Origin of the sequence: Agrobacterium sp. SUL3 (assembly GCF_001263295.1) — a bacterium.
GTDB lineage: Bacteria > Pseudomonadota > Alphaproteobacteria > Rhizobiales > Rhizobiaceae > Agrobacterium > Agrobacterium tomkonis.
The window spans coordinates 1-55,888 of record NZ_KQ414518.1; the positions used below are offsets into that span (position 1 = coordinate 1).

Annotated in this window: 51 protein-coding genes and 8 pseudogenes (1 of these 59 cut by a window edge); 26 read left to right on the forward strand and 33 right to left on the reverse strand. The window is 58.4% G+C overall.

Translation table 11 applies throughout. From position 1 onward, the window contains the following. Positions 1-419 precede the first annotated feature (419 nt). Both AKG12_RS24805 and AKG12_RS24815 read right to left on the reverse strand, forming a co-directional pair. Positions 420-1,558 (reverse strand): IS3 family transposase gene (locus AKG12_RS24805; RefSeq protein WP_197283351.1). Its coding sequence is split into 2 segments (ribosomal slippage): positions 420-1,300 and positions 1,300-1,558, totalling 1,140 coding nucleotides; the frame shifts between segments, so codons are not numbered across the junction. 193 nt (positions 1,559-1,751) lie between these two features. Continuing rightward, the gene (locus tag AKG12_RS24815; protein WP_052820902.1) at positions 1,752-2,381 is read right to left on the reverse strand and encodes a hypothetical protein; all 630 of its coding nucleotides are present in this window, start codon (positions 2,379-2,381) and stop codon (positions 1,752-1,754) included. A 148-nt stretch (positions 2,382-2,529) separates the two neighbouring features. Between AKG12_RS24815 and AKG12_RS24820 the strand changes: the two genes are divergently transcribed. Both AKG12_RS24820 and AKG12_RS24825 read left to right on the forward strand, forming a co-directional pair. After that, positions 2,530-2,847: a hypothetical protein gene (locus AKG12_RS24820; protein WP_052820846.1), complete on the forward strand. Its 318-nt coding sequence runs from the start codon at positions 2,530-2,532 to the stop codon at positions 2,845-2,847. A 31-nt stretch (positions 2,848-2,878) separates the two neighbouring features. Further along, positions 2,879-3,490 (forward strand): general stress protein, encoded by a 612-nt coding sequence (locus AKG12_RS24825; RefSeq protein WP_052820847.1) that lies wholly within the window; start codon positions 2,879-2,881, stop codon positions 3,488-3,490. A 101-nt stretch (positions 3,491-3,591) separates the two neighbouring features. Here the strand turns inward: AKG12_RS24825 and alaE are convergent, their stop codons facing one another. The 9 genes and pseudogenes from alaE to AKG12_RS24865 all read right to left on the reverse strand — a co-directional run bounded on the left by alaE (position 3,592) and on the right by AKG12_RS24865 (position 7,855). Next, positions 3,592-3,894 (reverse strand): L-alanine exporter AlaE, encoded by a 303-nt coding sequence (gene alaE / locus AKG12_RS24830; protein WP_285277860.1) that lies wholly within the window; start codon positions 3,892-3,894, stop codon positions 3,592-3,594. 64 nt (positions 3,895-3,958) lie between these two features. Next, a pseudogene (locus AKG12_RS31315) lies at positions 3,959-4,057 on the reverse strand (hypothetical protein); the annotation flags it as partial. Then, positions 4,054-4,383: a hypothetical protein gene (locus tag AKG12_RS24835; protein ID WP_052820848.1), complete on the reverse strand. Its 330-nt coding sequence runs from the start codon at positions 4,381-4,383 to the stop codon at positions 4,054-4,056. The pseudogene AKG12_RS31315 and the gene AKG12_RS24835, both read right to left, overlap by 4 nt. After that, a pseudogene (locus tag AKG12_RS24840) lies at positions 4,380-4,640 on the reverse strand (SOS response-associated peptidase family protein); the annotation flags it as partial. The gene AKG12_RS24835 and the pseudogene AKG12_RS24840, both read right to left, overlap by 4 nt. 72 nt (positions 4,641-4,712) lie before the next feature. Then, positions 4,713-5,494: pseudogene (locus tag AKG12_RS24845) on the reverse strand (IS6 family transposase). A 404-nt stretch (positions 5,495-5,898) separates the two neighbouring features. Then, on the reverse strand, positions 5,899-6,342 hold the full coding sequence (locus AKG12_RS24850) for a phosphate-starvation-inducible PsiE family protein (protein ID WP_052820849.1): 444 nt from the start codon (positions 6,340-6,342) through the stop codon (positions 5,899-5,901). 162 nt (positions 6,343-6,504) lie between these two features. After that, positions 6,505-6,996 carry an Hsp20/alpha crystallin family protein gene (locus AKG12_RS24855; protein WP_011982931.1) on the reverse strand — a complete coding sequence of 164 codons (492 nt, stop codon included), beginning with the start codon at positions 6,994-6,996 and terminating at the stop codon, positions 6,505-6,507. A 20-nt stretch (positions 6,997-7,016) separates the two neighbouring features. After that, positions 7,017-7,415 carry an Hsp20/alpha crystallin family protein gene (locus AKG12_RS24860; protein ID WP_003603273.1) on the reverse strand — a complete coding sequence of 133 codons (399 nt, stop codon included), beginning with the start codon at positions 7,413-7,415 and terminating at the stop codon, positions 7,017-7,019. Between the two features lie 14 nt (positions 7,416-7,429). After that, on the reverse strand, positions 7,430-7,855 hold the full coding sequence (locus AKG12_RS24865; protein ID WP_052820850.1) for an Hsp20/alpha crystallin family protein: 426 nt from the start codon (positions 7,853-7,855) through the stop codon (positions 7,430-7,432). Positions 7,856-8,057: 202 nt separating this feature from the next. On the opposite strand from AKG12_RS24865, the gene AKG12_RS24870 reads away from it, so the two are divergent. From AKG12_RS24870 to AKG12_RS29725, 12 genes and pseudogenes are all read left to right on the forward strand, one after another. Beyond that, the gene (locus tag AKG12_RS24870; protein ID WP_052820851.1) at positions 8,058-8,489 is read left to right on the forward strand and encodes a MarR family winged helix-turn-helix transcriptional regulator; all 432 of its coding nucleotides are present in this window, start codon (positions 8,058-8,060) and stop codon (positions 8,487-8,489) included. A gap of 14 nt (positions 8,490-8,503) precedes the next feature. Continuing rightward, on the forward strand, positions 8,504-10,336 hold the full coding sequence (ftsH, locus tag AKG12_RS24875) for an ATP-dependent zinc metalloprotease FtsH (RefSeq protein ID WP_052820852.1): 1,833 nt from the start codon (positions 8,504-8,506) through the stop codon (positions 10,334-10,336). A gap of 62 nt (positions 10,337-10,398) precedes the next feature. Next, positions 10,399-13,293 (forward strand): ATP-dependent Clp protease ATP-binding subunit, encoded by a 2,895-nt coding sequence (locus AKG12_RS24880; RefSeq protein ID WP_052820853.1) that lies wholly within the window; start codon positions 10,399-10,401, stop codon positions 13,291-13,293. A gap of 77 nt (positions 13,294-13,370) precedes the next feature. Next, entirely contained in the window at positions 13,371-14,513 is a 1,143-nt protein-coding gene (locus AKG12_RS24885; RefSeq protein WP_037094070.1) for a sigma-70 family RNA polymerase sigma factor, read from the forward strand. 26 nt (positions 14,514-14,539) lie between these two features. Beyond that, on the forward strand, positions 14,540-15,187 hold the full coding sequence (locus AKG12_RS24890; protein WP_052820854.1) for an HdeD family acid-resistance protein: 648 nt from the start codon (positions 14,540-14,542) through the stop codon (positions 15,185-15,187). A gap of 211 nt (positions 15,188-15,398) precedes the next feature. Further along, a complete protein-coding gene (locus tag AKG12_RS24900; protein ID WP_037094075.1) occupies positions 15,399-16,019 on the forward strand; it encodes a hypothetical protein in 621 nt (206 codons plus the stop codon). Position 16,020: 1 nt separating this feature from the next. Further along, positions 16,021-16,581, forward strand: coding sequence for an NADH dehydrogenase ubiquinone Fe-S protein 4 (locus AKG12_RS24905; protein WP_052820855.1), 561 nt, complete (start codon positions 16,021-16,023; stop codon positions 16,579-16,581). Between the two features lie 337 nt (positions 16,582-16,918). Next, positions 16,919-17,083: pseudogene (locus AKG12_RS29720) on the forward strand (helix-turn-helix domain-containing protein); the annotation flags it as partial. Positions 17,084-17,657: 574 nt separating this feature from the next. Next, positions 17,658-17,831: a hypothetical protein gene (locus tag AKG12_RS30405; protein ID WP_156316086.1), complete on the forward strand. Its 174-nt coding sequence runs from the start codon at positions 17,658-17,660 to the stop codon at positions 17,829-17,831. A 3-nt stretch (positions 17,832-17,834) separates the two neighbouring features. Then, positions 17,835-18,839 carry an alpha/beta fold hydrolase gene (locus AKG12_RS24920; RefSeq protein ID WP_052820858.1) on the forward strand — a complete coding sequence of 335 codons (1,005 nt, stop codon included), beginning with the start codon at positions 17,835-17,837 and terminating at the stop codon, positions 18,837-18,839. Then, positions 18,823-19,239, forward strand: coding sequence for a DoxX family protein (locus AKG12_RS24925; RefSeq protein WP_052820859.1), 417 nt, complete (start codon positions 18,823-18,825; stop codon positions 19,237-19,239). Before AKG12_RS24920 ends, AKG12_RS24925 begins: the two co-directional genes overlap by 17 nt. A 37-nt stretch (positions 19,240-19,276) precedes the next feature. Continuing rightward, positions 19,277-19,423 (forward strand): annotated as a pseudogene (locus AKG12_RS29725) (fasciclin domain-containing protein); the annotation flags it as partial. 89 nt (positions 19,424-19,512) lie between these two features. Here AKG12_RS29725 and AKG12_RS24935 read toward each other — a convergent pair. Further along, positions 19,513-20,301 carry a DUF4394 domain-containing protein gene (locus AKG12_RS24935; RefSeq protein WP_052820860.1) on the reverse strand — a complete coding sequence of 263 codons (789 nt, stop codon included), beginning with the start codon at positions 20,299-20,301 and terminating at the stop codon, positions 19,513-19,515. 200 nt (positions 20,302-20,501) lie between these two features. On the opposite strand from AKG12_RS24935, the gene AKG12_RS24940 reads away from it, so the two are divergent. Together AKG12_RS24940 and AKG12_RS24945 are read left to right on the forward strand one after the other, a co-directional pair. Next, positions 20,502-21,047 (forward strand): sigma-70 family RNA polymerase sigma factor, encoded by a 546-nt coding sequence (locus AKG12_RS24940; RefSeq protein ID WP_052820903.1) that lies wholly within the window; start codon positions 20,502-20,504, stop codon positions 21,045-21,047. Continuing rightward, positions 21,044-21,748, forward strand: a complete 705-nt coding sequence (locus tag AKG12_RS24945) for an anti-sigma factor (RefSeq protein WP_052820861.1) — start codon at positions 21,044-21,046, stop codon at positions 21,746-21,748. Before AKG12_RS24940 ends, AKG12_RS24945 begins: the two co-directional genes overlap by 4 nt. A gap of 110 nt (positions 21,749-21,858) precedes the next feature. On the opposite strand, the gene AKG12_RS24950 is transcribed toward AKG12_RS24945, so the two are convergent. After that, complete coding sequence (locus AKG12_RS24950) at positions 21,859-23,013, reverse strand: iron-containing alcohol dehydrogenase (RefSeq protein WP_052820862.1); 1,155 nt, start codon at positions 23,011-23,013, stop codon at positions 21,859-21,861. A 12-nt stretch (positions 23,014-23,025) separates the two neighbouring features. After that, positions 23,026-23,301, reverse strand: a pseudogene (locus AKG12_RS31110) (nitrilase-related carbon-nitrogen hydrolase); the annotation flags it as partial. Between the two features lie 66 nt (positions 23,302-23,367). Here AKG12_RS31110 and AKG12_RS31115 point away from each other — a divergent pair. After that, positions 23,368-23,536: pseudogene (locus AKG12_RS31115) on the forward strand (aldehyde dehydrogenase family protein); the annotation flags it as partial. A 70-nt stretch (positions 23,537-23,606) separates the two neighbouring features. On the opposite strand, the gene AKG12_RS24960 reads toward AKG12_RS31115, so the two are convergent. The 7 genes from AKG12_RS24960 to AKG12_RS24990 all read right to left on the reverse strand — a co-directional run bounded on the left by AKG12_RS24960 (position 23,607) and on the right by AKG12_RS24990 (position 29,303). Next, positions 23,607-24,317, reverse strand: coding sequence for an anti-sigma factor (locus AKG12_RS24960; protein ID WP_052820864.1), 711 nt, complete (start codon positions 24,315-24,317; stop codon positions 23,607-23,609). After that, the gene (locus AKG12_RS24965) at positions 24,314-24,856 is read right to left on the reverse strand and encodes a sigma-70 family RNA polymerase sigma factor (RefSeq protein ID WP_052820865.1); all 543 of its coding nucleotides are present in this window, start codon (positions 24,854-24,856) and stop codon (positions 24,314-24,316) included. The genes AKG12_RS24960 and AKG12_RS24965 overlap by 4 nt, the downstream gene beginning before the upstream one ends. Before the next feature lie 140 nt (positions 24,857-24,996). After that, positions 24,997-25,425, reverse strand: coding sequence for a DUF2177 family protein (locus tag AKG12_RS24970; RefSeq protein ID WP_052820866.1), 429 nt, complete (start codon positions 25,423-25,425; stop codon positions 24,997-24,999). A gap of 68 nt (positions 25,426-25,493) precedes the next feature. Further along, entirely contained in the window at positions 25,494-25,871 is a 378-nt protein-coding gene (locus tag AKG12_RS24975) for a DUF2147 domain-containing protein (protein ID WP_052820867.1), read from the reverse strand. A gap of 27 nt (positions 25,872-25,898) precedes the next feature. Continuing rightward, positions 25,899-27,131 carry an SAM-dependent methyltransferase gene (locus tag AKG12_RS24980; protein WP_052820868.1) on the reverse strand — a complete coding sequence of 411 codons (1,233 nt, stop codon included), beginning with the start codon at positions 27,129-27,131 and terminating at the stop codon, positions 25,899-25,901. Then, a complete protein-coding gene (locus AKG12_RS24985) occupies positions 27,118-27,936 on the reverse strand; it encodes a DUF1365 domain-containing protein (RefSeq protein WP_052820869.1) in 819 nt (272 codons plus the stop codon). The genes AKG12_RS24980 and AKG12_RS24985 overlap by 14 nt, the downstream gene beginning before the upstream one ends. Continuing rightward, positions 27,933-29,303 carry an NAD(P)/FAD-dependent oxidoreductase gene (locus AKG12_RS24990; RefSeq protein ID WP_052820870.1) on the reverse strand — a complete coding sequence of 457 codons (1,371 nt, stop codon included), beginning with the start codon at positions 29,301-29,303 and terminating at the stop codon, positions 27,933-27,935. Before AKG12_RS24990 ends, AKG12_RS24985 begins: the two co-directional genes overlap by 4 nt. Before the next feature lie 192 nt (positions 29,304-29,495). Here AKG12_RS24990 and AKG12_RS24995 point away from each other — a divergent pair, with 192 nt between their 5' ends. The 3 genes and pseudogenes from AKG12_RS24995 to AKG12_RS31120 all read left to right on the forward strand — a co-directional run. Next, a complete protein-coding gene (locus AKG12_RS24995; RefSeq protein WP_052820871.1) occupies positions 29,496-30,284 on the forward strand; it encodes a DUF1295 domain-containing protein in 789 nt (262 codons plus the stop codon). Beyond that, positions 30,281-31,306: an SAM-dependent methyltransferase gene (locus AKG12_RS25000; RefSeq protein WP_052820872.1), complete on the forward strand. Its 1,026-nt coding sequence runs from the start codon at positions 30,281-30,283 to the stop codon at positions 31,304-31,306. The genes AKG12_RS24995 and AKG12_RS25000 overlap by 4 nt, the downstream gene beginning before the upstream one ends. A gap of 139 nt (positions 31,307-31,445) precedes the next feature. Then, positions 31,446-31,633: pseudogene (locus tag AKG12_RS31120) on the forward strand (ISNCY family transposase); the annotation flags it as partial. Positions 31,634-31,902: 269 nt separating this feature from the next. On the opposite strand, the gene AKG12_RS25010 reads toward AKG12_RS31120, so the two are convergent. Beyond that, positions 31,903-32,421: a ribonuclease H family protein gene (locus AKG12_RS25010; RefSeq protein WP_052820874.1), complete on the reverse strand. Its 519-nt coding sequence runs from the start codon at positions 32,419-32,421 to the stop codon at positions 31,903-31,905. 246 nt (positions 32,422-32,667) lie between these two features. Then, positions 32,668-34,161, reverse strand: a complete 1,494-nt coding sequence (locus AKG12_RS25015) for an MFS transporter (protein ID WP_052820875.1) — start codon at positions 34,159-34,161, stop codon at positions 32,668-32,670. Positions 34,162-34,264: 103 nt separating this feature from the next. Here AKG12_RS25015 and AKG12_RS25020 point away from each other — a divergent pair, with 103 nt between their 5' ends. The 3 genes from AKG12_RS25020 (at position 34,265) to AKG12_RS25030 (ending at position 39,223) form a co-directional block, all read left to right on the forward strand. After that, complete coding sequence (locus AKG12_RS25020) at positions 34,265-34,819, forward strand: TetR/AcrR family transcriptional regulator (RefSeq protein WP_046801941.1); 555 nt, start codon at positions 34,265-34,267, stop codon at positions 34,817-34,819. 104 nt (positions 34,820-34,923) lie between these two features. Next, positions 34,924-36,000 (forward strand): efflux RND transporter periplasmic adaptor subunit, encoded by a 1,077-nt coding sequence (locus AKG12_RS25025; RefSeq protein ID WP_052820904.1) that lies wholly within the window; start codon positions 34,924-34,926, stop codon positions 35,998-36,000. Between the two features lie 67 nt (positions 36,001-36,067). Next, complete coding sequence (locus tag AKG12_RS25030) at positions 36,068-39,223, forward strand: multidrug efflux RND transporter permease subunit (protein ID WP_052820876.1); 3,156 nt, start codon at positions 36,068-36,070, stop codon at positions 39,221-39,223. Positions 39,224-39,350: 127 nt separating this feature from the next. On the opposite strand, the gene AKG12_RS25035 is transcribed toward AKG12_RS25030, so the two are convergent. From AKG12_RS25035 to AKG12_RS25065, 7 genes are all read right to left on the reverse strand, one after another. After that, on the reverse strand, positions 39,351-40,961 hold the full coding sequence (locus tag AKG12_RS25035) for an ABC transporter ATP-binding protein (protein ID WP_052820877.1): 1,611 nt from the start codon (positions 40,959-40,961) through the stop codon (positions 39,351-39,353). 1 nt (position 40,962) lies between these two features. Continuing rightward, positions 40,963-42,093, reverse strand: coding sequence for an ABC transporter permease (locus tag AKG12_RS25040; protein ID WP_052820878.1), 1,131 nt, complete (start codon positions 42,091-42,093; stop codon positions 40,963-40,965). Beyond that, the gene (gene oppB, locus AKG12_RS25045) at positions 42,086-43,009 is read right to left on the reverse strand and encodes an oligopeptide ABC transporter permease OppB (protein WP_035265000.1); all 924 of its coding nucleotides are present in this window, start codon (positions 43,007-43,009) and stop codon (positions 42,086-42,088) included. Before oppB ends, AKG12_RS25040 begins: the two co-directional genes overlap by 8 nt. A 54-nt stretch (positions 43,010-43,063) precedes the next feature. Beyond that, complete coding sequence (locus tag AKG12_RS25050; RefSeq protein WP_052820879.1) at positions 43,064-44,659, reverse strand: peptide ABC transporter substrate-binding protein; 1,596 nt, start codon at positions 44,657-44,659, stop codon at positions 43,064-43,066. A 239-nt stretch (positions 44,660-44,898) separates the two neighbouring features. Beyond that, the gene (locus AKG12_RS25055) at positions 44,899-45,780 is read right to left on the reverse strand and encodes a carbohydrate ABC transporter permease (protein WP_080842876.1); all 882 of its coding nucleotides are present in this window, start codon (positions 45,778-45,780) and stop codon (positions 44,899-44,901) included. Then, on the reverse strand, positions 45,777-46,865 hold the full coding sequence (locus AKG12_RS25060) for a carbohydrate ABC transporter permease (RefSeq protein WP_052820880.1): 1,089 nt from the start codon (positions 46,863-46,865) through the stop codon (positions 45,777-45,779). The genes AKG12_RS25055 and AKG12_RS25060 overlap by 4 nt, the downstream gene beginning before the upstream one ends. Positions 46,866-46,877: 12 nt before the next feature. Next, the gene (locus AKG12_RS25065) at positions 46,878-48,146 is read right to left on the reverse strand and encodes a sugar ABC transporter substrate-binding protein (RefSeq protein WP_052820881.1); all 1,269 of its coding nucleotides are present in this window, start codon (positions 48,144-48,146) and stop codon (positions 46,878-46,880) included. Positions 48,147-48,489: 343 nt separating this feature from the next. Between AKG12_RS25065 and AKG12_RS30805 the strand changes: the two genes are divergently transcribed. From AKG12_RS30805 to AKG12_RS25075, 3 genes are all read left to right on the forward strand, one after another. After that, positions 48,490-48,615 carry a tripartite tricarboxylate transporter permease gene (locus tag AKG12_RS30805; RefSeq protein ID WP_232370449.1) on the forward strand — a complete coding sequence of 42 codons (126 nt, stop codon included), beginning with the start codon at positions 48,490-48,492 and terminating at the stop codon, positions 48,613-48,615. Positions 48,616-49,621: 1,006 nt separating this feature from the next. Then, positions 49,622-50,296 carry a response regulator gene (locus AKG12_RS25070; RefSeq protein WP_046801949.1) on the forward strand — a complete coding sequence of 225 codons (675 nt, stop codon included), beginning with the start codon at positions 49,622-49,624 and terminating at the stop codon, positions 50,294-50,296. Beyond that, on the forward strand, positions 50,293-51,663 hold the full coding sequence (locus tag AKG12_RS25075) for a sensor histidine kinase (RefSeq protein ID WP_052820882.1): 1,371 nt from the start codon (positions 50,293-50,295) through the stop codon (positions 51,661-51,663). The genes AKG12_RS25070 and AKG12_RS25075 overlap by 4 nt, the downstream gene beginning before the upstream one ends. A 237-nt stretch (positions 51,664-51,900) precedes the next feature. Here the strand turns inward: AKG12_RS25075 and AKG12_RS25080 are convergent, their stop codons facing one another. The 3 genes in view from AKG12_RS25080 to AKG12_RS25090 are tightly spaced (each overlapping or abutting the next) and all read right to left on the reverse strand, a layout consistent with a single transcriptional unit that may run on beyond the window. Beyond that, the gene (locus tag AKG12_RS25080) at positions 51,901-52,851 is read right to left on the reverse strand and encodes a Csu type fimbrial protein (protein ID WP_052820883.1); all 951 of its coding nucleotides are present in this window, start codon (positions 52,849-52,851) and stop codon (positions 51,901-51,903) included. Then, a complete protein-coding gene (locus AKG12_RS25085; protein WP_052820884.1) occupies positions 52,848-55,286 on the reverse strand; it encodes a fimbria/pilus outer membrane usher protein in 2,439 nt (812 codons plus the stop codon). The genes AKG12_RS25080 and AKG12_RS25085 overlap by 4 nt, the downstream gene beginning before the upstream one ends. Next, on the reverse strand, positions 55,258-55,888 hold the 3' portion of the coding sequence (locus AKG12_RS25090; protein WP_052820885.1) for a fimbrial biogenesis chaperone. It continues 89 nt past the right edge of the window; 631 of the gene's 720 nt are visible here — the last part of the coding sequence; its start codon lies off the right edge, out of view — the gene reads right to left on this strand; the stop codon is at positions 55,258-55,260. Before AKG12_RS25090 ends, AKG12_RS25085 begins: the two co-directional genes overlap by 29 nt.

Here is a 55,888-nt window from a genome sequence, read left to right on the forward strand (position 1 = left end):
AGCCATTGTTCGATGCGCAGGCGTTGGATGGCGAGGCGGTAAAGCGGCTTCTCAAGCACGGTGATCGTGAAAGAGGAGCCTGATAGCCTTCGAGTGGATTAGGAGGAACGATCGTATGAATGTCGCCGTCGTCGCGCATTGCGACTGGAGCATGAACAAAAAGAAGCGATGGATGGCCGTTGCTATGCGGGATGGATTGCGATGGAAAGTCCATGTCCCGGAGTTGTGAGAGCGGCGGTGCAAAAGTCTGCCACGGTAGCGGCGGGATAGTCCTGCTGCGCCGGAATAAAACCCGGCCACCTATTTACCCTTCTGCGACGAGAGCAGGAGGGCGTGGGGATCTAAATCGTGGAATGAGAGAGGTGGTTCGGTTTGTCTGAACAGTTTCGGGCGTTTCGTTAAGTGGATTTCCGCCTCGATTATGCCGCCACCATCATTGGTGTCAGCGCGTTGAAGTAGGCCTGATCCGGCGTCCGCCGGTCAAGGGATGAATGTGGCCGTCTGGTGTTGTAAAAGTTCAGACATCGGCCGATGCCAGCGCGGGCCTCGGACACAGTCTTGTAGGCATGGAGGTAGACTTCCTCGTATTTGATCGAACGCCAGAGCCGCTCGACGAAGACATTGTCTCGCCACGCACCCTTGCCATCCATCGAGATGGCGATCTGTGACCTCTTCAGCACGGCGGTGAAGTCGATGGAGGTGAACTGCGATCCCTGGTCGGTATTGAAGATTTCCGGCCTGCCATGACGGGCAAGTGCCTTCTCCACCGCCTCGATGCAGAAGGCTGCTTCCATCGTGATCGACAACCGCCATGACAAGACCTTCCGGCTGAACCAGTCCACGACGGCGCACAGATAGACAAATCCCCGCGCCATGGGGATGTAGGTCAGGTCCATTGCCCAGACCTGATTGGGCCGGGTGACTGCCAGCTTTCGTAGGAGGTAGGGATAAATTTTGTGCCCTGGCGCTGGTTTCGAGGTGTTCGGGCGGCGGTAGATCGCCTCGATGCCCATCTTCTTCATCAGCGTGGCGACGTGTCGCCGCCCGGTCTCCAGACCTTCTCCTCTCAAGAGCCCTTGCAACATCCGACTTCCGGCAAAGGGATAGTCGAGATGCAATTCGTCAATCCGGCGCATAAGGGCCAGATCGCCGTCAGACACCGGACGAGGCAGATAGTAGACGCTGCCACGGCTGAAGCCGAGAAGCTTCGCCTGGCGCACGACGGATAGCTTGTGCTCGCGGTCGATCATTTCTTTCCGCCCAGCAATCCCGCCTTGCCGAGCGCACCGGATAAAAAATCGTTCTCCAGTGTCAGTTCGCCGATTTTCGCGTGCAGCGTTTTGACATCGATGGTCGGACCCGTTGGCTCCGCCTTCGTTTCATCGCCTAACACACCCGTCGCCCCCTCAAGGAGCTTGTCTTTCCACTGTTTGATCTGGTTGGCATGCACATCGAACTGCTGGGACAATTCCACCAGCGTCTGCTCACCCCGGATGGCGGCGAGCGCCACCTTTGCCTTGAAAGCCGGGCTATGGTTCCGGCGCGGTCGTCTCGTCATGGTCTCTCCTGTTCCCGGCATCTAAGCCGAAGTCAGGCAGAAACTCCACTTATCCCCGCTGTGCAGATTTCCCGAGCCACCTCTGTCGCCTTAGCGATCTCGCTTGAACGATGACCGGTTCGGGCCGATCCATGTCATCGAATACGATAGCTAACGTGCACACAGTACCCCAAAGACGCTCGCTTCCAGTCGGCTATCGCAGGAAACCATCCGCGTCAAACTCCTCCCACCCACGAAGCTGTTCCGCATCCCCGTCGATGGCGCGCTCATCCTTCTTGTTCGGTTTCGGCGTCTTCTTGAGCGATCTTTCCATCTTCCTCTGATACGCGGCCTTCTGTCTCTTCTCGGCATTTGCCTCGGCATCCTCGACCCTCCATTCGTCGACGATGCCGCGGTCGAGCAGGTTCTCCACCACCTTCGGATCGAAGACATGGAACGTGATCTGTCGTGCTCGTCCGTTCAGCCGAACCGTCCTCGTCCCAGCACTCGGAAGACGCCCGTCCGCCAGCCAGCGATGGCGCTCGCTCGTTTTGATGGCGAGAATATCCTGGATCTCCCGCGGGATCACCGGCAAGGTCACAGCTTCCGCCATCACGCCCGAAACGATTCCTGCCGCGGCATTAAAGGCGGTCTTCTCGATGGCCGTCATCTCAAGGGAAAGCTCGTTTCCATCAAGGCTGATCGACTTCTTGGAAATGGCGGGAAGCCGGGCCTGGATTTCCTGAAGAATGCCTTTCGCACGGATTGACGACCCCAGAGTCATCGCTGTCGACAACGTCCATGTCCTGATCAGTCCGATGTCGCTCTTCTCGGTTTTCGGCATGCCATTTAAATGGTGCGTGATGCCATTTGGTTCAACGAGGCAAAGCAGGCCGTCGCGATGCCGACGCGCGGTCGACATTGGAACCAAACCTGTCCGAACGTGTTTCCCCCTCGCATTCCAAAGAGGATGCTGGAATTGGAGGAACACCATGAAAAAACTAGCTTTTGTCACCGCCGCCGCTCTCCTTTCGGCATCCGCCGCGTTCGCGCAGAGCGAGACCCCGAAAACGTCCCAGACCACGCCGGCCGTCTCCACCTCCGGTGAGCAGAATCCCGGCGCGCCGGTTGCTGGCAAGAATAGCTTCACAGAAGCTCAGGCCAAGTCGCGCATCGAAGATGCCGGGTACACGGACGTGTCGGGCCTGAAACTCGACGATCAGGGCGTCTGGCGCGCGACCGGGACCAAAGACGGCAAGGCCGGAAACGTCTCTCTGGATTTCCAGGGCAACGTGACGATGGCCAAGTAATCAAAACCAACAAAAAGAAGAGGAAACAACCATGCAGACCGTGACAGGACTCTACGACTCCTACGAAGACGCCCGCTCGACCGTCAAGGCATTGGAAGATGCTGGCGTCCCCTCAGATGACATCAGCATCGTCTACTACAAGGACGGCAAAGAAGAGGTCGAGGGCCAGGGCAACAATGCAGCCGAAGGCGCTGGCACGGGTGCCGGCATCGGTGCCGTAGCGGGCGGCGCCGGCGGCCTTCTCACGGGTCTCGGCATGATGGCGATCCCAGGCGTCGGCCCGGTCGTCGCGGCCGGATGGCTTGCCGCGACCGCAGCAGGTGCAGTCGCGGGTGCAGTCGTCGGTGGCGCAGCAGGCGGCATCGTCGGTGCGATGATCGAGTCCGGCGTGCCGGAGAAGGATGCTCATGTCTACGCCGAGGGCATCCGCCGCGGCGGTGCTGTCGTTGCTGCGAGGGTCGAGAGCGATAAAGTTGCGACTGCGGAAACCATTCTCAACCGCTCGCGCCGGGTCGATTTGAACACCCGTCGTGATGCCTATGTTGCCGAAGGATGGACACGCTTTGACGACGCGGCCGATCCGTACACTGCCGATCAGATCGCTGCCGACCGTGGCCGTTATCGGACCGATCCGCGCATTTGATGCCCTTGAATCAAGAATGAGCTGAACAGCGCCGCTTCGTTCTGGAGCGGCGCTTTCACATTCGGAAGGGGGCGGATTCGCGCCCGTTCAGTAATGTAGGCCTATCGCTCGCTGAGGCTCATGGGCCTTTCGCCACCTGCAGGAAGACCGAACATCCCCCTGACAAAGTTCAGGAATGCACCGTAAGGGCGCCCAAGCACCAGCATCATTACGGTCGCTCCGAGGATGCCGTAGAAAAGTCCGATGCCGCTTGCACCGTTCGCCGCGATGATGGCGGCGTAGATCGGCACCTGGAAGGTCTTGAGTGCAATGCTGTCCCAAAGAATGCACGATAGTCGACCGTCCGAGGCCCGACGCATCATCCAGTCTCGCCAGATGCCGTAGGAGCGTGCGACCGGCACCATCAAAGACCGCACCGAGGAGCCGGGCATGGAGAACCTGGTCCCACTGCATCCCGGCCACGAACCGTTCGTTGAGCGCGCCTGTGGTCGTGAAGAAGAGCAGCAGCCCGAGAGTGTCGGCAAGAAACTCAATCCGCCGGTCGGCAACAGGCGATCCGCTGCTCATATGGCACTCGCACCATTCGGGGTTCGATTTGCGGGCGGCTCGCGGTTCAGAATACGAAGAGTGCGGATCTGGCCGGCCAAGGCAAGCAGGGCCTTGGAAACGGTCTCGTCGGACATCTCGATGATGTTGCGGGCGATGTCGTCGACGACGCGTTCCAAAGCCTCGTCGAACGGAGCGAGCTTGCACGTCTCCAATAGGAGACCGCGCATTGCCCCGGATACCGTGAGCCCGCGTTCGAGAAGACGTTGTCGTTCTTGCGCCGACACCTGCGGCAGTCGGTTCGCCGCGCGGACAAAATCAGCAACCAGATCGGTGGTCACCGTCATAGCGAATTGACCTCCGGCGCGGGTTTCCCGGCGAACCTCGATGAGTTCACATCCCTCGACACCCGATGGAATTCGAGCTGGCCATCTAAGTTCTCGTTCTCCAAGAGTTCCTTCGCACGAGCGCCAGAGGTCTTCGGATCAAGCCACTCCTTGAAAGCCGTTGGATCGAGGATGGCAGGTTGTCGATCATGCAGCTTCGACATCGCCTCTGCGGCCGGCATGGTAACGATCGTGCAGCTCGTGACATCGAGCTTCGAATTGTGTGTCCATAGGGCATCGTAAAGTTAACTTCAGCGAAGCAAAGGCGTGACGCCCGCCACGTGCACTGCTCATGCGCGAGCGATCTTCGCCCATAGGTTCATCGCCGCTGTGCGCAGTTCGCGATGATGGCTGGAGGGAATGTCGTGGCGCGGGATGTGGAAGAGGTTGGCAATCGGATCATGGATGNTGCGCAGTTCGCGATGATGGCTGGAGGGAATGTCGTGGCGCGGGATGTGGAAGAGGTTGGCAATCGGATCATGGATGGAAACGAAGAGTTGCAGATGTCGCTTTGACTTGAAGCGCTTCATGATCCGCGCTCGCCGTCGGATCGGCTGGTGGGAATTCTCTGCCCGATTGTTCAGGCCTTTATGGGAGCGGTGCTCGACACCGGGCATGATTTCCTGCTTTGCGGCGACATAGCAGCGAAGCTTGTCGGTGATCATCACGCGCGGCGATCGTCCCTGGCCTTACAAAAGCTTGCGCATCAGGCGCTTGGCCGCCTTGGCGTCGCTGCGGCTTTGCACCAGAACCTCCAGGACAAAACCGTCCTGATCCACGGCGCGCCATAGCCAATGCTTCTTGCCCCGGATCGAAATAACGACCTCATCGAGATGCCATTTATCGCCGAGCCGGCCGCGCGCGAACGTTGACGGATTTGGTTGGCGAAAGTTCGTCCGAATTTCTCTGCCCACCGCCGGATCGTTTGATGCGAGACAACGATGCCACGAGCGGCCAGCATGTCTTCGACCATCCGCAGGCTCAGGGGAAAACGGAAATAGAGCCACACCGCGTGGGCAATGATTTCAGCGGGAAAGCGGTGGCGACGGTAGAGCGGATCACGGTCTGTCATGCNATAGAGCCACACCGCGTGGGCAATGATTTCAGCGGGAAAGCGGTGGCGACGGTAGAGCGGATCACGGTCTGTCATGCTTCTTCATCGCCTATCAAGCCCCAAGTTCCGTTAACTTTACGATGCCCCGCGAGCAGTTCCCACGCGGACCGTCATAGGCACTCCGGGTTTAGGGATCGACTATACGCTCGGTTGTCGCGATGGAGACGCACTGTCTCGAGTGGCGTTGAAAACTGTGATGGTGCATTGTTCGAACGCCGCCAAGTCTCCGCGGGAAGCGACGGCGCGCGGCTCGGCAAACCGACCCAGCGCAACGCTCGGCATGATAAAAAATTTCTGCTAAACAATTATGATGATGAGTGCGGCAGAGGTTGATGAAACAAGTCGAACGAAAACGCTTCGGCTCATTGATCGCCTTCGGCATTTTTAGCACCGGGCTCTTTGCGCCGGTCCTGATCGCGCACCAGCCAGTGGACTGCTCCGAGCGCAAGAGCCGCGCCCGCGAGGGCGGCAATCTTGGCTGGCTCCGTCTCGCCAAGGTCGAGGATGATAAATTTGCGCGCGATCGCGAGGAGCGCGATCAGCACGATCGTGCGGACCTGGAGAATGCCGAAGCTGCGTTCTGTCGCCACAAGAAGGGAGCGCTTGAACTCGAGCGCAATTACAACGGTGAAGATCATTCCGAACACCACCTGGAAGGTGGCGTAATCGAGCGTGTCGAACGCTCCCAAGACCAACCGGTTCACGACCTCGCGCATCAGCGCCCAAACCGACGCCACGACGATAACCGCAATGATGGCGCTGAGGACGAAAATGACGACCTGTTCGAACTTCTCGTAGAGCGTCATCGCCGACCATTATTCACGGGTTAGCCCAGATCGTTTCAGGTCTTTCATCATTCCCCCTCGAAAGCCGCCCCGGAGAAACAGGCTCCCCGGGGCTCACCAGACGGCGTGATATCAAACGGAGCTGAGCGGACGCCGCAAACCGGCGACACCCAATGTGGCAAATCAGCCGTTCTTGACATCGATGCGCTTGATCTTCGCCTGCGCCTCGGGTGTCTGGGGCAGCTTGATCGTCAGAACCCCGTTCTTGAAGGATGCCTGCGCCTTTTCGCCATCCACACCGGGAGGGAGCGGAATTGTCCGGTAGATTGCGCCGTAGCTGCGCTCGGACAGGTAATACCCCTTCTTCTCCACCTGGCGCTCGATCTTCTTCTCCCCCTTCACAGTCAACATGTCATCGTTGACCGTCACCTCGATGTCCTTCATCTCCATGCCCGGCAGCTCGATCGACACTTCGATCGCGTTGTCGGTCTCGACCATGTCGGATTTGGCTTCGCCGCTGCCCCAGGGCCATTCGAACTGACCGACCCGGTTCCAAAAGTTCTCGAACACATGGTTCATTTCGCGCTGGAGTGTCGCGATCGGGTTGTCTTCGCTGCTCTTGGCGTCTGGCGCGCCGTCCTTGCGCGCCCAGGGGATGAGGTCTTTGATCTGCATGATATGGTCTCCTTCGGTTTTCAGGCGCCCTTGACGGCGATCCTTTTCGGCTGCGCTTCAGGGGCCCGGGGGAGCGTTAAAGTTAGGACGCCTCCTCGCATCTCGGCTTCGATCCTGTCGGGGTCGAAGTCCTCGGAAAGCGTGAAGGCACGCTCGAAATCGCCCTCGCCATATTCGGCATAGGCAAGTTCGAGGTTTTTCGGCCGCACCGGGTCAACCTTGCCGCGGATCGTCAACACACGATTTTCGAGCGTGATTTCGATCGCATCGGCGGCGACCCCAGGCATTTCAAGCATCATGGAGAAACCCTGATCGGTCTCGACGATATCGGTCGACGGGCGGTAGATGCGTCCGCCGCCGGTGGTCTCAGGCGAGTCGGTCGGCGTCTTTTCGGCGGCTTGCGAGATGTCGGTGCTCATCGTTCCAGCTCCTCTCAGGCTGCCTTGATCTCGATTTTCTTCGGCTTTTCTTCCTCGGGCCGGGAGATGACGATCCGCAATACGCCGTTCGCCATCCTCGCCTCGACCTTGTCATCCGAGGCCACGAACGGCAGCCGGATCGCGCGGGAAAACCTGCCGTAAACGCGTTCGTTGCGGTGCCAGCGCGCACCGTCGGGAACCTCGGGCGCCTTGCGTTCGCCCGACAGCGTCAGGACGTTGTCCTTGACCGAAATTTCAATGTCGTCCGGTTCGATGCCGGGAAGTTCAGCGGTGACTGCGACGGCCTCAGGGCCTTGCCAGACATTTACCGCCGGGAACGCCGCGCGGGACGGCGGCCAGAAACCGCGGTCGAGATCGCGCATCATGGAGCGCATCAGCGCAAAGGGATCGCTGCGGCGCAGATATGTCGGGTAGAGCATTGCTGGCCTCCTGTTGCTGATCGATACCCCCGAACCGTCGGCATGGAGGGACCGGGCAACGGTGCCGGCCGGATGTGGGTTCGGAGAACGCCTATCAAGATAGGCCGTTCCATTTATTATGCAAGCATGTATGATGGGTGCATTGCGTTTTGGATGGGGGGCTGTTTCTCCTGTGTACCATGCAATCGGCGGAAGGATAACCATGATCTCTTCGGACATCGCGCTGATCGGGACGAAGATCCACCGGGTCGCGCAGCTCATCCAGCAGCGGATCGACCAAGACATCCGCGGCAGCGGCCTGACCCGCCTATCCTGGATGGCGGCGGCGCATGTCGAGGATGCGCCTGGGCTGACCATCGGCGATCTGGCCGACCTGCTGGAGGTCGGCCAGGCCACAGCCGGCCAGCTCGTCGATCGCATGGTCCGGGGCGGCTGGGTCGAGCGGTCGCCCTCGCCCGACGACAGGCGGGCGCAGATCGTCACGGCAACGTCGAAGGCCCGGGCGATGCTGGAGGAACTCGCGCCGCGGCAATCGGCGCTCGAACATGAAATCTTCCAGGATCTGTCGGCGGACGAAAGGCGCGCCCTGCTGGCGCTGCTCGAGCGGATCAGGGCGCGGCTCGGGCGCCAGTGAAAGGGACAAGCGGCATGGAAAGGAAGACCGAATATAACATCTGGTACTGGGTGGTGGCTTTCATAGCCGTGCTTTTCATCCAGAACCTGATCGCCGGCTGGCAATCCGTCGCACCGATCAGCTACAGCCAGTTCGAGAAGTATCTCGCTGACGGGAAAATTTCCTCTGTCGCGGTCGGGTCAGACACTATCACAGGCACCTTCGCCGAACCGGTCGACGGCAAGAAGCAGTTCGTGACGACCGTAGTGAATCCCGCAATCCTGGAACGGATAGACCGGTCAGGTATCGAGATCACTGGCGTTCCGCAAAACACTTTTCTCGGCACGCTGATTTCCTGGGTGGCGCCAGCGCTTATCTTCTTCGGAATCTGGATGCTGCTGTTCCGCAAGTTCGCCGACAAGCAGGGCTTCGGCGGGTTCATGCAGGTCGGCCGCAGCAAGGCCAAGGTTTACATGGAAAAAGAAACCGGCGTCAGCTTCGCCGACGTGGCCGGTGTGGACGAGGCCAAGGCCGAGCTCGAGGAGGTCGTGGAGTTCCTCAAGAACCCGGCCGAATACGGAAAGCTGGGCGCACATATCCCCAAAGGCATATTGCTCGTTGGGCCGCCGGGCACCGGCAAGACGCTGCTGGCGCGCGCGGTGGCGGGTGAGGCCGGCGTGACCTTCTTTTCGATCTCGGGATCAGAGTTCGTCGAGATGTTCGTGGGCGTCGGTGCCGCGCGGGTGCGCGACCTCTTCGAGCAGGCTCGGAAATCCGCGCCGGCGATTATCTTCATCGACGAACTCGACGCTCTCGGGCGGGCGCGCTCCTCCGGCCAGATCGCTGGCGGCCATGATGAGCGTGAGCAGACGCTGAACCAGCTTCTGACCGAGCTCGACGGCTTCGACCCTTCGGTGGGCATCGTGCTCCTGGCCGCCACCAACCGACCAGAGATCCTCGACCCCGCGCTGTTGCGGGCCGGACGCTTCGACCGTCAGGTGCTGGTGGATCGGCCGGATAAGAAGGGACGTGTGCAGATTCTTTGCGTTCACATGAAAAAGGTGAAGCTCGCCCCGGACGTCGATGCCGAGAAGGTCGCAGCGCTCACGCCCGGCTTCTCGGGCGCCGATCTTGCCAATCTCGTCAACGAGGCAGCATTGCTCGCCACGCGCCGCAAGGCCGATGCGGTGACGATGGACGACTTCAACAATGCCGTAGAGCGCATCATCGCCGGGTTGGAGAAGAAGAACCGCGTTCTGAACCCGCGCGAGCGCGAGATCGTGGCGCACCACGAGATGGGGCACGCGCTTGTGGCGATGGCTCTGCCGGGGGTGGACCCGGTGCACAAGGTCTCGATCATCCCGCGCGGAATTGGCGCGCTCGGCTACACTATCCAGCGCCCGACCGAGGACCGCTTCCTGATGACGCGGGAGGAGCTGGAGAACAAGATCGCAGTCCTGCTTGGCGGGCGCGCGGCCGAGAAGATCATCTACAATCATGTCTCGACCGGGGCGGCCGACGATCTGGTCAAGGCGACCGATATCGCCCGCGCCATGGTCGCGCGGTACGGGATGGACGAAGACCTCGGGCATGTCAGCTACGACACCGATCGGCCAGGCTTTCTCGGCACCGGCGACCAGTCGTCGTGGCTGAACCGCCGCTACAGCGAGGCCACTGCCGAGCGGATGGACCAGAAGGTGCGCGACATCGTGGATGGCGTGTTCAAGCGCACCCTCTCGCTTCTCGAAGCCAACCGGGCGCTGCTCGAGCAATCGGCGCAGGATCTCCTGCAACGCGAGACACTGGACGAGCCCGATCTGGTGGCAATTGGGTCCAAGATGAAAAGAACGGAAGCGGTCGCTGCCTGACACCGTCACTGACGCAGATGATCGCGGACAACCCTGACTGGATAAAGAAACGGAGAGGAAAAATGGCAAACGGAACTTGCGATATTTGCGGTCGCCCGGCGACGGCGCGCGTGCGCGCCTCGGTGAACGGCAAGGTTCAGAACATGGAGCTGTGCGATCAGCACTACAGCGAAATAGCGCGCCGGTCGGGTCGCAGCGCCTCGCCGCTGGAGTCCCTGTTCGGACGACATTCCCTTCTTGACGAATTCTTCGGCGAGAGCGGTTTCGGCAGCCTCTTTGGTGACAGTCCGCTGCGAGGCGGCACGCTCGGCTCTATGGGTGATGGCGATGACGCTGTCGTCGACGCCACTTTCGGCGAGGGCGCGCCGCGGCGTGGATCGCGGCGCGGCGGCGGACGCACCATCGCCGACCGGCTGAGCGAACAGGGCAACAAGCTGCTGCAGGATGCAGCACAGAAGGCCGGGGAATTCGGGCGCAGCGAGGTCGATACCGAACATCTGCTTCTGGCATTGACCTCGTCTGACGTCGTCAAGACGATCCTGGAACAGTTCAAGGTCGATGTGGACGATCTGCGCCGCCAGATCGAGAAGGAAGCGAAGCGTGGAGACGCCAAGACGGAAGGCGAAATCGGCGTCAGTCCTCGCCTGAAGGACGCACTGAACCGAGCCTTCATCGCCTCGAACGAACTCGGCCATTCCTATGTCGGTCCCGAGCACCTTCTGATCGGACTTGCCGAGGAAGGTGAAGGCCTGGCCGCGGCGATGCTGCGCAAGCTGGGGTTGACGCCGCAGGCGCTGCGTCAGCAGGTGACGAAGGTGGTCGGCAAGGGAGCCGAGGAAGGCCGCGTCGAGACTCCGTCGAACACCCCCGATCTCGACCAGTTCAGCCGTGACCTGACGAAGCTCGCCCGCGAGGGCAAGCTCGATCCCGTCATCGGCCGCGCCCGCGAGATCGAGACGACGATCGAAGTGCTGGCCCGCCGGAAAAAGAACAACCCGGTGCTGATCGGCGAGCCTGGCGTGGGCAAGACCGCCATCGTCGAGGGACTTGCACAACGGATCGTCGCGGGCGAGGTGCCCGAGGCGCTGCGCGACAAGCGGCTCGTGGAGCTCAACATCAACTCGATGGTGGCCGGGTCGAAGTATCGCGGCGAGTTCGAGGAGCGAGTCCAAAAGATCCTCAAGGAGATCACCGAGGAGAAGGACAGCCTCATTCTCTTCATCGACGAGATCCACACCATCGTCGGCGCCGGCCAGGGCGGTGGCGAAGGCGGTCTCGACATCGCCAACACCTTCAAGCCGGCGCTGGCGCGGGGCGAGCTGAACCTGATCGGCGCGACGACGCTCAACGAGTACCAGAAATACATCGAGAAGGACGCGGCGCTCGAGCGACGGTTCCAGCCGGTTTATGTGGACGAGCCCACGGTCGCACAGACGATCATGATTCTGCGCGGGCTGCGCGACACGCTCGAAAGCCACCACAAGGTGACGATCACCGACGAGGCGATCATCGCCGCCGCGGAGCTTTCGGATCGCTATATCACCGGTCGCTTCATGCCCGACAAGGCGATCGACCTGATCGACCAGGCCGCGGCGCGGGTGAAGATCTCGGCCACTGCTCGGCCCGTGGACGTGCAGGAGCTCGAAGCCGAGGTCGCGCAGATCAAGCGCGAGCAGGACTATGCCGCAGCCCGCAAGCAATTCGACCGTGCAGCGGAATTGAAGAAGGAACTCGAACAGAAGCAGAAGGAACTGGACGAGCTTCTGGAGATTTGGAAGCGCGACCAGGCCTCCGCCACCGCCGAGGTGCGCGCCGATCATGTCGCGCAGATCGTCTCGAAGATCACCGGCGTTCCGGTCACTGAGCTGACCACCGAGGAGAAAGACAAGCTCCTGAAGCTCGAGGAGAAGCTGCACGAGCGCGTCATCGGCCAGGAAGAGGCCATCCGCGCCGTGGCGGATGCGGTGCGCCTGGCGCGCGCAGGACTGCGCGAGGGACGCGGCCCGACCGCGACATTCCTCTTCCTCGGGCCGACCGGGGTTGGCAAGACGGAACTGGCCAAGACGCTCGCCGACGTAATCTTTGGCGATCAGGACGCAATCATCCGCATCGACATGTCGGAGTATGGCGAGCGCCACTCGGTCGCCCGGCTGGTGGGCGCGCCTCCCGGCTACGTCGGATACGACGAAGGCGGGCAACTGACCGAGAAGGTGCGCCGTCGGCCCTACTCGGTCGTGCTGCTCGACGAGATCGAGAAGGCGCACCCGGATGTCTACAACATTCTGTTGCAGGTGTTCGACGACGGTCGGCTGACCGACGGCAAGGGGCGCGTGGTGGACTTCACCAACACCATCATCATCGCCACGTCGAACCTCGGTTCGGACATCATCCAGCGCAACCTCACGAAACGCGGCAGCAGTGAGTTCGACGAGGCCAAGCAGAAGTCCGAGCTGATGGAGGTGTTGCGCGGTCATTTCCGGCCAGAGTTCATCAACCGGATCGACGAGATCATCGTCTTCCACTCGCTGAACCAGTCGGAAATCCGCCAGATCGTCGAGTTGCAGCTCAACCGGGTGAAGCGGACCGCCCTTACCCAGGGCGTCGAACTCGAACTCGATGTGAGCGTCGTGGATCACTTCGGCGCGGTCGGCTTCCGTCCCGAATTCGGTGCCCGCGAGCTACGCCGGCTGATCCGGTCGCAGTTGGAGACCGAGTTGGCCCGCGAGATGCTCTCCGGGCGGATCGAGGATGGTGACAAGGTCCGCGTCGCCTGGTCGGAAGACGAACAGAGGGTCGTGTTCGAAAAGATCGTAAAGGACACCGGTGACGACAGCCCGGACGATCAGGCCAAGGCCGGGATCGAGGAGCCCAGCGAAGTTGCCGAAAACAAGACGGACGTTCCGAAGCCCAGCGTTGGGGATGAGGTGCAGTCCAAGGACGACAAGTCCGCCGAGTGACAGCGCAAAAGATTGGCCCGGCGCGATATCGGTCGCGCCGGACCATCTCTTCGGAGAGTTATAGGAAGGTCCACGGCATGAACGTCATTAGATCATTCCGCAATCTCGACCGGCACGGCCAACAGCGCGCGCCTGAGGTCATCGAGGAAGAATTGCGGCAACTTGAACCGCACCTTGCGCGCTTTCGCGAGGATCTGGTCCGGCTCGAAGTCGTTGCCTCGCAGACGAGGGGCAAGAAGCGCATCAAAGTCAGCCTGCGCCTGCAATTGCCGTCGGGCGTGATCGCGGCCCGGGAAGAGGGATTCGAGATCGAGCCTGTCCTGCGCAAGGCCTTTGCCGACCTGCGCCACCAGGTCGATCGGCATGTGGCGCGCCTCAAGCACGAGCCTGAATACAAGCGTCCCGCCCGCCGGCGCCGGATCGGCGCCCCGCTGCCGCCCGCGCGGGATGCGGCGGAAGCGGACCGGCGCCAGCTCTTCTTTGAGCTGATCGAGGATCATCTCGATACGGTCTATGACACCGTCAGGCGCGAGTTGACCTATCTCGAATGCAGCGGATCGGTACCGGAGGGTTACCTCAGCGTTCGCGATCTTGTCGATGCGACGATCCTCAAGGGACTGGAAAGGTTCGAGCAGCGGCCCACCGAGTTTTCCATAGGCGACTGGCTGCTGAAACTGGCTTTCGAGACCATCGAGGCCGAGGCGCGCGCCGCGCGCCGCGCCGTGCCTGAGGATGCCGCCTCCATCGAGGCGGAACCCGAGGCCCCGGCGGAGGATCCGACCGAGGCGGATCAGGCGATGTTCGAGTTCTACCAGCCCGACGAAGTGCTGATGCTGGAGGACCTCCTCGCCGACGACGGCGGCACAGACCCCGAGAGCCAAGCGGATCGGCATAAGATCGCCATGGTGCTGCACCGGGCAATCGCCGATCTTCCGTCGGTCGAACGCCGCGTTCTCTATCGGCTCCACCTCGACAACGCTACGATCGCGGAGACGGCAGACCTTTTCGGCCTGACCGAGACAGTGGTCGCCGAGATCGCAGAAAATGCGGGCGCGACACTACGCGCGAGGCTTGCCGAAGCCGGGTTGGTCAGAGATCCATCAGGCCGCGCGCCCATCGAACGGGAAATCGCTCACACGCGGCGTCTGCCTCAGCCGATCGAGGATCGCCGCCGCGTGGCCGCCGCCCTAACCGGCGAGGAGGCCGGCTCCGACACCTGACATGGAACTGAATAGGAGATCGACCAATGACCATAGCCTCTGAAAACCCGACCGACAAGATGCAGGACATGCTGTGCAGCCTGTCCCGGAATTGGTGGGCATTCGTGTTACGCGGCGTGCTCGCATTGATCATCGCAGTGCTAGCCTTCGTCATGCCTGCGGAATCGCTTCTGGCGCTCACGCTGGTCTTCGGCGCGTTCGCCTTTGCCGACGGCGTGTTCGGCCTCGTCGCCGCGATACGTAACATCCGCAAGGGCAAACGCTGGGGCTGGCTGATGTTCAGCGGCATTCTGGGCATCGCCACGGGCGTCGTCGTGGTTGTCTCGCCTTTTGTCGCGACGCTTGTGCTTGCGACATTCCTCTGGGCCAGCATCGCATTCTGGTCCGTGTTCTCGGGTGCCCTCGAGATCGCGGCAGCGATCCGCCTGCGAAAGGAAATCAACGGCGAAATCTGGCTGATCCTGAGCGGCCTTCTCTCGGTCGCTCTCGGTGTCGTCGTGACCTGGATGCTGCTGACGCGCCCGGTCGAAAGCTTCCTCGCGCTCGGCTGGCTGATCGGCTTCTACGCCGCGGTCTTCGGGGTGATGTTGATCCTCCTCGGGCTACGGCTTCGCAAGGCGGATCGTTCGGACGGTGCGGCCTTCGATGACGCTCCCCCATCGGCAAAGGCGTGAGGTGCCCTGTGGTGGATGACGGGCGACTTGCCGGCGAGGAGCACGATTTCACCCGATGGGACGAAACGATCTTCGACCGTTGCCTGAGCACCGGCTTCAATCCGTTCGGCAGCGGTCCGACGCCAATCTTCCTGCGGCACCGGGACGCAGAGGCGCCGGACGCCGATGCAAAGCCGTGCATGCCACCTGACACCGAAAATGCGAGGTGCTGATGTCGAACCGCCTGCCTGACTTGGCATTTGCTGCTGCGGCCGCTGCCTTGGGCATCGGCATCGTTTTCGTTTTTCGTTCGATGTATCTTGCCGAAGACATACTGCCTTTCGCGCAGGAGATGACGCTCATCTTCCTCGGCGCTGTCGTGACGATCATTCTGACCGCGGCGCTTCTCAATCGCCAGACCGATCTCGAGCTTCGCAAGGAAGGAAGGGTCATCATCCTCCAGCAGCAATGCGACATTTACATGGCCTGCATCGAGAAGGTCGCAGAGATCGTGGAAACCGCAAGGCACGATGCGAAGCTGATCGATGAACTGCGTGTTCTCAGCCACAAGCTGGCTGTGGTCGCGAGTGCAGGGGTTGTGTCCAGCTTCGAGCAGGTACTGGAGAGCTTGCAGTCCGGTTTTGCTGACGGCACGCTCTCGGACGGGGACGGAGAGGGCGTGATGAATGCCGTCGCCGATCTCACGATAGCGATGCGGTCGGACGTCCTGCACGCTGCTGCCTTTCCTTCGCAGAACACCGAACGCGCCGTTCGCCTGAACTCAAGGCGAATGGAAAAACTCGACGATCTCGAACGTCACCTTCTCGTATCCACCGACACCCGGGAGAACTGATATGCGCGGCCATAATCGCCCACCATTCCCGCCGAAAATTCCCGGAACCGATCTGCCATCCTGGGACGTGCCGACGGCAATCATCTACCGTCCTGCCCGTTCCGCGATGACATCGGCGCCTCGGCCCAACTACTGGGTCCTCGAGTTCGAGCCGTCCCGGCCGCCGCAGATCGAGCCGCTGATGGGATACACGTCCAGCGGCGATCCCTATCGTCCGATCCGGCTGAAGTTTCCGGATCGCGACAGCGCCGTGGACTTCGCAGAGAGGCAGGACTGGCATTATGTCGTGCGCGAGGACGCTGGGGGAGCCCGGATGGCGAACCCTTGGGCGGGTGAGACGCGCCACCGGCTGCACAGGGGCGTCGATGCCCCGGGAGCCTTCCGGGTCCCGTTCCGCCCCGATCGCCGCCTCTCAAGAGTCGTCCAGCATGAGAGCACGGCCGACCCGTCTACCAGCGACAGGGAGAGTTTCGATCCGGTCCTCGAAGCCTCGCTCGAATCCTTCCCCGCCTCTGATCCTCCGGCGTGGACGGGTGTGACAATTGCAAGAAAGACGAGGTGATGACGGCCAGCTGCATGCGCTCGGGGAAATGAGATGTTTCCATGGGCCGATACCGTTGCTCGCAGATACCCCCCCCCCGTGGCCGTCTGGTCAGTCGTCGGGATCAGCCTTCTCGCTTCCTCTACCAGAGCGGCCTGCCGCCGCGTGCGCTCAACCGGTTCCTGTTCGACTTCGCGCTGGTGCCGTCGCGCGTCTTCGGTCAGCTCCGTCTCATCGCCCCGTCCGATTGGACGCCGTTCCTGACAAACATCTTCCTGCACGCGGGATGGCTTCTGTAGAAAAGTAGGGACCTTCGAGACATCCTTGTTTTTGACTTTCGATCACAAGGATAATCGCGATGATGACATTCCGACGGGAAGTTTCACATAAGCTGCGCGTTCTAGAACATGCCGAGCGCCACGGTGACGTTTCGCAAACTTGCCGCTATTTCGGTATCGGCAGAGCCAGCTTCTATCGATGGAAATCGGCATTCGAGCGCTATGGCGAAGCCGGGCTTGCTAACCCTTGATGTCACTTGGCAAAAACGTCCGGGCGGCGTGGTCTGTGGGTTTTGCGCTTCGGAGAGCAAGGCAGTCCTTTTCCACGATAAGATGGAACTGTTCGACGATCATATTAAGTTGCCCCTGGTCCAATGGCTTAATGATCTCGATAGTGTGACGACTGTGCGCTTCTGCTCATCGAGCGGCGGCGGGACATGGGCCGAACTGGACAAGACTTAGCATTTTTTGTCTCGAACTTGGAGATCGGGAGGATGACGCGCCGCTGATGCGTAGTTCATGCTACGAAACATCGCACACATTTGATCTAATGTAGTAAGCGGCCTCTGTTTTCCATCAAGAACAGTGAATTTTGCAAGCCTCACTGCGTTCAGGCCCCCGCAACCAAAATCTTCAAGACTTATCAAACGAATAAGCCCTCCTCATCGGAGGGCTTTTGCGTTCTAAGCCCTCAAATGCCTATGCATCGTCTGAGTCGTAATCTGTCTCTCTTTCTGTGGCCGATTCAGCCTTTCGAGATTGCGATAAATCCGGATTTGGCCATGATGCGCAAATCATCCAACGCTGAAGAAAGCCGCCGTGACCGCCGACCCGTTGCAGATACTCAAGACCGTTTACGGCTATGACACGTTCCGCGGACGCCAGGCCGACATCATCCGACATGTCATGGCGGGAAACAATGCCTTCGTCCTCATGCCGACGGGCCTTCCTTCAGGTCCGATCTTTGCCAGTGGCACCGCGGGGCAGCTCTAGGATATGCCGGATCGAACTCTTTGCCTCACCGCCGTGTTTCTGATGATCGGCTGCTTCGCGTTGATTGCTTCTAAAGCGGTTGCTGCGCCAAAGCGGGACGATCAAGTCCGTACCGATGTCGGTGGATTCAAGCTCAATAGCGTCCTGGTTGAGACTGGTCGGAAGCCAGACTTGCCACCAATCGTCTTTATTCATGGCGCCAGCGCCAGCCTTTACGATCCGATGTTCTCGTTTCGGACAAAGCTGCAGGAACGGGCCAAGCTGTTGTTCGTCGATCGCCCGGGTCACGGCGATTCCGACGTCGGTGGTGAGCAGAACATTTTGCCCGACGGTCAAGCCGACTCCATTGCCGCCCTCATGCAGAAGCGAGGCATCAACCGCGCTATTATTGTCGGTCACTCCTTCGGAGGAGCAATTGCCGCGTCCTTCGCCGTTCGCCATCCGGATATGGTCTTAGGCCTCGTCTTCCTGTCTCCGGCGGTCTACCCATGGAATAGCGGGATCGCCTGGTACTACGAGGCCGCCAGCGCCCCGATCACAGGCACTCTCTTCAGCACTCTTATCGTGCCACCTATCGGGCTTATGACGATCGATAATGCCACGAAAGGCGTCTTTGCTCCGAACCCGGTTCCCGCCGACTACATCGACAAGACACGTGCCCTGCAAGCGCTGCGGCCGCTCGCATTTCGGCACAATGCGAGAGAGGTTGCGGCTTTGAGCGACTGGGCCAGAGCGGCTTCGGTGAATTACCACAAAATCAAAGTGCCTACGGTCATCATCACTGGTGATACTGATAGTATCGTCTCCCCTGAGGTCCACTCCCGTCATCTCGCCCGCGATATTCTCGGTGCCCGTCTGATCGTCGTGCACAATCTCGGGCACAAGTCGGATTTCGTCGCCAGCGATCTGGTAATCGCGGCGATCGAGACGGTCGCAGGCCGCAAGTCGAACCTCAACGCCGTGAAAAGGGATGTCGAGCGGAGGATAGCAGGTGACGGCAAGGATTGATGTCTGGCAGCGGTGGTGCCAGTGGGGACTATCCAGCCTCTATGGTCTCGCGGGAATTCTGCATATCGTCCTGCCCAAACCCTTCCTCGGTATCACGCCTGCCTGGGTTCCTGAGCCCGAGGCGGTTATTTTCCTGACCGGTCTGTGTGAGATCGCCGGCGCCGTCGGACTTCTGGTGCCACGGCTGCGGAAAGCCGCCGGCATTGGCCTGGCGTTCTATGCAATCTGCGTATTCCCGGCCAATATCAAGCATGCCATCGACAGCCTTGGTGCAGTGACTGTTTCGCCATGGCAATGGTCCTACCATCTCATCCGATTGCCTTTGCAGCCTTGCCTGGTGTGGTTGGCGCTCTTCGCGGGAAATATCGTCGTTTGGCCATTCAGGCGTGGCGAAAAATAGCTTTGATATCGTCTGACGAAATTCGAAAAGTTTCATCGTCGGCGGATGCATCCTGAAGGCTGGGGAAAGCATGGGCAAGATCACGCTCACCGACGAGATGGGTGGTGTTGCGCACATGACGATCGCCGACGTCAAACAATCCAACGGCGTCATCCATGTCATCGACAAGGTTCTTTGCCCAAGATGTAGTCCGGGGCCATTCCGTCATCAGAAAGGCCGGCGACACTTGAGGTCGCCGGCCTTTTCAGTTTTCGTCGTTGAACGTCTGCCGGATTACATGTTCGGCAGAACGGCGATGTCGCGCACTTCGTTGTCGAGCCCCGTGATCGGGCTGACTTCGCTTGCCGCGCCAGTTTCGAGGTTGACCGTGTAGAGCGTCTTGGATGCGGCGAGATACGCCACGTTCTTGCCGTCCGCCATGCCCTGAATATCAAAGGCATAGGCCGCGGGCTTGTCTTTGAGGCCGAGCTTGCCGATTGCTTTCAGCGTACCGTCATTCGGCTTGGTCTGCTGGATCAGCGCGCCGATCGTGGCATCGATATTATACATGGCAGTCTTTTCAGGCTTGCCGACGGAGTTGGTATAGGCAGCAGCGACGATGTTCGGGGTCTCGCCCTTGTGCATGTCGCCCTCCTCGAAGGCAAGCACACCGTCAACCGTCACCGCGCCCGTATCCGGGTGGACGCGATGGTTGGTCGTTCCGGTCATGAAGCGCAGGCGATCGGCCATAGGGTTGAAGTCGACCACGACAGGGGCTTGCGTCATGGTCAGCATCTTGTCCATCTTGGCGACGTCGGTGGCGGCGCCTGTTTCGAGATTGATCGAGACGATGCGATGATCCGGGGTGACGCCGATCACCGTCTTGTTGCCGGGGCGGAAGTCGATGCCTGCAAGCTTGTCGACGCCAGTCACGTCCATCTTTTTCGTCACCGCCGGTTTCTCCGTATCGAAGATGACGAGTGTCTTGTCGCCGGTCAGGCCGAGGACGGGGGCCGCGAATGCGGCCGATGCCACTGTGATGGAAGCAGCGGAGGCAATCAGTGCGAAACGAATGATCTTCATGTCTTTCTCCCGTGTTGAACCGTTCGGAAGTCGTGTAGCGCTCGGCTCTCGACGCTTCCTGAACTGAAGACACGCCAGCCATGCCGTTTGGATGCAGCCTCGAAAAAATAATTTCGACTTGCATCCATTCGTTGATTCGGCGGGTATAGCTTTCGAAGCCGACAGTCTTCTTCGTCGGTGTTGGGAGAAGATAGATGCTGATGGGCTCTAGGCCGGACGATCTCGATACGGCACTTGCTGCCTGTGCCAAGGGTGATCGCAATGCGCTTCGCTTGATCTTTGATCGGGAGGCGGGACGCCTGATAGCGGTCGCCGAGCGCATTGTCCGGCGTCGCGAGCTTGCCGAAGAGGTGGTGCAGGACGCCTTCATCCGGATATGGACCCATGCGCATCAGTACAGGGCCGATCGCGGCTCCGCCCGAGGCTGGATCTATGCCATTGTCCGCAACCGGGCACTTAATCTCCTGCGGGATGGAAAGCGCGAGCACACAGTCGAGGAAGTGGAGGCCCTGCGCGAAAGCGAGCAGGCGGATGAGGTCATGGCGGCATGGCACAGGCTGGACCGCAGTTCGCGGCTCTACGATTGCCTTGGCGGACTGGACGAGAGTAAGCGGAGCGGCATTCTTATGGCCTATATCGGCGGCTACTCGCATGGCGAGATCGCCGGGAGGCTGCGCATTCCGCTCGGTACGACCAAATCCTGGATCAGGCGTGGCCTTGCAGCTCTCCGGGAGTGCATGGCATGACCTACGATCGTAAGGATATCCCTGCTATTGCCGATGAATATGTCCTGGGCCTGATAGAGGCCGGGGATGTTGACGAGGTTGAGGCTGCCATGGAACGCGATGCTGAACTGCGCGCCGCAATTGCTGCCAGCCGCGAGCGCTTCCTGCCACTCGACATGAGCGTGGCACCCGCTATCGTCACCGAGCAGCTTTGGCAGCGCATCGAAGCGGCCTTGCCGGTCCAGGATCAACCCGGTGTTATGCCTCTGATCTCAAATGCCAATGACAACCGTAGAAGCGGTTGGCGAATGGTCGCGATCTCGGCCGTCGCCGCCACCTTTTTGCTCGCGATAGGGCTTGCCTACAGCCTGACCCGGACGGTGGAACCGCTTGTCGTCGCGGTTCTAATCAATGATTCTGGGGAGGTGCAGGCGGTCGTCGAAGATTTCGGCAACGCGCAGGCGACGATCCGTATGCTGGCCGATTTCAACATCCCCGGGGACAAGACGATCCAGGTTTGGACCCTGCCGTCCAAAGACACAGGGCCCGTATCGCTTGGCCTGATCGACGGTGCGCGCTCGGCGCATCTGGCTGTTCCGGAATTGCCAACACCAAGGGGGGACCAGCTCTACGAGATCACCCTGGAAGACGCTGGCGGATCTCCGACCGGGCGGCCGACCGGACCGATCCTCGCTAAGGGCCTCGCGAAGTTGCTGCGATAAAAATCGCGCCAGATATCTCCGTTTTGGTGCTTGTACGGTAGCTCGATATTTTGATGATGTGAGTTATAGAAAGGCTGGCTATAACTCATGTGACGTGTGCACTGGCATGCTTACCAGGCAACCTCGTAGATACTGGCGGCATCCGATAGCGACATGGTACGCGGGTTATTGACCAGCAGGCGGGTCTGCTCCATCGCACTTTCCGCGAGCAGAGGAATTCCCTCCTTTGGAATTCCGACATGCCTCAGCCTTACGGGAAGATTAAGGCGCACTGGCAGCATCGTTAGTCCGTCGATGAAACCGGCGAGCCGTCCGTTCTGATCGGCAGGCTCAAGGTGAGGAAAGAGACACGGTGCCAGTTCCGCGTAGGCATCACCACACACCGTCGCGTTGAAGCGCAAGACGTGCGGCAGTACCAGACTGTTGGAAAGACCGTGGGGAACGCCGTAGCGGCCTCCGATCGGATAGGCGAGAGCATGAACGGCAGCGACAGGCGAATTGGCAAAGGCCTGCCCCGCCAACATTGCACCCAGCAGCATCGACTGTCTGGCGGCAAGGTCGGTTCCATCCTCGACGGCGATCGCGATATTCGCTCCGAGAAGCCGCAGGGCTTCTTTGGCAAGGGCACGGGAAACGGGATTGTTGTTTGCACTGGCGGACGTGAAGGCCTCGATGGCGTGGACCATTGCGTCAATTCCCGTCGCCGCGGTCACGGCGGGAGGAAGTCCGATGGTCAGGTTCGCGTCGAGAAGCGCCACGTCTGGCAGAAGTACGGGTGATACTACGCCCTTTTTCTGGTGTTCGCCCGTGGTGATGATCGAAATCGGCGTGACTTCCGATCCGGTACCGGCCGTTGTCGGCACGAGCACCAGCGGCAGACGCTCCCCCGTCACCTTGCCAACGCCGTAGATAGTGTCGAGCGCTTCGCCGCTTTTGGCAATGAGCGCCACAAGCTTTGCGACATCGAGCGACGAGCCGCCGCCGATGCCCAGCACACCGGTTGCGCCAAACGTCACCGCCTGTGCCGCAGCCGCATGGATGATGGCTTCCGGTGGATCAGCGACAACACCGGTGAAGATTGATGTTTCGGCGCCGGCTTCTGTAAGACTGGCAAGCGCCGGCTGAACGAGCCCCGCCTTGACGACCCCATCGTCCGAAATCACCAGAACGCGCGGACCGAGCATGCTCCTCAGCTCCGAAAGCTTTGCGATACAGCCCGTTCCCGCAATGATCTGCGGGACGGTTGCGAATGTGAATGTGGACATCCTGCCGACCTTTTACTGATGCCATTTGACGAGAGGCTGATAATGATGCGGCTGACGCATGACAACAAGGTCTTTTCGCCGGACGATGTTCGTTGGATAGGGTGTATCGAGATTGGTGGTGTCGACGGTCGCACCGGCAATCCCTTTCGCGTCCAGTATCACCGATTCCTGACGCGGAAAGGTAAAGGAGTCCGGCCCGAACACGGGACTCTTGCCCAGATATCCCCGTGGCTCATCAAGTACATTGGCGAAGGCGAAATAGACGTTGTTCTCGCCGCCGCGGGGTCTTTTCTCGGGTCTTCTGGATGTGGCGGGTCTGCAGGGCCCGGCATTGGTGCATTCGGCGATAACACTGCCATCGCACGACGGCTCAGAACCGGCATAGTGCGCCTCAACAGCTCCGCCTGGGATGGGGGCCGCCCCCTTCGGCGGCTACAAGTAGTCGGGCAACGGTCGGGAATATGGCAAGTTCGGTCTGCAGGAGTTCACCGAAATAAAGGGCATCGTCGGCTTCGGAGACTGACCGTTACGACCCATCTCGCATCGTGACGCGTTCATCGGGACTCGCCTCGAAATCGGGAAGCTTCGGATCTTCATCCCCATCGCGCCGTGCCGACGGCGATAACAGGGCCGGTTGCCTGACCAGTCGGCGAGCCGCCGAAAGGTTCGACGCTGATCGCGAAGATGGTGCCTTCGGTGATGCTGTTGCGCATGTCTGCGGGGATTATAAGATCGCCATTCGTGCCGGGCTGGAAGACGCCGAGCGAGCGGGTCTTGCCGCCGTCCATCACCAGCCACAGTTCCAGCGATTTTTCGTCGGTCTTGCCGGTTGCAACAGGCACAATGCGCATCCGTCCGGATTCCGCATCGTAGGAGGCAAGGAGATTAACCTGGCTGTCGGTCGTTGCAAGTTCGGCTACCAGCGGGGTGGCGCCCTGCCACTTTTCGGGGAAGGCGGCGTAAACGATGGCGGCCACGGCGGTTGCGCTGGTGACAACCGAGATCCAGCGCCAGAAGGACGCGGAATTCCAGAGGCTGCCATTGGTATTGGCGGTCCTGCTGCCGAACAGGCGTTCTTCGATACGCGCAAGAACAGCAGCGCTCGGTGCCTGCTCCTGGTAATCGGCATTGAAGTCGGAAAAATCCGCCTCCCAACGCTGCACCAGCTGTGCGAAGGCCTCGTCGTCCTGCACGCGTCGTTCCAGTTCACGGCGCTTTTCGAGCGGCAGGACGCCCAGGACATATTCACCTGCGAGGATGTCGTCGCGCGAATGCTTGCCACCGCTCTGTTCGCCCGTCGTCATCGCTGCATGCACTCTCTGAGCTTGAGAAGACTGCGTCGCAGCCAGGTTCTGATCGTGTTAAGCGGCACGCGCAATTCCTCGGCGAGTTCGAGATAGCTCAAGCCCTCGACATAGGCCCGGCGCACCGCCTGCGCGTGTACGGTCTCAAGCTCGCGCATGCAGTCTTCGATCCTGCGGCCTTCATCGGCGAGAACGATCTGCTGCTCAGGATCGCGGGCGCCCTCGTCCGCAAGATCGTAGGCTTCCTCAATGTCGTCGGTTATGGGCTTGCGCGCGCGGATCGTGTCTATTGCATGGTTGCGGGCAATGGCGGCAAGCCATGTGGCGGGTTTGCCGGCGCTGGCGGCAAATGTTCGGGCCCGCTGCCATACCTTGATGTAGATTTCCTGCAGCGCCTCCTCGGCTTCCGTTCTGTCACGCAGGATTTTCAGGCAGATCGCGAAAAGCTTCGGACTGGTTGCCTGATAAAGCGAGACGAATGCTGAACGATCACCCATGCCGACGCGGTTGATAAGGCCTGCGATCTCTGTGCCCTGCATTCGAACCTTCCTTGCTGCGCCTCCTTTATAGGGTCGTCTTTCGCAGGAAGACAAGAGATGCATGCTCATGCTGCGAACCTGGCAACGACTGGGCCGCAGGGTTATCAAACTTAAGCGGCCGGTAAGAGGGGATGTCGTCATCATAGGCCCGTCGGATTTTCCAGCGGGCCGATAAGCCGCACCGTGATGAGATAGCCGATTGTAGCCGCTGTCGCGGAGACGAAGGTTCCCCATAGAAGATCGGCGACGGTCAGGGTCGTGGACCAGTTTTTCAACGTCGCCTGATTGGTCAGGTCGTAAGTGGCATAGGCCATGAAACCGACCACTGCGCCATAAAGCAGCGCGGTCGTCCATTCCCCCGTCAGAAAGGCCGGGCGAACCGCAAGAAAGGTCAGGCCGGCGGCATAGATGAGGTAAAAGACGACCGCCGGAGCAAGCCGGAAGTTTTCTGCCAGAAGATCGCCGATGGCCGGGCGGTAAAGACGCGACGCCATCGTGCTCAACCAGATGAAATCAATCACCAGAAAGGCGACGAGGGTAAAAAGGTAGGCTGCGAAATAGGTTTTCATTGGTGTTTTCCTTTGCAGGGCATCGATAAGGAAGCGACGATGTGGGTCGAAACAACGCGAAGATGTGGCTAGTCGATCCTTGTCCAGTTTATGCCCTTGCACAGCAGACCGGCGACGATACAGCCTTTCGTGGTCATGCCGTTGCCGTTTATTGTCACTGTTATCCTGTAGGATTTATCCCGCTGGGGGTCGAAAGCGGTGCCGGAATAGCTGCCTGCCTCTGTCTGCTTTATGTCCATGATCAGCCGGTCCCCGGCCTTTTCCTTCGGGGTGCCCGGCTTGATCCAGGTGTTTGTGGCACAGATATTTTCACCGCAGGGCGCGATCAATACTTTCGCTTGGCCGTCTCCGCGCGCCCAGTTGCCGTCGATATCGGCCGCCGTCGCGCTGGACGCGACCAGCAGTGACCATAGGACGGAAGCAACCGTCAACCCGTTGATCATCATTGTCTCTCTCCGCAGTTTGGTCCCGCCTTATCTGTGTTCGATCGTGTAGAAGCCGACGTTTATGCTCCCCTCGGCAAAGCCTGCCTCGCAATAGCAAAGGTAATACTCCCAAAGCCGCCGAAAGCGGTCATCGAAGCCGAGCAGGGAAATCGTCTGCCACCGCGCATGAAAACGCTGGCGCCATTCGGCGAGCGTGAGCGCGTAGGACTGGCCGAAAAGTTCCTTGTCGGTGAGCTTCAGGCCGGTTTTGCCGACCGCCTTTTCGAGCGCGGCATCTGAGGGCAGAAAGCCGCCGGGAAAGACGTATTTCTGGATGAAATCCGCCTTACGCCGATATGTATCGAAGCGGCTTTCTTCAATCGAAATGATCTGCAGCACCGCGCTGCCGTCCGGTTTCAGGCATCTTTTCAGCGTTTCGAAATAGCTCGGCCAATAGGCCTCGCCGACTGCTTCGAACATTTCGACGGAGACAATCCTGTCGAATTGGCCGTTCAGGTCGCGGTAATCCTGCAGCCTCAGATCGATGCGGTCTGTACTGTCCGCTTTTTCCGCTGCATTTTTTGCCCATTTTAACTGGGAGGGGGAGAGAGTGATGCCGGTGACGTTGGCTTTGGCCTGCGTGGCAAGGTGAATGGCGAGTGCGCCCCAGCCACAGCCGATCTCCAATATGTTTTCGCCGCCACTCAATCGCAGTTTATCGACGATACGGTCCAGTTTTTTCAGTTGGGCGGCCTCGAGCGTAGACGCCGTGTCATCGAAAATCGCCGACGAATACAGCATCGAGGGATCAAGCCACTGCCGGTAAAACTCGTTGCCGAGATCATAATGCGCTTCGATATTGCGGCGGCTGCCGCGTCTGGTATTGGCATTCAACCCGTGCGCAGTGCGGTTGAGAAGGCGCATCGGCAGGCTGCCGCGCATTGACCTTGCGAACGCCTCGCGATTTTGGGCCGCAAAGCGGATCAGCGCCGTCAGATCTGGTGTGGTCCAGTCGCCTTCGACGAAACCCTCGGCAAAGCCGATGTCGCCGTTCAGCAGCATCCGCCGGATCGCGCGCCAGCTATGCAGGACAAGGATTGCCTCGCTGCCATTCGTTGCGCCGGATTTTTCAATGAAGCCGCCGCCGGGAAGAGTGATGTGTAATCTTCCCCTGTCGATATTGCTCAACAGCCGGTTGATGAGCCACATGCCTGGGCTGATGCGGTCGTTCAGGCGCGTATTCTTCGCCGATAATTCCGTGAGATTGTCAAACGGGGTCATGAATTTTGGCCTCGATTTGCGACGATGAAGGATGACGGAAGGAGACTGGACCGGCAGGCGGCAGCGGCCGTTTTCTGAGCTGCACGCCTTTCAGCCAAATTTTCAAGGCCTCCCAATGAATGCCCAGAACGACCTTGAGCGTCAGGAGGGGAATGGCGAAGAAAGCTTTCAGAAGCGCACCGTCCGTCAATTCGACACGCCGGGCCAGATGTCGGGCGGTCAGGACCAGGCCGTCATTGTCGAAAGTATCGATGACGATTTTCAGCCTGTCGCCGGGCGGGGCGACGCGGAAAACATAGTGGAGATCCATGTCCATGAATGGAGAGACATAAAAGGCCTTGTCGCATCGCTGGACGATCTCGGTCGATTTGCCGGCTTCCACCGGGATCAGGTATGAGTGTCTCTCGCCAAACGTGTTGTCCACCTCCCAGAGGATAGCTTTGAGCGACAAGTCGCGCCCGTAGCAGAAGAAGACACTGAGTGGGTTGAAGGCCCAGCCGAGCACGCGCGGCATGGTGAGCAGACGTATCGGCCCTCCGTCCACTGCCATGCCTGCCGCGGTCATGGCTGCCTCGATCTGCTGGCGCAGCCCGATGGCGCTGCGGTTGCCGCGGTCCCTGGTGTGAAACGAGAACAGGTTGAACCGGTCTACGGAGAAAAATCGCAATTTCCGGTCGAGCACGTTCAACTCATCAAGGTCGAGGAGCAGCGAATAAATCCGGTAGGCGAGCTTATGGGTTTTCGGCTTGAAGCGCGCATGCGTTACATGGCCGGGAAAAAGCGCCGAGGTGAGGGGAGACGTCATGCCATCGCCTCCATTATTTCCGTGTCTGTCGCAATCGTCGCCAAATCCAGGCGGATAATCCGGCCGTTGTCGTCAGCAACCTTCCATGGACGGGATACGCCGCCAAGATCTTCGGCGACGGCAAGGCCGGCCTGAAGACCATCTTCATGAAAACCGGATCCGAAATAAGCGCCGCAGAACCAGGTGTTTCGCAGACCCTGCAAGGCCCATAGCTCCTGACGCATCTGTTCGGTGCCAGCGTCAAAAACCGGATGGTGATAGGTTTCCTCGGCGATGATTTTTCCTTGATCCGGTTCCCGCGCCGGGTTCAGCGTTACGAAAATGTCCGGGATTTCGCCCAGCGGCTGAAGCCTGTTCATCCAGTAGGTAATGCTCGGCAGGCTTGTTTTAATGCGCGTGTCGGCCACATAGTTCCAGCTTGACCAGGCAGCGCGGCGGCGCGGCATGAAACGGCTGTCGGTGTGAAGCACGGCGCGGTTTTGGGTGTAGGAAAAAGCGCCGAGAATGCGCCGTTCGGCGCGTGTTGCATCCGCGAGCATGTCGAGCGCCTGATCCGCATGGGTTGCTATTACCACGTCATCGAAGCGCACGGCTTTGCCGTCCGCGGTGGTGATTTCGACGCCGCCCGGCAGGCGGTGGATGCGCTTCACCGGCGTCGAGAGGAGAATTCGGTCCGCAAACGGTGCCGTGATGCGTTTCACATATTCGCGCGAGCCACCGACGACTGTGCGCCAGACCGGCCGATTGCGCAGCAACAGCAGGCCGTGATTGCGGCAGAATTTGATGAAATGCGCCGCCGGATAACGGCCGACCTCCATGGCCGGCGTGGACCAGATGGCCGCAGCCATGGGGTAAAGATGATCGTCGCGGAACGCTGAACCATACCTGTTGCGGGAGAGATATTCGTCGAGAGACAGATCGCCCATCAAATGCAGGTCGCGTGGGGCGTTGCGGTAAAAGCGCAAAACGTCCGCAAGCATCGCCCAGAAACGTGGCCTCAGGATGTTGGACTTCTGGGCCAGCAGGCCAGGGCCGGTTCCGCCGGAATATTCGAAGCCGCCATCATCCAGAGAAACGGCGAAAGACATGTTCGAAGCCGCGGTCGCCACGCCCAGTTGCTGGAAAAGCGCGGTGAGATTGGGATAGGTCTGCTCGTTATAGACAATGAATCCGGTATCGACATGGACTTGTCCATGGTCCGTGCTGAACGTCACCGTATTGGTGTGGCCGCCGATGCGGTCAGCCGCTTCGAAAACAGTTACATCGTGCCGTTGCGACAAAAGCCAGGCCGCCGACAAACCGGAAATTCCCGTTCCGACGACGGCGATGCGGCGGCTTTGTTGTTTTTTCGCTTCTGTGTCGACCATTTTTCCTCGCTATAGCACTGCCAATCCAGTCTTGGGGACTGCGACATGTACGAGGAGGCCGCCCGATCAGTTTCACCGGCGCATCGATTTTTTGAAATTTTGTCCGGCGCCTGAAACTATTTTGCCGGTCCGCTCGTATTTGCCATCACGAAACCCGACCTCAAACCATTCAAAATGGCGAGCGAATTAGTGATGTTTTTTGTAGTCCTGACGCTTGCCATTCTCATGTCGCTTCTGATGGCGGGCGCTTGGGCGTTGCAGAGAGCAACCGGTTCAAGCGGCTGGATCGACACGGTCTGGGCTGGGAGTGTCGGGCTTGGCGGAATTTTCGCTGTTGTTTTCGCCGGCGGAGACGGCTGGCGGCGCGGTGCTACACTTTTCCTGGTCGTTGTCTGGTCCCTGCGGCTTGCCGGCCATATCGGCATGCGCACGCAAGGAGGCGGGGAAGATCCCCGCTATGCAAAGCTTATGAAGCAATGGGGGAGCGCTGCCGCCCTGCGGCTGTTCATCTTCCTGCAGATACAGGCAATCGCCGCTTCCGTGCTCGTTCTTGCGGTCTATCTTGCGGCAAGCAACACCCATGTGTTTCCGCGTGTGGTTGACGTTATCGCCATGGTGGTTGCCCTTGGCGCGCTGGCAGGCGAAGCGCTCTCCGACGCCCAGCTCTGGAAATTCAGCAAGACCGCAGCGGCAAAAAACAGTGTCTGCGAAACCGGGCTGTGGCGTTATTCCCGCCATCCCAACTATTTTTTCGAATGGCTTTTCTGGTGCGGTTTTCCGCTGCTGGCCATTCAGGGGCAGGCCTTGTCATGGGTATCGCTCGTCGCACCGGCGATGATGTACTGGCTGCTTGTCCATGTCTCAGGCATTCCGCCGCTTGAAGACCATATGCTGCAATCGCGCGGGGAAAAATTCCGCGCCCTTCAACAACGCGTCAACGCCTTTTTTCCGGGGCCACGCAAGAACGAGGACAAGCCATGAACATGCTCGCACTCGCGATCAACGCTGCCGAGCGCGCGCCGCTCAGCGACAGCGTGACGCTCGCCGGAATAGATATGCTCTGCGCACGGACGAAGCGGCGGCTTGCCGCCATTACAGCGGATGCGGAAGAGGCTTTTGCGGCGGATATGGTGAAGTTTCCCGTCGCCAGCCATACCGACGATGCAAACAAACAGCATTATGAAGTGCCAGCGGCATTTTTTGCGCTCGTTCTGGGAGAGCAGCGCAAATATTCCTGCTGTTATTATGACGATGCCACGACGACGCTGGATGAAGCTGAAAATGTTGCTTTGGCCCAGACCTCGGCCCATGCCGGCCTTGAGGACGGCATGGATATTCTGGAACTCGGCTGCGGATGGGGTTCATTATCCCTCCATATGGCCGGCCGTTTCCCAAATGCGCGCATCATGTCAGTCTCGAACTCCGTGTCGCAGCGCGAATATATAATCGCTCGTGCCCGAGAACGGGGGTTTTCAAACCTTTCTGTAGTGACGGCCGATATGAATGATTTCACGACGGGCGATCGATTCGACCGTGTCGTATCGGTGGAAATGTTCGAGCATATGTCGAATTGGCGCGTGTTGTTCGAGCGTGTTCACTCGTGGCTGAAGCCGGACGGCAGGTTTTTCATGCATGTGTTTAACCACCGCGACCGATCCTATCGTTTCGACCACAACAATCCTGCCGACTGGATCGCCCGGCACTTCTTCACCGGCGGCATCATGCCGGCCTTCGACCTTCCCCATCGCTTCAGTCAGCTTTTCGCCGTCGAGCGGGAGTGGCGCTGGTCAGGGTCGCACTATCGTCGGACAGCGCTCGATTGGCTCGAAAATTTCGACGAAAAAATTGACCGTATCCGGCCCATTCTGCAGCAAACCTATGGTGCCGACGCCCGGCTGTGGGAAAGGCGATGGCGATTGTTCTTCCTGGCGACCGCCGGGCTTTTCGGGCATGAGGGCGGTGACGTGTGGGGTGTGGGGCACTACTTTTTTAAGAGGGTTTAGTGTTAGCGCCACCCAATCGGCGTCGGCACGTTATAAAAACCGCGCTCGAAACGTTTGCCAAAACGAATGTTTGCATCCCCGCAATAATGAATAGGCTGGCCGCATCTTTCGTCAGCCGCGCCTGCGACGCGAAGCCTATGGTGATATACTGGCCTATATTAAGGAGCGTCAGGACCAGAAGGCCAAGCCGACGATAAAGAGCAACAGCGACAAGAATGGCTACGTCAAGCATGCCCTACGCCGGGCCGGCGGAAGGACATTATAAGCGATCCAACGGTGATTGCAGAACGAAAGAAGGCGCTGTTGTCACTCGATACTGCCGAATAGCGCATCGATAAATTGTCTCAAAGCGGAAACCGAAGGGGTGTATCTACCACCCGCCCCGATCTGACAAGTCTCCGTGCATTCAGGGCCCCGCAACCAAAGTCCCTCAAATACCACAAAAAAACCCCGCTGCGGACCATTTTACGTTGGTGTCCCTCAATCCTCCGGACTTGGACCATTAGATTCACCGCATCTCGCCTTGCGTGGGGTGTCACCATTTTTGGATCAGCTCAGACGTGGCTTCCGCCACTTGGCGAGTAGATTTTTCATTCTCACGTTTCAGATAAATCAGGATCGCATGGGTCGACGCTCATCACTGATCGTGCCGGCTTAAGCTTTCGGGTGCGAGCCAAAGCATCCGCGAGATCATTTCCCGCTATACCGGAGTGTCCCTTGCACCACTCTATCTCCACGTTCGGATTACGAAGGAGCAAGCTATCCAAACTCCGCCACAGGGCTTCATCCGGTATCTGCCGTTTTCGAACTCGCGAATTGGGGTTGATACGTTTCCAACCATTGGTCCGCCAGATTTTGCGATGGCGGTGGCAACCTTCGACAACATGAACGGAGTCCGTCCAAAGGACGGTTGTCCGGCCAGGAGCGTGAGCATCCAGCCATAAAAGTGCTTTCGTGACTGCCATGACTTCAAAGGAATTATTTGTAAGTCCGATTTCCATCCCACGCGCAGCATGCAGCTGCTGCTCCGTCTCGAAGACGACAAATGCCCAGCTTCCCGATATTCCAACGGGATCGTACGAACCATCCGTGTAGATTGTGAGTGGAGCAGTCATCGAGCTTGTTTTCCCGTGTCAAAACCGCCTGGAAAAATAACAGTGCCTTCGAGGCATTTCTGTAGATGGCGTTTACTATGTCCTCGTCGAATCAAAATCTCCTGTTCTTTGTATCGGGACAGAAAATTCTGGCTTTCGCAGAGTAGGTCGTACCAGATCGGGAGATCTCGAGCGCGGTAACCTTCACTCTACAGTTCCTAGCCTAACTCTTGCACCTATGAATGGCGGAAAAAGGAAATTCCAGCCTTAATGAGAGACATAGCCTCCGCGCTTCACGTCGCGAAGCGCGACGAACACGGCCGCTGCCAGCACAGCAATCATCGCACCCGTAATAATCAGAACCGATCCATGCGCCTGAGTGAAGGCGCTGCGCGCCGCGGTCCGTATCGCCTCAGCCTCTTCTCCACCCAACCGCGCGGCGGCTGTCATCGCTTCACCGATGGACCCACCTGCGTCGGCTGCTGGAGAAAACGAGCGTGAAACTGCGGAGAAATAGATTGAGTTCACGAGCACTCCGAAGAAGGTGATCCCAATGCCGGCGCCAAGTTCGTAGCCGGTGCTTTCCAGAGCACCCGCGGCACCTGCCTTATCCGCTGGCGCGCTTCCCATGATGGCGATGGACGATGCCAAAAGACCAATGCCGAGGCAAAGGCCAAGCATCGCCAGAAGCGCCGCCGTCATCTGCGGCGAAGTGATGAGATCGATGGATGCGAGACCGAACAGCGCTGAGGCGGCTCCCATCATCGAGAGGGTTGCGATCGGCCGAAGACCGAATCTATTCGCAAGGTTGCCACCGAGTGGACCACCCACGGCCGCCGCAATGACGAGTGGCAGCATGAACAGACCGGCATCGAGCGGCGACATGCCGAGCACGTACTGGAGTTCCTGCGCAAGCACCAACTCAAATCCTGCCAATGCGCCGGAGGCGACGAACGCCATCAGCATCCCGGCAGCAATCGCTGGTTTGAGGAAGAGCGACAGATCGAGCATAGGATTGCGGGACGAGACTTGCAGCCTGCCAAACCAGCCGAGCAGAATTATACCCGCAGACAGCGATGCAGCGACCGTACCGTTGATGCCGCCTTTCATCCCGGTCTTGATGCCGTAAACGGTCAAAACCAGACCCGAGACCAGCAATGCCGCCTGTCCGATATTCCAGGCCCCGAGACCGGTGCCAACCTTCCTCGGAACAAGGAACCAGACAAGGGTGATGACGACAGCCAACACCGGAAGATTGACGAGGAAGACCGATCCCCACCAGAAATGCTCGAGCAGGATGCCCCCGACAAGCGGACCGATAGCGGCGCCCGCCATGCCGACGACACTCCACAAACCGAGTGCTCGCGCCCGCTCGCCATCATCCTCGAATGTCGTGCGAATGATGGCAAGGACGCAGGGCATGATCATCGAAGCGCCAACGCCAAGGACGGCGCGGGAACCGATCAGCATCGCCGGCGACGTCGAGAATGCGGCCGCAGCCGATGCGCCGCCAAACACGACAAGTCCGGTCAGAAGCATTCGCCGGTAGCCCATGCGGTCTGCAAGCGTTCCCATCGGCACCAGCAGACCGGCCATGACAAGCGCATAGATGTCGATGATCCAGAGCACCTCGGTGCCGGAAGCACCAAGAGCGATTGTCAGTGAAGGCACTGCAATATGGAGAATGGTGAGGTCGAGGACGACGGGCAGAAAGGCCATCATGACGGCAGAGAGAATAAGCCAACGATTGGCGGAGGACATGCGAGACACCTGCAATACGAATTTTTTATCAGAACGATCGTTTCACTATTGCATTAATACACGATCGTTCGTAAAACAATCAAGTGACAAATTGGAGAATGACGTGGGTCGTATTCGCAGGATTCAGAAAGATGACATCTTGGATGCCGCCGAGCGCGTGGTGTTAAAGCTCGGCGCCGCCGGACTTTCAATCGATGCCGTCGCCCAGGAGGCGGGTGTCAGCAAGTCGACCGTCGTTTACGATCACAAGTCGAAGAGCGCATTGCTTGAGGCTCTGATCGACCGCCGTATATCGCAGGAACTGGAGCGGCAGGCAAAATCGGTCGAAGATGCTGCCGATACCCCTCATCCAGAGCTTTTCGGGCGGATCAAGCTCGCCGAACGTGTTGTGGATGATACCGAACGCGCGGTTGCCATGGCGATCAGCGCCTCCGTTTCCTCCGAGGAGAAGCTCCAGCAGCAGATGCGTGACTGGACGTTGGCAGACCTCAAGGCCATGGGCGAGGGTGCCCGTCCCGAAGCGGCCCTGATGGCTTACCTTGCCCTCTCGGGCTTCTATTTCACCGAACTTTTCGGTTTCCACCAGTGGAGCCAGAATGATCAAGCCAGAATTCTCGAAGGTGTGCGAACGATCTACACGTCCTATCCCGAGAAGTAATCATCGCCCATAGGGCCCAATAACAGCCGATCCAAGGAAGAAATATGTACCGCTGCAGCCAACTGCCGCGCCTGAAGGCGTGCCTTATTGCAACCTCGATTCTCATGCTGGCGGCGACGACTGCCCTTGCGCAGGAAGGCGGGGAGATGCCGCCCGCCGCCGTCGGTGTCATCGATCTCAAGGCGCATGCGATCCCGGTTATCAGTGAGCTTCCGGGCCGTGTGGCCGCCACCCGGATATCGGAAGTGCGTGCCCGCGTTTCCGGTATCTTGCAGGAGCGCGTTTTCGAACAGGGCGCGCTCGTGAAGGAGGGTGACGTCCTTTATCGGATCGATCCCCGTCTCTTCAAAGTCCGCGTTTCCAGCGCGCAGGCAACTCTTCGCCGCGCAGAAGCCACGCGCGACAACGCCAAGGTCCAGCTGGAACGGCAGAGGATGCTGCGGGAGCGCAATGTTGCCAGCGGTATCGACTATGACACCGCGGCCGTCAATCTTGCTCAGGCCGAGGCCGATGTGGCACTTCAGCAGGCTTCTCTCGAAGAGGCAAAGATCAATCTCGAATATACCGAGGTTCGTGCTCCGATCACAGGCATCATCGGCGGCGCGCTCGTCACCGAAGGCGCGCTTGTTACCGCGGACGGCACATCGAATCTTGCGTTGATTCAGCAGATTAATCCTGTCTATGCCGACTTTACCCAGTCCGCGCAGGATCTTCTGGCGCTACGCCGCGCCGTTACTGACGGCAAGCTGGCAAGCCCCGCTCCCGGACAGGCAAGCGTAGAGCTGGTTTTTGATGGCGGTGATGTCTACGGCGGGAAAGGCAAGCTGCTGTTTTCCAGCGCCAACGTGGATTCAACGACCGGCCAGGTGACATTGCGTGCCGAGTTTCCGAACCCGAATGGCGATCTTTTGCCCGGCATGTATGTGCGCGTGCGCATCGAACAGGCCGTCCGTCAGGACTCAATCACCATTCCTCAGCGTTCCGTGCTGAGAACCCAGGACGGCAAGGCGCAGGTCTACGTTGTCGAGGCTGACGACACTGCAAAGCTCCGGGATGTCCAGCTAGGACAGGCGCTTGGCCAGGAGTGGGTGGTCGAAAGCGGCCTTAAGGAGGGCGAGAAGGTCGTGGTCGATGGTGTGCAGAAGGTTCAGCCGGACACCAAGGTTGCCTCTGAATCCTAGTCGGCGGACGAACACAAGCAATCTGGCGGCGTAATTCCCGCCACCTCGGGAAATTCAAGGTAATACAATGGCACAGTTCTTTATCAGCAGGCCGATCCTTGCCTGGGTCTTCGCCCTGTTCATTTCCATAGCGGGCATCATCGCCTTGCCCTTTCTGCCGATTGCGCAATACCCCAAGGTTGCGCCGCCGCAGCTCACCATTTCCACCTCCTATCCCGGTGCCTCACCGCAGGAAATCTATCAGGGTGTGACGCGGCTGATCGAGGAGGAACTGAACGGCGTCGCCAACATGATGTATTTCGAATCGACTTCGGACACATCAGGCGCTGTCAGCATCAATGCCACCTTCGAGGCCGGCACCAACATCGATCAGGCATCGGTCAACGTGCAGAACGCTATCCGGCGCGTGGAGTCTCGTCTTCCGTCTGCGGTCACCTCGCAGGGTGTCAACGTTGAAGAAGCAGCATCGGGCTTCCTGATGATGATCACGCTGACCTCCACCGACGGTCGCATGGACGAAGTCGCACTTGGCGATTATCTGAACCGAAACGTTCTTGGTGAAATCCGCCGTCTTGATGGTGTCGGTCGCGCCCAGATGTTCGCGGCTCAGCGCGCCATGCGCGTCTGGATCGACCCGGACAAGATGGTCGGCCTGAATCTGACGGCAGCAGACATCAATGCCGCCATCACCGCCCAGAACGCCCAGGTTGCTGCCGGCCAGATTGGCGCTGCCCCAAACCCGGTATCGCAGGATCTGACCGCCACGGTTCTCGTACAGGGCCAGCTTTCTGACCCCAGGGCGTTCGGCGAAATTATCCTGCGCGCAAACCCCGATGGCAGCGCAGTCCTTCTGAAGGATGTCGCCAGGATCGAACTTGGCGCTGAGAATTACAACTTCACCAGCCGCCTGAACGGGCAACCGAGCGCGGCAGTTGGTATTCAGCTTTCCTCGACGGGGAACGCGGTAGCGACTTCGAACGCCGTAAAGTCGAAGATGGACGAGCTGTCGCAGTTTTTCCCCCAAGGGGTTGAATACGCCACGCCATACGACACCAGCCCGTTCGTGTCAGCCTCCATCGAGAAGGTGCTGAGCACGCTGATCGAAGCCGTCGTACTCGTCTTCGTCGTGATGTTCGTGTTCCTGCAGAATTTCCGCTACACCGTCATCCCGACTCTGGTCGTTCCCGTTGCGCTGTTAGGCACATGCGCCATCATGTTCGCGACCGGCTTCTCCATCAACGTGCTGACCATGTTTGCCATGGTTCTCGCCATCGGTATTCTAGTCGATGACGCCATCGTAGTGGTTGAAAACGTTGAACGTATCATGGCTGAGGAAGGCCTCTCACCCAAGGCCGCAACCCGCAAGGCGATGGGGCAGATTACAGGCGCGATCCTCGGGATCACCCTTGTCCTCGCATGTGTGTTCATCCCGATGGCTTTCTTCCCGGGTTCGACCGGCATCATCTATCGCCAGTTTTCGCTGACGATGGTCGTATCGATCGGCTTTTCCGCTTTTCTGGCGCTGTCGCTTACCCCAGCGCTCTGCGCGACATTCCTCAAGCCAATTGCCAAGGGGCATCATGAAAAAAAGGGGTTGGCAGGCTGGTTCAACCGCAATTTCGATGGCCTGACAAACCGCTACGTCAAGGTGACCAACGGCATGGCAAAGCGTGCCGGCCGGATGATGGTGATCTACCTCGCCCTCGTCGTTGGTCTTGGCTACCTGTTCATCAATCTCCCCTCGGCATTCGTGCCCGCGGAAGACCAGGGAACTTTGCTGGTCGACATTCAGGGGCCGCCGGAAGCCAGCGCCAATCGCACGCAGGCGTCGGTCAGGCAGATCGAAGAAATCCTGAAAGCGGAATCCGGCGTCAAGGATGTCATTGCGATCCAGGGCTTCAGCTTTTCCGGTAGCGGCGCCAACGCCGCGCTGATGTTCGTCACTCTCAAGGACTGGAGTGAACGCGATACGGACAACTCGGCGCAGGCCATTGCAGACCGCGTGAACATATCCCTGTTTGGCCTTAAGGATGCGACCAGCTTTGCGCTTTCCCCTCCGGCTATCGAAGGTTTCGGTGCCACGGGCGGTTTCGCATTCCGCCTTCAGGACCGCAATGGTGTTGGTCAGGCCGCTCTGTCTGCTGCGGGAGCCGAATTGATGCAGAAGGCTGGGCAAAGTCCGGTGCTGACCGGCATGCGTGTGGAAGGCCTTCCGGATGCGGCGCAGGTTCTGCTGGTGATCGATCGCGAAAAGGCGAACACGTTCGGTGTGACCTTCTCCGACATCAACAACACGATCACCGCCAACCTTGGATCGTCCTATATCAACGACTTTCCAAATGCCGGCCGCATGCAGCGTGTCATCGTGCAGGCCAAGGACCAGAGCCGTCTTCAGGTCGAAGATTTGCTCAAGCTGAATGTCCGCAATGCCAGCGGCGGAATGGTTCCGCTGTCGTCCTTTGCAATTGCGCAGTGGCAGAAAGGTTCGCCACAGATCGTTGGTTACAACGGCTATCCGACGATACGCATCTCGGGTGAACCTGCTCCCGGCAACTCATCGGGTGCGGCCATCGCCGAGATGGAACGTCTGGCGGGCGAAATGCCCGAGGGCATCGGCTTCGAGTGGACGGGTCAGTCGCTGGAGGAAATCAAATCCGGTTCACAGGCGCCCTTCCTGTTCGGCATCAGCCTTCTCTTCGTCTTCCTGCTTCTCGCAGGTCTCTACGAAAGCTGGTCCATCCCGTTCTCGGTCATGCTCGTGGTGCCGCTCGGTGTCATCGGTTGCGTGCTTGCGGTCATGCTCGCCGGAATGCCGAATGACATCTATTTCAAGGTGGGCCTGATCGCGATCATCGGCCTGTCGGCAAAGAACGCGATCCTCATCATCGAATTTGCCAAGGACAATTACGCCGAGGGCAAGCCGTTGCTGGAATCAGCGATCGAGGCCGCAAAGCTTCGCTTCCGCCCGATCATCATGACCTCGCTCGCATTCACGCTCGGCGTCGTACCGTTGGCAATCGCTTCCGGTGCCAGTGCCGCCAGCCAGAATGCCATCGGCACGGCCGTTCTCGGCGGCATGATTTCGGCGACAATCCTTGGTGTGTTCTTTGTCCCGGCCTTCTTCGTCTTCGTGCTGAAACTGTTCAGGACGAAGCGGCCGGAGGCGGACGATGCAGCCGCGAGTTCCGAGATTGTGCCAATCACTCACGGTTCGAGCACATAACCTCAATCGCAGTTCGGGGTGTATCTTCCTCTGCACCGCAAGGCTCCACCCCTTTTCCCAAGGCGGTGGAGCCACTGTTCCAATCCAGTACCTGGTGATCGGGCGCGCATCCCGCCCGGGTGGTAATCTAGGGTGCCACTTCCGCCGAAAACGCCGATTTGATGAGTGTTTCGGTATATTCAGCGGCTGGCCTGTTGAATATGGCGTCCGTTTCGCCCTCTTCCACAATCGTCCCGTTTCTCATGACGATGACGTAGTCCGAAATGGCCTTGATGACAGAAAGGTCGTGGCTGATGAAGATGTAGGAAAGGCTGTGCGCCTTCTGCAAATCACGTAGCAGGTCGATAACCTGTCCTTGAACGGACCGGTCCAGCGCGGATGTAGGTTCATCGAGAATGACGACATCAGGCTTGAGGATGATCGCACGGGCAATTGCGATACGCTGGCGTTGCCCGCCTGAAAACTCGTGCGGGTAGCGGTTGCGGGTGGCTGGGTCGAGACCGACTTCTTTCAGTGCTTCGATTGCCCTTTTGTCCCGCTCCGCGCGGCTCAAGCGTTGCTCATGCACGAACAGACCTTCAGTGATTATCTCTCCCACCGTCTGTCTTGGCGAAAGCGAACCATAGGGATCCTGAAACACAAGCTGCAAATGCCGCCGCAATGGCCGCATTGCCTTTCGGTCAAGGTCACTGATGTCCGTCTCGCCAAAGAAAATGCGGCCCTTGGAATGGGCAAGGCGCAGAAGCGCGCGTCCGAGGGTGGACTTGCCTGATCCGGACTCACCAACGATGCCGATGGTTTGTCCTTGGCGAAGGCTTAGATTGACGTCGTCGACAGCCCGAAACTTGCTCGACTTCGACAGGAAGCCACCCGGAATTTTATAATCGACCGTCACGTTCCGCCCGGAGAGAACGACAGGCGCCTCTTTGCCGACTGGCAACTTGTGCCCGCTGGGTTCTGCATCGAGAAGCATCCGGGTGTAGTCAGCCTGCGGGCGATCGAAGATATCTTCCGTCGTGCCGGATTCGACGATTTCCCCGCGGCGCATAACCGCGACGCGATCGGCGAAATGGCGCACAACACCGAGATCATGCGTTATCAGGACGACGGCCATGCCGAAGCGTTTCTGCAATGATTTCAGAAGATCGAGGATCTGTGCCTGGATCGTCACGTCAAGCGCAGTGGTCGGTTCATCCGCAATCAAAATGTCCGGCTCGTTTGCGAGAGCCATGGCAATCATGGCGCGCTGGCGCTGACCACCGGAAAGTTCATGCGGGTAGCTGTCTATACGCCGCTCCGGGTCAGGAATTCCTACAAGCTTCAGGAGCTCGAGAACGCGGGCACGCGCCTCCTTTTTGCTGCCACCCCTGTGGTGAACGATCGGTTCGGCGATTTGCGCGCCGATCCTGTAGAGAGGATCAAGCGAGGTCATCGGCTCCTGGAAAATCATGGTGATTTTCGCACCTCGGATATTGTTCAGCTCGCTGACCGGCAGGCCGATCAACTCGCGTCCACGATATTTTGCCGAACCCTCGATAATGCCGTTGGATGCAAGCAGCCCCATGATGCCCATCATGGTCTGGCTTTTGCCGGAACCGGATTCTCCGACGACGGCAAGCGTTTCCCCCTGTTTGACGTCGAGATCGATGCCCTTGACGGCACTCACCGTGCCGTCAGGCGTGGTGAAGTCGACCTTGAGATTGCGGACGGTGAGGATGGTTTCAGATGTCGTATTCATGTCAACGATCCTTGGGATCGAGTGCATCACGCAACCCGTCACCCACGAAATTCAGCGAAAACAGGGTCAGAACGAAGAAGATCGCCGGGAATATCAGGAGCCACGGGGCTGACTGGATATTGTTTGCGCCTTCGGAAATCAGCGCCCCCCAGCTTGTCAGCGGCGCCTGCACACCAAGGCCGAGGAAAGAGAGGAAGCTTTCCAGAAGAATGACCTTGGGCACGACGACCGTGACGAACACGACGACGGGCCCGATCGTATTGGGAATGATATGGCGGCGGATGATCTGCCAGTCGCTCAAACCCAAAGCCTGTGCGGCGCCCACAAACTCCCGCCGTTTCAAGGCAAGCGTCTGGCCACGGACGATACGCGCCATATCCAGCCATTCCACGGCACCGATGACCAGGAAGATCAGGATGAAGCTGCGGCCGAAAAAGACCACTAGGACGACCACCAGAAAGACGAAGGGCAGCGAATAGAGGATTTCCACGAAACGCATCATCACATTGTCGACACGCCCGCCTATATACCCCGCGGTTGCGCCGTAAAGAACGCCGATGCCGAGCGAAACGAGGCTGGCCAGAACGCCGACGGCGATCGAGATTTGCCCACCCAGCATCACGCGCGCCAGCATGTCGCGACCGTTGGAATCGGTGCCGAAAAAGAAGTATTCGCGATTGACGTCGCCTTCCAGCTTCAGCGTTCGGCCTTCATCTTCGGTGGCGACGACCTTTGTGTTTTCGAATTCGTTGGCGCGGTCGAAATACCGTGTCGTGCGCGGGTCAATCGGACTGGTGGAGGTGACGGTTGCCGTGAAGGTCTGTCCTTCGACTGAAAATTCCTTCAGCTCGACGCGCGCCCGGTTGGCAACGCCTTCCATCACGCCTTGCAGGTTGTTCACATCCGGGCGCGGCTCAAGGCTTGGCGGGACGGAGACATAGGACGAAAACACCTGATCATAGGTGTGTGTGAGGAAATGCGGGCCGATGAATGAGAAAAGCGTGATCAGCAGCAGCATGACGGAACCTGCCATGGCGGCCTTGTTTCGTCTGAAACGCAGGGCTGCAAGCTGGAACAGGCTTCGGCTTTTTACCAATGGTTGATGGGCAATATTGCCGGGGATATCAGTCATGTCTGACCCTCGGATCGAGCAGGCCGTAGAGAATATCGACCACGAGATTGAACAGGATGACAAAAATGGCGACGAGAACGACGGTTCCCATCACCAGAGTATAGTCACGATTGATCGCGCCAAGAACGAAGTAGCGGCCGACACCCGGAATAGTGAAAATCGTCTCAATGACCGCCGAACCCGTCAACAGCGCTGCGGCGCAGGGAGCCAGATAGGAAACGACCGGAAGCATCGCCGCGCGCATGGCGTGGAATACCACCACGTTGCGCGCTGGAAGGCCATAAGCCTTGGCGGTGCGAATGTGGTCCATCCGCAAAGCCTCGATCATCGCACCGCGTGTCAAACGCGCGATAACCGCAAGCTGCGGTAAAGCGAGCGCGATCATCGGGAGGATGAGATATCGCAGCGATCCATCGCCCCAGCTGCCGGCGGGCAGAAGCCCGAGTATGACGGCAAAGACAAGCGTGAGAACAGGTGCGACAACGAAGTTCGGCACTGTAACGCCAACCGTCGAAATTGACATGATCGAAAAATCGAAGGCACTATTCTGCCTTAGCGCGGCCAGAGTGCCGGCGAGAACGCCACCCACAAGCGCCAGCAAAAGAGCATAGCTGCCGAGTTCCAGCGAATAAGGCAGACCTTTGCCGATCAATTGCGCGACGGTATTGTCCTTGTAGACGTAGCTCGGACCGAAATCGCCGGTGACGGCATTGCCGAGATAGATGAGATACTGGCGCCACAACGGCTCATCCAGATGATAGGTTCTCATCAGGTTTTCCATCGTCTGCGGCGGCAGGGGACGTTCAAGATTGAACGGTCCGCCCGGTGCGAAACGCATCAGGAAAAACGAAATCGTGACGACGATAAACAAAGTCGGCACCGCACTCGCCAAACGGCGCAGGATAAACGAGATCATGCTTTTTCGGGCTCCGGCATGGCACGGTGGTGTCAGCCACCGTGCCGACGCTGCTTATTCGGAAACGCTCAGGAAGCGGCTGAGGTGTGCGTTGGCAGCATTGTCGACCCAACCCTTGACGCGGTTGGAAACCAGCCAGAGATCGGCCTGCGTCAGAAGCGGAACAACCGGCTGTTCCTTCATGAGGATGGTTTCTGCCTCATGCAGCAGCTTGGAGCGAGCGGCAGGATCCTTCTCGTCGTAGGACTTCTGCATCAGCGCGTCATATTCGGCGTTGTTGAACTTGGAATAGTTGAAGGTCTTGTTGGAGGATACCGAAAGCGCCAGGAAGTTTTCGGCATCGGCATAGTCGGCAACCCATCCGGCACGCGCCACGTTGAATTTGCCGCCTTCCTGAAGGTAGCCATAATGCGAGGCGACGTCGAGGTTCACCAGCGACACCTTTGCGCCGAAGGTGTTCTTCCACATATCAGCGATAGCCGTCGCAACGCGTTCATGGTTCGGGTTGGTATTGTAACGGATTTCGATGGAAAGCGGCTTGCCGCCTTCACCGTAACCAGCCTCCTTCATGAGCTTGAGGGCTTCGTCTTCACGGTCAAGCTGCGACAGCGTGGCGAAGTCGGCCTTTGCCGGCTCTTTGTAGGAATCCATGCCCGGAGGAACCATGGAGTAGGCCGGAATCTGAGAACCGCTATAGATTTCCTTGGCGAGGAAATCGCGATCCACTGCCATGGAGAGCGCCTGGCGGACACGGACATCGTTATAAGGCGCTTCGCGGGTATCGAAGGTGTAGTAATAGGTGGCAAGCGTCGGCGAAACGTGAACCTGTTCGCCATAGGCCTTGCGCAGACGGTCGATCTGATCCGCGGAAAAGTTATAGGCGAGGTCCATTTCCTTTGCTTCGAAACGACGAACGGATGCGGCCTGGTCATCGATCGGGTAGAAGATGACCTTGTCGATCTTGGTGTTGGACGCATCCCAGAAACTGGTGTTCTTGACGACCGTCAAGCTGTCGTTTGGAACATGCGCTTCGAGCTTGTAAGCACCATTCGAGACCATGACACCGGGCTTTACGAAGTCGGTGCCGTTCTTTTCGTAGCTTGCCTTCGAAATTGGCAAAGCCGCCTGGTGAGAAAGGAGTTCAAGGAAGAATGGTGTCGGGCGCTCGAGTGTGATCTCAAGGGTCTTGTCATCCACCGCCTTGACGCCAAGCTGCTCAACCGGAACCTCGCCCTTGTTGATCTTTTCGGCGTTTTTGATCGGGTAAAGAATATTTGCATATTTTGCGGCGGTCTTCGGATCTTCGACGCGCTGGTAGGAGAAAACAAAATCTCCGGCCGTTACCGGGGTGCCATCCGACCACTTCGCATCCGCACGCAGTTTGAACGTGTAGACGGTGCCATCCTCAGACAGCGTCCAGCTTTCCGCCGTACCGGGAACGATCTTGCCGGCGGCATCGTAAATGGTGAGACCTTCATAAAGGTCTTTCAGGATAAAGGCTTCGATGTTGATGGAGGTCTGTGCCTGATCGAGCGTCTGCGGTTCGCCGGCATTGCCACGATGCAGAACTGTTTCTGCAAGCGCGGAACTGGCGCCAATCAGTAATGATCCTACCAGCAGAGTGGTGCGAGCTGTTGTTTTTATCGACATTGTTTTCTTTCCCCGTGAATATTTTGAGTCCACAAACAAGGCCAAATTGCTCCGGAGTGCAACCACAATAAATTGTGAGTTGATGTAGAAACCACAAGTTTCACTTAAGTTGACATGTCCGCGCTAGACCCGACGGTTTCTTATAAAACACTTCGGCTGAAGCCATCCTGCGCCACGTTGTCCCACAGCGAATGGCCCTCCGGCGGCCGAGCGGTTCACGTCGAAATCTGGTCGATGCCCTATCCCTTTATTCCGCTTGCCGCGATACTGGAGATGAACAGCCTCTGCAGGCAGAGATAGAAGATCAGCACCGGTAGGGTGATGATCGTGAGATAGGCCATGACTTCACCCCATGGCGTGTTGAGCTGGAAGAAATATTGCAGCCCCACCATTACGGGTCTGTATGCCTCGGACTGGGTCACGAGAAGCGGCCATAGGTATTGCTGGCTGTACATGACGAGAAACTTCAGGATCGCAGCCGTTGCGATGACCGGGCCGCTGAGCGGCATAACAACCTGGGCATAAATTCGTAGCCAGCTGGCGCCGTCGATGCGCGCCGCTTCCAGCAATTCCTTCGGCAGATCCTTGAAATATTGCACGAAGAGGAAAATCGTCAGCCCGTCTGCGATCCACGGAATGATCTGCACATGCCAGGAGTTGAGCCACCCCCAGGTAAACCCACCGCTGCCAATCCATGGCAGATTGTTGACTTCCAGCAGCAGCGGCACGGCAATTGTTTCAAAGGGAATGATGAGCGTGGCGAGGATGATCGAAAATAAAACATCCTTCCCGCGCCAGTTTAAAAAGGTGAAGGCGAAGGCGGCAAGCGAGCCAAAAAGCAGGGCGAGAAACACGGTAACGCCCGTGACCAGAACCGAATTGAATATGAAGGTTGCAATCGGCGCCCGGGCGAAAGCTGCCGTGTAGTTTTCAAGCGAGAGATGTCCCACCGGCAGGAAGGCTCTTATCGACGTGGCGTCACTCAGCAATTGGTCGTTTGGTTTCAGCGACGAGAACCCCATGAACAACAGCGGTAAAATGAAGATCGCCGCGAAGGCGAGCATGAGCACATAGTTGCCGATGAGAAAAGCGAGGCTTTTGCGTTGTCCGGCCTGCATCATTGCTTCTCCCTTGTCATGTACCGCTGGGTCAAGGAAATGCACAGAACGAGCAGGAACAGGACGACCGAGATTGCGGAACCTGCTGCGATGTCCTGCTGGCGGTATCCTCGCTCAACCGCCTGATAGACGATGCTCTGTGTAGAGTCGCGAGGTCCGCCTTTGGTCATCACATCGATCTGCGCGAAAAGCGCAAAAGCCTGCATGGTGATGACGATGATAATCAGCACGGCTGTGTTGCGCAGCAGCGGCCAGGTTATCATGCTGAACCTCTGCCAGCGGCTCGCTCCTTCAATGTCGGCTGCCTCGTAGAGATCCGGAGAGATGGTTTGCAGACCGGAGAGCCATATGACCATGTGGAACCCAACGCCCTGCCAGACCGACATCACCAGAATGGCCCATAAGGCGGTATCAGTTCTGCCCAGCCAGTCGACAGGCTGGAAGAGCCCGAAGCTCATGTAACTCAAGAGACTGTTCAGGAGCCCGTTATCGGCCGCATAGATAAATCGCCAGAGCAGCGCCACCACCACCACCGACAGCACGACAGGCATGAAGTAGATTGCGCGGAAAATCGTGACGCCGGGGATTTTCTGGTTCACCAACAGGGCAAGAAACAACGCCAGCGCAGCCTGAACCGGCGCGACGACGACCACGAAGGAAAGCGTGTTCACGAGAGCTGTCAGGAATACGACATCACTTGCCAGAATGACGATCTGGTCCTCGCCCCAGGTGAAGCTCTTATATTCCCGCATTCCTTCCAGGTGGGGATAATCAGGGTTGTTGCGGGTGAAATTGCGAATTCTCGGATAGGAGATGGCGCCATCGGCATTCCGGCTGATGCCGCCGTCCGCCTCCCTTTCAGGTTCGAGCGTCAGCACGCCGATACCCAGCAGCCGGGTGTAATTTTCAACGCCGACAAACTCGGTCGGATTGGGAGATGTCAGCCGCTGGTTGGTGAAGGAAAACCCGAGCCCCAGCAGGAAGGGCGTGATCAGGAACAGCCCGATCAGCGTCATCGCCGGTGCAGCCATGATCCAGCCCGTGAAGCCGTCTCGGGTGAGTTTCCCCTTTGAAGAAAAGAACGCCATCGGTCACGACCCCTATTTGGGTTGGTAACCCGAATTGCGCTCAATGTTGTTGTTTATCTCATCCGTTGCGTTGTCCAGCGTATCGGCAACATCCGCGCCGTTGACGATATCGGAAAGCGCCTTGGAAAAGACCGGCGAGATGAAGGCGTAAGCCGGAGTGACCGGACGCAACGTTCCCTGGCGCTTGGACAGATCGAAGAAAATTTCGAGCGGGCCGCCCTGCTTGTAATTCTTCGTCATCTGGGCCGCCGAGGAGGTGGCCGGGATGAGGCCGATCGCATCGGAGAACTGCGCGAGATATTTGTCCTGTATGGCGAATTCGATGAAGGCGGACGCGCCTTCCGGATGTTTGCTGGTGGCCGACACACCAAACTGCCAGGATCCGGCGCCGATCTTCGGACCCTGCCCGAAATCAGGCGCCGGCAGAAACAGCAGGTCGTCGCCATATTTCTCAAGCGCCTTCACCGCAACCCAGTTGCCCATCCATTGCAAGGCGTGACGACCTTCCAGAAAGCCGGTTTCATGGTCGGCAGGTGATTGTGACGTTCCGGGTGCCAGCTTCTTCTCGAACAGAGACTGCCACCATTCTCCGAACTTGACGGCACTGTCTCCGTTGAGGAAGTTCTCGGCGGTTTGATAATTTTTCTTGTCGATCAGGCTGCCGCCGAAGCTCTCCAGAAACGGGCTGAAGGCATAGCTGTACCATTCGGTTTTGTCGGCCATGCCAAGGTCGATCGCATATTCGAACTTGCCGCTGGCCGCGAGCTTCTCGAGCGCCGCATCGAACTCCTCGCCGGTCCATGCCTTTTCCAGTGTTGGAATGCGAATGCCGTTTTCATCGAGAACCGATTTGCGGGCGAATATGGCGACGGCTGCATCCCACAGGCCGACGGAATAGAGCTTGTCTCCCCACTTGCCCACCGCACCTGGCAGGAAATTTGCAAGCTTTGCCTCATCGATCTGCAGTGGCTGCAAATAACCCGACCACGCCCAGTTCGGCATGTTCGGCCCATCGACATCCAGAATGTCGGGCAGCTTGTTGGAAAGTGCTGCGGCGGTGACGGACTCGTTATAGGCACTCTGCGGGAACTCCTGAAGCGAGACCCGCCAGTCTGACTGAGACGAATTGAAATCCTCGATGATGCCGGCCAATATCTTGCGTTCTTCTACATTGCCCGCGCCGTGATACCACATCGTCAGGTCGGTCTGCGCCAGTGCCGCGGTGGAAAAAAACATCGAGAGGGCACTGAATGCGCCCGCAAAAATGGCTTTGGTGGTCATGGATTGTCCTCCTCCTGAAGAAGGGTAACTTCACCATCCAGAGATTGTTCCGAAGAAAATCCGCATTCTGGCGGTGCATCTTTTGTAAGAACGCGAATAGATGGAACTTCGAGCAGCAATACGAACCCGGCTGAAATGCGGGCGGAAAATGCCCACGCGTCCTTAGCAAGGGCAGTGAACTTGGCTGAGCCCTTGCTAAAGGAATGATGTTGCAACTGCCCAGCGGGGTTGCTCGGGCGCGGGGAAGTGCGGTTGAAAATCCTTTTGGTCGAAGATGATGCGGAATTGGCGCAATGGCTGATCAAGGCGCTGTAAAAGCCACGCTGGCAATCTAGCTCGGATCTTGACGATCGGTATTGATGCCAAATCCGGCGTCTATCGTTTTACCTTCGGCTCACCCAATCTAGTCGATGGCGTCCAGTTCGCCATCGTCGTGATCGGACTTTTTTTGCTATCAGCGAACTCCTGATCATGCCGGAATCCATGCACGGCGGCGGCGCTGTTCTCATCAAGCAGATGGGTGATCGATCTCAACGGCTATGAGGCGTTGGATGCCAGCATCATTGCCAGTCGTTTGCCGAAAACCAACCAGGCGTAGAGCGCCAGCTACACCGCCTGACCGACGAGTTGGCTGATCGGGAAATAGGCCTGTGAGCACGTCGTGAGAGTTTTCGAGACGAAAGCCGTCCGTGCGATTTGCTCGTTTGCGTCGAGCAAATAGCTGACAGAAACGGGCAGTTCATTGAGTGAAACGCAGAGGGGCATCCGTCTGCATCCATTTACGAACAAATTCAGCAAGGAAGGGCGCGCGTGCGGAGCATCACAGCCGAATTGGTGTGATCAGAGCAATGAGACGGAAAAGAGCACAATCAAATCTCTCGGCAGATTCCGTGGGTGAATTTGGGGCTGCAATGTTGTCACAACGTGCAACCCCCAAACCCTCCCCAACTCAAGAGGAAACACCATATCGCGGGCAGCCAAAGGTGCCACGCTCCCTAGGAACTCTCCAGATGCAGCTATCTTCATAGGAAAAATGGGTGCGCCCCATTGGTGAGTGTTAAGCAACAAGGCGATGTAGCATGTAATGTTGTGAAGATACTGTGGAATTATTTTCGCTCAATTAAAAAAGAAAGAAGGCATTCAATGCGAATTCTCATTATTCTTTGTCTGTTGACTGTAATTGCCGGCTGCGAAACCGTCGAGCAGGAAAATCGTTGCTCGGGGTATGGATTTGTTCGCGGTACCGATGCCTACGCCAATTGCCTGCAGCGGCTCGATATGTCACGTGAATATCGTTTTAGGCGCGGTTATGATTCTCCAATGTATGACTATGACTAGGTGGCGGTCCTTCGAGGCTTTGGCGAACACCGCCATGCCCAGGCTGTCCAAAAGAGGTTCATCGTAGGAACGGAGCCACCTTTCACGATGGGCGTTTCCGATCATCCAAGTCAACCATAGTAAAAAAGTGGTGATCCATGCGTATTCTAATCGTTGAAGATGATCGTGAGCTGGCTTCGTCACTGAAAGCGATGATGGAAGAATCCATTGGAGTTGCAGATACATTTGATACGGTAGCAGATGCGGAAGCCGCACTACTTACATTCAAGTTTGATCTTGTCCTCATAGACCGTAACCTTCCAGACGGTGATGGTCTGTCTCTTTTGCCTACACTGCGACAACTCCGGCCAAGGCCGGCGACACTTATATTGACAGCTTTAGACGATCCGACCGATATCGTATGTGCGCTCGACAGAGGGGCCGATGAGTATGTTGGAAAGCCTTTTGAACCAATCGAGCTTGTTGCTCGGGCGCGAGCTGTCCTGCGTCGCTATAATCTGGATGAGACAGGCTGCGCACAGTTTGGCAATCTGTCATTCGATCTCATAAATCGCTCCGCGATGATTAATGAGAATGTGCTGGCCATCCCAAGACGTGAACTCGCTATCCTCGAAGCACTTATCCGGCGTGCAGGCCGCGTCGTGCAACGCGATAATCTGGAGGCTTCCGTCTACAATATCGGCGACGAGCTGGAATCCAACGCGCTGGATTCCCATGTGTCCCGATTGCGCAAGCGACTGCGTGAAGCAAACTGCAACATCACGATCCAGACAATTCGCGGCATCGGCTACATGTTGGCGCACGAACAATGAACCGAACGCGATCAATAGCTTTGCCGGTCGCCGGCGTGCTTATACTCGGCATGGCGCTCATCATGGTGATAAGCACCGTTGTGACGCTCATAGTATTTCTACTGACTGATAACGATAGCCGCCAGCGTATCGCTGTGGATATTGTAGGCAGATTCCTAATCGAGGAAACGAAGGACACCAGAAGCGGCTCACCAAATTCAGCATATGTGCCCGCAAAGACGATTGAATTGGCTAAAGGTCAGCCAGAATTTTGGTACGTCGTCGATGACGGTATCAAGACTGCCAAGCATGGTACGGTTCCGCCTTCAGCCAAGTTGATCCTCGACGCTGCCCCATCTCAAATGCTTACATATGAATTCAGCTACATGGTTGGCGGTAGGGATTATATCGGGGCGAAGAGAGTTGATGAGAGCGATTCAAGTGTAACTGTCTCTGTCGGTGGAGTTTCTCTTTCTGATACTCAAATGCTAATTTGCGCGCTCTGGTTGGTTTGGCCGCAGGGATTGTACCATTTACTTGGTGCCGTTCTCATCACGACAGCTGCTATCGCTTTCATAACGATGCGTCGCACAATCGCTGCCCCAGTAAGAAGGGTCGTTAGCTCCGCAGAAGATATTGACGGCCTTCCCAATGGTCGCAGACTATCTGACCACGACACCCCGAAAGAGTTGAAGCCAATGGTTGCCGCGTTCAACACTGCGCTTTCGCGGATCGATAATGCATTTGAAGCGCAGCGAAACTTCCTCGCCAGTGCGTCTCACGAGTTGAGAACGCCCTTGACCAAATTACGCATCAAACTTGATTTAGTTCAAGATTCTGAAGTGCGGGAGGTGCTGGTTCGCGATGTAACACGCCTGGCATCAATTGTAACGACATCGCTGCAACTAGCCCGTTTATCCGGCCAGTCCCTTACATTTTCGGTCTTGGATCTTACGACTTTGGCGCGCGCTATCGTTGCGGATCATGTTCCGTCCGCCATGAAGCACGGAATGGAAATTGAGTTCAACGCGCCAGAAGAACGGGTCATGATTTCCGGCTCCGAGCCGGCAATACGTGTCGCGCTAGACAATCTGATTATCAACGCCATGCGCCACGCACAAGGAACAGAGATACTCACGGTCGATGTACTCCCCTCGTGTACACTGCGGGTTTCAGACAATGGTCCAGGTATTCCGGCAATGGAGCGTCAGAAAATGCTGCGGCCGTTTGTACGTGGCAATGGTAGTACATGCGAGGGAACAGGTATGGGGCTGGCCATCGTTAGCCAGATCATGGCGGCCCATGGTGGATTTGTTCACCTGGAGGAGGCTGCGGAAGGTGGCTTGATGGCGAGCCTCGCGTTTCCGCGGTCTGAAGCCGGAACTTAAATTGGCGGGTATGCCCGGCCTGTAACTGCTTGCATCGTGATCACTTCCTCCTTTTCGGAAACGCGGCCCGGCGCTCGACTTCAGCGCGTGGGGCAGCGTTGGTATGGGATGGGCAGCGACGCTGGGCGTCGATTTCGTTGATCGCGGCATTGGGGCAGGTGATGCATGCGACTGCAAGGACCGCACTGCGGCCTAGCTTACCGCAGCGCTGCATGGGTAAACGGGGCGGCACATCGCTCAGTAACTGACCGTCACAACAACCGTATCGCTGTAAACACCCGGTGCCGGTGTATTCTGCGCCGGTACACGTCCATAGACGGTCAGTGTCTGCAGGCTACCGGTTCCGGTGCCGGTGGCGATTTGGCCAGCCGCACTTCCCCAGACATTCGTGCGGTTGACGTCGCGATAGAGCCCGTAGGTTATTGATCCGCCCGCCAGCACCATCTGGCGCGAAGCCGGCGGGCTGTTGCTCAGGCCGCCATTGAGGGCGACGCTGTAATTCAGGTTGCTGGTACAGGTAAGAGCGATGGCTCCCGTGGCATCGACTGCGGTGTTGAGAACGCCGTGACTGCCGAAATTGATGTTTTGCGCCGAGACGATGCAGGTCGGCGATACCGCAGCCGTAACGTTGAATGGCACCTGTGTCGGGTTCTGGGTTACGTCGGAGCAGTTCGGGGCCAATAAAAGGAATGACGTATAGGTAAAACTGGTCTCGGCGCCGGCAAAGCTGGAGAGGTAGGGGCCGCGCGCGGCAGCGGCCTGACCGGCGGTGATCCTGCCATAAACGGTACGGCTCGTGCTGTTGAGGAGGAGGGGCAGCGCCATATCGATAGGCGGAGGTGATCCAAGTGCGGGCTGGGTGACCGATCCCCAGAGCGTTGTGCGTCCGGAGTTCTGATATAGCTGATAATTGAGGATGTTACTGCCTTGCAGCATCCGTCGGATACCGCCCGATTGTCCACCGCTACCGGCGTTGATGTTGGGGCAGATGCGGACGGAAAGCGCCAGTGACAAAGGGTTGGAGCAGGTGACCGACAATGTTGCGGTGGTATCCACTGCGCTGCCGCTTGTAAGGTTGACGAAGCCAAAACTCATGTCCGACATGCTGAAGCTGCAGCTTTGCGCCAGAACCGGTGTCCCAAACAGGAAAGTGGTGATGGCAAGGGCAGCGCGGGTCAGAACCTTCATTGAACGCTCCTGCATATGGCTTCAAGGGTGGCGCGTGTCTTGGCGGCAGGGGACACGGTAATCTGCGCTTCGCACTCTCCCTTCGTGGGTTGCGTGATGGCAAGCCGATGTGTTTCGCCGATATTATCAAGATAGGCCTGTCCGTCATAACCGACGATGAAGTCACGCTCACCGTCTATCTTGCCGGTCGACCCGGTTTCGATAAACTGGCCGCTTTCATCCTTCAGCGTTACCAGCGCCACCTGCCCCTCGGTTTCCACCTTGAAGTTGACGACTGCTCCGGCGCGCTCTGTCGGCGTGACGGTTTGTTTCGTTGTGTCGATGCGGGCATCGACGGGAAGATTGCTGGGGTCCAGCGTAATGTTGTTGACGTCATAGGACCGCAGGTTCGGAAGCAATATCTTTCCGCGTCGGTTCGTCTGGCCGATGGGGCGGTTCTCCAGCAGAATATCGACGCCGGGCGCGCCCGCATCCACGACGGCGAAGGCGTCATCGATCCGGTTTCCAATAAAGACATCGCCGCCGGCCAGCGCTATCGATCCGTCGATCTGGGCATAGGCCTGTGTCGTGCGGTTGAATTGATCGACGCCGGCCGACACACGTGCGACGCTGCCGCGATAACTGCCGGAGGCGGAGGCGATATCGTTGCCGCCCATCGAACCGCGCAGGCGCCAGCCATAACTTCCCTCCGCCTGTTCTTCGGATTTTCCGACTTCGGCCGTCAGAGAATATCCGTCCGCATCGGAGGACATGCCGGCCGAACCGGAGACGCCACCGCCGAACGACCAGGAGAGACCGGCATAGATGCCGTAGGAATTGCTGTCCTCTAGGTCCTTATAAGCGGTGACGAAGATATTGCCGTTTTCGCCAAAGGGCCGCGTGGCGGAAAGGCCAAGCAGCCGGGATTTTCTTTCATCGAAAGTTTCCAGCTGTGTGTAGGAGAAGTTAAGGCTCGTCTCATCGAAACCAAGTTGCGTAGAAACGGAAATCTGGTCGAGCGCGCGCGGCGGCCGCGCGCTGAGCAGGCCGGCTATCGTGCGGACTTTCGATGTATCAGCGGAAACGGATGCCATATCGTTATAGTCGCCGAATGTCCGTTGCGAGCGGGCGTTCAACCGTATTCCGAGCAATTCGGCTTCGACATTTGCAGAAAGCTGATAACCGCTTTCCGCATTAAAACGGCTCGATGCGCCCGAAATCGCCGCCAGCCCATGGGCTCCAAGCGTGAAGACGCCGCCGAAACCGATATTGTAGAAATCCTCACCGCCTTCCGCATGGCCCTCCAATGTCAACCCGTCCGACAATCCATAGCGCACCGTTGCAGAGCCGAGAGGCCTGTCATCATAATCGAAAGACGAGGTGCCGTAATTGCGCCGGGCAAAGCCAAGCTCGGCCGAAAAATCGATGAGACCCTGCGCGAGCAAATCCGGCGAGGTATAAAAAGGCGTTTCGGACACGGTTTCGCGCCCCAGCGCATCCCGCACCACCAGCCTTGCATTGCCCGCACCGCTGATGACCGGCAGATTGGTGATGGAGAATGGCCCCTCGGGAACCTCCTGCGACAGGCGGCGGATATTGTTGACATAGACATCGACGGTGGAGGGCACCGCTGCGGAGCCTGCAAATTCAGGCATCGGCATGGTGACGATATCCGGCCGCAGATCGAAGTTTCGGCGGATCTGCACGCCGCCCAGCCGCGTCGGACGTGTCCAGCTCAACCCCCCGGTGATCAGGTCTCCGGCCCGGTATGTCGTCAGGCTGTCCTCATCGGAGTAGCTCCAGGTGGTGTCGAGGCGCTGGGTGTCGAATTGCGACAGGCGGGATGTGCTCAAGACCTGAGACGAAGACAGCACGCCGAGCGGGCCGAACACACGGCTTTCCAAAAGGGCGGAGACACCGTTGAAATCGGTCAGATCCGACCATTTGTTGCCACCGGACGAGCCGTAGATCGTGTAGTTCACCAGACCTCCAAAATCGCTTGTGGCCTTGTCCTGCACGTCCTCGTCTTCCTGCTCATCGCTCCTGCCGGATGCGTCGATGACCTTGCTTGCCCGTGCCGCCGTGGGCAGGGCGAAATGGACCGACTGCGTGCTTTCATCATAACGCGTCACCACATCCGGCAGCCTGGAGACATCGATCCAGCCATCATCGCCTGCAGCGCTTTCAACCGGCGAAATCCCGATGTTCTTCAGCTGCTCCGGTTCGATAAGAAGCGACCCGGCGTCGTTTTGACGAAATGTGGCGATCAGTTCCGTTGAAACATCATTGATGTAGACTTCGAGCTGCAATTGCCCTGCTTCTTTTGCGGCAAAAGAAGTGGGCTGCGTCGCAGGGGGCAAATCCTGCGCCACGGATAAACTGCTCGATGAAAAGATCGTCAAACCTGCAATCGTCAAAACGGCAAGGTCAGCCGCCGTTGACGCGCGCCGTCGCATTGACGGGGCCGCCTTCGCTCTCAGCCGAAATCTTCAGTGTGCCACCAGCTTTTTTGCCGCCGGTTGCCGGAACAAGAAAGCTTGCACCGGATTTGCCGAGCACATAGCCCACCAGACCCTGCTGCTGGGCAATCGCTTGCCCGTTGCCGCCCAGAACTTTCAGGTTGGCGATCCGTATCCGTTTCTGACCATTGTTGGAAACGGATACCCTGTAACCTTTGCCCTGCCGCGTTATAGACCAGACCGGCTCGGCATCGCCTGTGGAAGCGGGCGAAAAGAAAACAGGTATGGAGTGGCGAACGACCAGATTGACCGTGCCGGACTGGGGTCTTCCCCCAGAGGGCAATTCGTCCACAATGACGCGATAGCTCTCTTCCGCCCTGATGGGTGTTTTGGAAAGCCGGACGATACGGATAAGGTTCTCGGCGCCCGGTTTCAGCTGCGTCATCGGCGGGCTGGCGACGACGTCCTCTGCCGCAGTATAGACGTCTGAGCCGTTTTGCTGGGTCCAGCGAAATATCCTGACCTGAACGTTGATGGGCGTTTTCGCATCATTCCATATGCGCAGGCTGGATGCCGCTGCCGGTGCCCTTAAATCCAGA

Excerpts from the sequence above, each read along its gene's own strand:
- AKG12_RS24995 (WP_052820871.1), top strand. The coding sequence starts at position 29,496 with ATGTTTTTTGTAGTCCTGACGCTTGCCATTCTCATGTCGCTTCTGATG.
- AKG12_RS25010 (WP_052820874.1), bottom strand. The coding sequence starts at position 32,421 with ATGACTGCTCCACTCACAATCTACACGGATGGTTCGTACGATCCCGTT.
- AKG12_RS24935 (WP_052820860.1), bottom strand. The coding sequence starts at position 20,301 with ATGAAGATCATTCGTTTCGCACTGATTGCCTCCGCTGCTTCCATCACA.
- AKG12_RS24880 (WP_052820853.1), top strand. The coding sequence starts at position 10,399 with ATGGCAAACGGAACTTGCGATATTTGCGGTCGCCCGGCGACGGCGCGC.
- AKG12_RS24940 (WP_052820903.1), top strand. The coding sequence starts at position 20,502 with ATGGGCTCTAGGCCGGACGATCTCGATACGGCACTTGCTGCCTGTGCC.
- AKG12_RS24885 (WP_037094070.1), top strand. The coding sequence starts at position 13,371 with ATGAACGTCATTAGATCATTCCGCAATCTCGACCGGCACGGCCAACAG.
- AKG12_RS24815 (WP_052820902.1), bottom strand. The coding sequence starts at position 2,381 with ATGCCGAAAACCGAGAAGAGCGACATCGGACTGATCAGGACATGGACG.
- AKG12_RS25080 (WP_052820883.1), bottom strand. The coding sequence starts at position 52,851 with ATGAAGGTTCTGACCCGCGCTGCCCTTGCCATCACCACTTTCCTGTTT.
- AKG12_RS25055 (WP_080842876.1), bottom strand. The coding sequence starts at position 45,780 with ATGATGCAGGCCGGACAACGCAAAAGCCTCGCTTTTCTCATCGGCAAC.
- AKG12_RS24865 (WP_052820850.1), bottom strand. The coding sequence starts at position 7,855 with ATGCTCTACCCGACATATCTGCGCCGCAGCGATCCCTTTGCGCTGATG.
- AKG12_RS24855 (WP_011982931.1), bottom strand. The coding sequence starts at position 6,996 with ATGCAGATCAAAGACCTCATCCCCTGGGCGCGCAAGGACGGCGCGCCA.
- AKG12_RS25040 (WP_052820878.1), bottom strand. The coding sequence starts at position 42,093 with ATGACTGATATCCCCGGCAATATTGCCCATCAACCATTGGTAAAAAGC.
- AKG12_RS24890 (WP_052820854.1), top strand. The coding sequence starts at position 14,540 with ATGACCATAGCCTCTGAAAACCCGACCGACAAGATGCAGGACATGCTG.
- AKG12_RS24945 (WP_052820861.1), top strand. The coding sequence starts at position 21,044 with ATGACCTACGATCGTAAGGATATCCCTGCTATTGCCGATGAATATGTC.
- AKG12_RS24850 (WP_052820849.1), bottom strand. The coding sequence starts at position 6,342 with ATGACGCTCTACGAGAAGTTCGAACAGGTCGTCATTTTCGTCCTCAGC.
- AKG12_RS24920 (WP_052820858.1), top strand. The coding sequence starts at position 17,835 with ATGCCGGATCGAACTCTTTGCCTCACCGCCGTGTTTCTGATGATCGGC.
- AKG12_RS24860 (WP_003603273.1), bottom strand. The coding sequence starts at position 7,415 with ATGAGCACCGACATCTCGCAAGCCGCCGAAAAGACGCCGACCGACTCG.
- oppB (WP_035265000.1), bottom strand. The coding sequence starts at position 43,009 with ATGATCTCGTTTATCCTGCGCCGTTTGGCGAGTGCGGTGCCGACTTTG.
- AKG12_RS25065 (WP_052820881.1), bottom strand. The coding sequence starts at position 48,146 with ATGACCACCAAAGCCATTTTTGCGGGCGCATTCAGTGCCCTCTCGATG.
- AKG12_RS24870 (WP_052820851.1), top strand. The coding sequence starts at position 8,058 with ATGATCTCTTCGGACATCGCGCTGATCGGGACGAAGATCCACCGGGTC.
- AKG12_RS24820 (WP_052820846.1), top strand. The coding sequence starts at position 2,530 with ATGAAAAAACTAGCTTTTGTCACCGCCGCCGCTCTCCTTTCGGCATCC.
- AKG12_RS24970 (WP_052820866.1), bottom strand. The coding sequence starts at position 25,425 with ATGAAAACCTATTTCGCAGCCTACCTTTTTACCCTCGTCGCCTTTCTG.
- AKG12_RS24835 (WP_052820848.1), bottom strand. The coding sequence starts at position 4,383 with ATGACGGTGACCACCGATCTGGTTGCTGATTTTGTCCGCGCGGCGAAC.
- AKG12_RS25035 (WP_052820877.1), bottom strand. The coding sequence starts at position 40,961 with ATGAATACGACATCTGAAACCATCCTCACCGTCCGCAATCTCAAGGTC.
- AKG12_RS24990 (WP_052820870.1), bottom strand. The coding sequence starts at position 29,303 with ATGGTCGACACAGAAGCGAAAAAACAACAAAGCCGCCGCATCGCCGTC.
- AKG12_RS25085 (WP_052820884.1), bottom strand. The coding sequence starts at position 55,286 with ATGCGACGGCGCGCGTCAACGGCGGCTGACCTTGCCGTTTTGACGATT.
- AKG12_RS25015 (WP_052820875.1), bottom strand. The coding sequence starts at position 34,161 with ATGTCCTCCGCCAATCGTTGGCTTATTCTCTCTGCCGTCATGATGGCC.
- AKG12_RS25070 (WP_046801949.1), top strand. The coding sequence starts at position 49,622 with ATGCGTATTCTAATCGTTGAAGATGATCGTGAGCTGGCTTCGTCACTG.
- AKG12_RS25030 (WP_052820876.1), top strand. The coding sequence starts at position 36,068 with ATGGCACAGTTCTTTATCAGCAGGCCGATCCTTGCCTGGGTCTTCGCC.
- AKG12_RS24960 (WP_052820864.1), bottom strand. The coding sequence starts at position 24,317 with ATGACGACGGGCGAACAGAGCGGTGGCAAGCATTCGCGCGACGACATC.
- AKG12_RS24975 (WP_052820867.1), bottom strand. The coding sequence starts at position 25,871 with ATGATGATCAACGGGTTGACGGTTGCTTCCGTCCTATGGTCACTGCTG.
- AKG12_RS24950 (WP_052820862.1), bottom strand. The coding sequence starts at position 23,013 with ATGTCCACATTCACATTCGCAACCGTCCCGCAGATCATTGCGGGAACG.
- AKG12_RS25050 (WP_052820879.1), bottom strand. The coding sequence starts at position 44,659 with ATGTCGATAAAAACAACAGCTCGCACCACTCTGCTGGTAGGATCATTA.
- alaE (WP_285277860.1), bottom strand. The coding sequence starts at position 3,894 with ATGGTGCCGGTCGCACGCTCCTACGGCATCTGGCGAGACTGGATGATG.
- AKG12_RS25025 (WP_052820904.1), top strand. The coding sequence starts at position 34,924 with ATGCTGGCGGCGACGACTGCCCTTGCGCAGGAAGGCGGGGAGATGCCG.
- AKG12_RS24965 (WP_052820865.1), bottom strand. The coding sequence starts at position 24,856 with ATGCAGGGCACAGAGATCGCAGGCCTTATCAACCGCGTCGGCATGGGT.
- AKG12_RS25000 (WP_052820872.1), top strand. The coding sequence starts at position 30,281 with ATGAACATGCTCGCACTCGCGATCAACGCTGCCGAGCGCGCGCCGCTC.
- ftsH (WP_052820852.1), top strand. The coding sequence starts at position 8,504 with ATGGAAAGGAAGACCGAATATAACATCTGGTACTGGGTGGTGGCTTTC.
- AKG12_RS24985 (WP_052820869.1), bottom strand. The coding sequence starts at position 27,936 with ATGACGTCTCCCCTCACCTCGGCGCTTTTTCCCGGCCATGTAACGCAT.
- AKG12_RS24905 (WP_052820855.1), top strand. The coding sequence starts at position 16,021 with ATGCGCGGCCATAATCGCCCACCATTCCCGCCGAAAATTCCCGGAACC.
- AKG12_RS24980 (WP_052820868.1), bottom strand. The coding sequence starts at position 27,131 with ATGACCCCGTTTGACAATCTCACGGAATTATCGGCGAAGAATACGCGC.
- AKG12_RS24900 (WP_037094075.1), top strand. The coding sequence starts at position 15,399 with ATGTCGAACCGCCTGCCTGACTTGGCATTTGCTGCTGCGGCCGCTGCC.
- AKG12_RS25075 (WP_052820882.1), top strand. The coding sequence starts at position 50,293 with ATGAACCGAACGCGATCAATAGCTTTGCCGGTCGCCGGCGTGCTTATA.
- AKG12_RS24825 (WP_052820847.1), top strand. The coding sequence starts at position 2,879 with ATGCAGACCGTGACAGGACTCTACGACTCCTACGAAGACGCCCGCTCG.
- AKG12_RS25060 (WP_052820880.1), bottom strand. The coding sequence starts at position 46,865 with ATGGCGTTCTTTTCTTCAAAGGGGAAACTCACCCGAGACGGCTTCACG.